The sequence below is a fragment of the Rhizobium sp. R339 genome, assembly GCF_002211395.1.
In the GTDB taxonomy this organism is placed as follows: domain Bacteria; phylum Pseudomonadota; class Alphaproteobacteria; order Rhizobiales; family Rhizobiaceae; genus Rhizobium.
The window spans coordinates 168,896-224,657 of the sequence record NZ_LOKV01000028.1 but is presented as its reverse complement, the minus strand read 5'-3'; the positions used below and the strand labels follow the sequence as shown (position 1 = coordinate 224,657).

55 protein-coding genes and 1 pseudogene (2 of these 56 cut by a window edge) are annotated in these 55,762 nt (G+C 62.9%); 37 read left to right on the top strand and 19 right to left on the bottom strand.

The window, feature by feature from the left end; all coding sequences use genetic code 11:
* A protein-coding gene (locus tag ATY76_RS31545) for a hypothetical protein (protein WP_088678552.1) crosses the window boundary here: on the top strand, window positions 1-85 show its 3' portion. Its footprint begins 545 nt before the window's first position; 85 of the gene's 630 nt are visible here — the last part of the coding sequence; the start codon falls outside the window, past its left edge; its stop codon occupies window positions 83-85.
* A gap of 63 nt (window positions 86-148) precedes the next feature.
* On the opposite strand, the gene ATY76_RS31540 is transcribed toward ATY76_RS31545, so the two are convergent.
* Entirely contained in the window at window positions 149-604 is a 456-nt protein-coding gene (locus ATY76_RS31540) for a nucleoside deaminase (RefSeq protein WP_280950958.1), read from the bottom strand.
* 72 nt (window positions 605-676) lie between these two features.
* Between ATY76_RS31540 and ATY76_RS31535 the strand changes: the two genes are divergently transcribed.
* From ATY76_RS31535 to ATY76_RS31525, 3 genes are read left to right on the top strand one after another with little or no spacing between them, the layout of a single operon-like run.
* Window positions 677-2,686: a pseudouridine synthase gene (locus ATY76_RS31535; protein ID WP_088678551.1), complete on the top strand. Its 2,010-nt coding sequence runs from the start codon at window positions 677-679 to the stop codon at window positions 2,684-2,686.
* On the top strand, window positions 2,667-3,227 hold the full coding sequence (rsmD, locus tag ATY76_RS31530) for a 16S rRNA (guanine(966)-N(2))-methyltransferase RsmD (protein WP_088678550.1): 561 nt from the start codon (window positions 2,667-2,669) through the stop codon (window positions 3,225-3,227). The genes ATY76_RS31535 and rsmD overlap by 20 nt, the downstream gene beginning before the upstream one ends.
* A 15-nt stretch (window positions 3,228-3,242) precedes the next feature.
* Window positions 3,243-4,124, top strand: a complete 882-nt coding sequence (locus ATY76_RS31525; protein WP_088678549.1) for a patatin-like phospholipase family protein — start codon at window positions 3,243-3,245, stop codon at window positions 4,122-4,124.
* A gap of 3 nt (window positions 4,125-4,127) precedes the next feature.
* Here ATY76_RS31525 and ATY76_RS31520 read toward each other — a convergent pair.
* The 4 genes and pseudogenes from ATY76_RS31520 to ATY76_RS31505 form a co-directional block, all read right to left on the bottom strand.
* A pseudogene (locus ATY76_RS31520) lies at window positions 4,128-4,572 on the bottom strand (copper uptake system-associated protein).
* A gap of 13 nt (window positions 4,573-4,585) precedes the next feature.
* A complete protein-coding gene (locus ATY76_RS31515) occupies window positions 4,586-5,962 on the bottom strand; it encodes a PepSY domain-containing protein (RefSeq protein WP_088678548.1) in 1,377 nt (458 codons plus the stop codon).
* 89 nt (window positions 5,963-6,051) lie between these two features.
* Window positions 6,052-6,456, bottom strand: a complete 405-nt coding sequence (locus ATY76_RS31510; protein ID WP_088678614.1) for a hypothetical protein — start codon at window positions 6,454-6,456, stop codon at window positions 6,052-6,054.
* A gap of 87 nt (window positions 6,457-6,543) precedes the next feature.
* Window positions 6,544-8,358 carry a monovalent cation:proton antiporter-2 (CPA2) family protein gene (locus ATY76_RS31505; RefSeq protein ID WP_088678547.1) on the bottom strand — a complete coding sequence of 605 codons (1,815 nt, stop codon included), beginning with the start codon at window positions 8,356-8,358 and terminating at the stop codon, window positions 6,544-6,546.
* Between the two features lie 118 nt (window positions 8,359-8,476).
* Here ATY76_RS31505 and ATY76_RS31500 point away from each other — a divergent pair, with 118 nt between their 5' ends.
* The 6 genes from ATY76_RS31500 (at window position 8,477) to lpxK (ending at window position 14,326) form a co-directional block, all read left to right on the top strand.
* On the top strand, window positions 8,477-9,823 hold the full coding sequence (locus ATY76_RS31500) for a TldD/PmbA family protein (protein WP_088678546.1): 1,347 nt from the start codon (window positions 8,477-8,479) through the stop codon (window positions 9,821-9,823).
* 6 nt (window positions 9,824-9,829) lie between these two features.
* Window positions 9,830-10,639: a 3'(2'),5'-bisphosphate nucleotidase CysQ gene (locus tag ATY76_RS31495; RefSeq protein ID WP_088678613.1), complete on the top strand. Its 810-nt coding sequence runs from the start codon at window positions 9,830-9,832 to the stop codon at window positions 10,637-10,639.
* A 62-nt stretch (window positions 10,640-10,701) separates the two neighbouring features.
* Entirely contained in the window at window positions 10,702-10,950 is a 249-nt protein-coding gene (locus tag ATY76_RS31490) for a DUF4170 domain-containing protein (RefSeq protein ID WP_088678545.1), read from the top strand.
* Window positions 10,951-11,120: 170 nt separating this feature from the next.
* Window positions 11,121-12,440, top strand: coding sequence for a lipid IV(A) 3-deoxy-D-manno-octulosonic acid transferase (waaA, locus tag ATY76_RS31485; protein WP_088678544.1), 1,320 nt, complete (start codon window positions 11,121-11,123; stop codon window positions 12,438-12,440).
* Between the two features lie 9 nt (window positions 12,441-12,449).
* On the top strand, window positions 12,450-13,172 hold the full coding sequence (locus tag ATY76_RS31480; RefSeq protein ID WP_088678543.1) for an HAD family hydrolase: 723 nt from the start codon (window positions 12,450-12,452) through the stop codon (window positions 13,170-13,172).
* Between the two features lie 92 nt (window positions 13,173-13,264).
* Window positions 13,265-14,326, top strand: coding sequence for a tetraacyldisaccharide 4'-kinase (gene lpxK, locus ATY76_RS31475; RefSeq protein ID WP_088678542.1), 1,062 nt, complete (start codon window positions 13,265-13,267; stop codon window positions 14,324-14,326).
* A gap of 36 nt (window positions 14,327-14,362) precedes the next feature.
* Here lpxK and ATY76_RS31470 read toward each other — a convergent pair whose 3' ends face one another.
* The gene (locus ATY76_RS31470; protein WP_088678541.1) at window positions 14,363-14,596 is read right to left on the bottom strand and encodes a DUF2093 domain-containing protein; all 234 of its coding nucleotides are present in this window, start codon (window positions 14,594-14,596) and stop codon (window positions 14,363-14,365) included.
* A 171-nt stretch (window positions 14,597-14,767) separates the two neighbouring features.
* Window positions 14,768-16,570, bottom strand: coding sequence for a DNA mismatch repair endonuclease MutL (gene mutL, locus ATY76_RS31465; protein ID WP_088678540.1), 1,803 nt, complete (start codon window positions 16,568-16,570; stop codon window positions 14,768-14,770).
* 183 nt (window positions 16,571-16,753) lie between these two features.
* Between mutL and ATY76_RS31460 the strand changes: the two genes are divergently transcribed.
* Entirely contained in the window at window positions 16,754-18,475 is a 1,722-nt protein-coding gene (locus ATY76_RS31460; protein WP_088678539.1) for a response regulator, read from the top strand.
* Window positions 18,476-18,599: 124 nt separating this feature from the next.
* Entirely contained in the window at window positions 18,600-19,967 is a 1,368-nt protein-coding gene (locus ATY76_RS31455; RefSeq protein ID WP_088678538.1) for an EAL domain-containing protein, read from the top strand.
* A gap of 71 nt (window positions 19,968-20,038) precedes the next feature.
* Here the strand turns inward: ATY76_RS31455 and ATY76_RS31450 are convergent, their stop codons facing one another.
* The 5 genes from ATY76_RS31450 to ATY76_RS31430 form a co-directional block, all read right to left on the bottom strand.
* Window positions 20,039-20,647 (bottom strand): PRC-barrel domain-containing protein, encoded by a 609-nt coding sequence (locus tag ATY76_RS31450; protein WP_088678537.1) that lies wholly within the window; start codon window positions 20,645-20,647, stop codon window positions 20,039-20,041.
* A gap of 226 nt (window positions 20,648-20,873) precedes the next feature.
* Window positions 20,874-21,761, bottom strand: coding sequence for an SMP-30/gluconolactonase/LRE family protein (locus ATY76_RS31445; RefSeq protein WP_088678536.1), 888 nt, complete (start codon window positions 21,759-21,761; stop codon window positions 20,874-20,876).
* A gap of 4 nt (window positions 21,762-21,765) precedes the next feature.
* The gene (locus ATY76_RS31440) at window positions 21,766-22,398 is read right to left on the bottom strand and encodes a 2-dehydro-3-deoxy-6-phosphogalactonate aldolase (protein ID WP_088678535.1); all 633 of its coding nucleotides are present in this window, start codon (window positions 22,396-22,398) and stop codon (window positions 21,766-21,768) included.
* Between the two features lie 13 nt (window positions 22,399-22,411).
* The gene (locus ATY76_RS31435) at window positions 22,412-23,326 is read right to left on the bottom strand and encodes a 2-dehydro-3-deoxygalactonokinase (protein ID WP_088678534.1); all 915 of its coding nucleotides are present in this window, start codon (window positions 23,324-23,326) and stop codon (window positions 22,412-22,414) included.
* The gene (locus tag ATY76_RS31430; RefSeq protein WP_088678533.1) at window positions 23,326-24,087 is read right to left on the bottom strand and encodes an SDR family oxidoreductase; all 762 of its coding nucleotides are present in this window, start codon (window positions 24,085-24,087) and stop codon (window positions 23,326-23,328) included. Before ATY76_RS31430 ends, ATY76_RS31435 begins: the two co-directional genes overlap by 1 nt.
* Before the next feature lie 106 nt (window positions 24,088-24,193).
* Here ATY76_RS31430 and ATY76_RS31425 point away from each other — a divergent pair, with 106 nt between their 5' ends.
* The 11 genes from ATY76_RS31425 to ATY76_RS31370 all read left to right on the top strand — a co-directional run bounded on the left by ATY76_RS31425 (window position 24,194) and on the right by ATY76_RS31370 (window position 35,427).
* Complete coding sequence (locus ATY76_RS31425) at window positions 24,194-24,991, top strand: IclR family transcriptional regulator (protein WP_088678532.1); 798 nt, start codon at window positions 24,194-24,196, stop codon at window positions 24,989-24,991.
* A gap of 249 nt (window positions 24,992-25,240) precedes the next feature.
* Window positions 25,241-25,975, top strand: a complete 735-nt coding sequence (locus ATY76_RS31420) for a LuxR family transcriptional regulator (protein ID WP_088678531.1) — start codon at window positions 25,241-25,243, stop codon at window positions 25,973-25,975.
* Between the two features lie 536 nt (window positions 25,976-26,511).
* Window positions 26,512-27,690, top strand: a complete 1,179-nt coding sequence (locus tag ATY76_RS31415; RefSeq protein WP_088678530.1) for an Mrp/NBP35 family ATP-binding protein — start codon at window positions 26,512-26,514, stop codon at window positions 27,688-27,690.
* Window positions 27,691-28,129: 439 nt separating this feature from the next.
* The gene (locus ATY76_RS31405; protein ID WP_088678612.1) at window positions 28,130-29,107 is read left to right on the top strand and encodes a magnesium transporter CorA family protein; all 978 of its coding nucleotides are present in this window, start codon (window positions 28,130-28,132) and stop codon (window positions 29,105-29,107) included.
* Between the two features lie 18 nt (window positions 29,108-29,125).
* A complete protein-coding gene (locus tag ATY76_RS31400; protein WP_088678529.1) occupies window positions 29,126-31,024 on the top strand; it encodes a potassium transporter Kup in 1,899 nt (632 codons plus the stop codon).
* A 274-nt stretch (window positions 31,025-31,298) separates the two neighbouring features.
* Window positions 31,299-32,510, top strand: a complete 1,212-nt coding sequence (locus ATY76_RS31395) for a cell wall hydrolase (RefSeq protein ID WP_088678528.1) — start codon at window positions 31,299-31,301, stop codon at window positions 32,508-32,510.
* Window positions 32,511-32,782: 272 nt separating this feature from the next.
* On the top strand, window positions 32,783-33,121 hold the full coding sequence (locus ATY76_RS31390) for an AtpZ/AtpI family protein (RefSeq protein WP_088678527.1): 339 nt from the start codon (window positions 32,783-32,785) through the stop codon (window positions 33,119-33,121).
* Between the two features lie 62 nt (window positions 33,122-33,183).
* The gene (locus ATY76_RS31385; RefSeq protein ID WP_003584570.1) at window positions 33,184-33,936 is read left to right on the top strand and encodes a F0F1 ATP synthase subunit A; all 753 of its coding nucleotides are present in this window, start codon (window positions 33,184-33,186) and stop codon (window positions 33,934-33,936) included.
* A 67-nt stretch (window positions 33,937-34,003) separates the two neighbouring features.
* Window positions 34,004-34,231: a F0F1 ATP synthase subunit C gene (locus tag ATY76_RS31380; RefSeq protein WP_003588243.1), complete on the top strand. Its 228-nt coding sequence runs from the start codon at window positions 34,004-34,006 to the stop codon at window positions 34,229-34,231.
* 77 nt (window positions 34,232-34,308) lie between these two features.
* Window positions 34,309-34,932, top strand: coding sequence for a F0F1 ATP synthase subunit B (locus ATY76_RS31375; RefSeq protein ID WP_088678526.1), 624 nt, complete (start codon window positions 34,309-34,311; stop codon window positions 34,930-34,932).
* A gap of 3 nt (window positions 34,933-34,935) precedes the next feature.
* Complete coding sequence (locus tag ATY76_RS31370; protein ID WP_088678525.1) at window positions 34,936-35,427, top strand: F0F1 ATP synthase subunit B; 492 nt, start codon at window positions 34,936-34,938, stop codon at window positions 35,425-35,427.
* 411 nt (window positions 35,428-35,838) lie between these two features.
* Here the strand turns inward: ATY76_RS31370 and ATY76_RS31365 are convergent, their stop codons facing one another.
* A complete protein-coding gene (locus tag ATY76_RS31365) occupies window positions 35,839-36,528 on the bottom strand; it encodes a ribonuclease HII (RefSeq protein WP_088678524.1) in 690 nt (229 codons plus the stop codon).
* A gap of 259 nt (window positions 36,529-36,787) precedes the next feature.
* Entirely contained in the window at window positions 36,788-37,945 is a 1,158-nt protein-coding gene (locus ATY76_RS31360; RefSeq protein WP_088678523.1) for a PA0069 family radical SAM protein, read from the bottom strand.
* A gap of 140 nt (window positions 37,946-38,085) precedes the next feature.
* Here ATY76_RS31360 and ATY76_RS31355 point away from each other — a divergent pair, with 140 nt between their 5' ends.
* Window positions 38,086-38,604 carry a glycosyltransferase family A protein gene (locus tag ATY76_RS31355; protein WP_088678522.1) on the top strand — a complete coding sequence of 173 codons (519 nt, stop codon included), beginning with the start codon at window positions 38,086-38,088 and terminating at the stop codon, window positions 38,602-38,604.
* Window positions 38,605-38,787: 183 nt separating this feature from the next.
* Window positions 38,788-39,102, top strand: coding sequence for a hypothetical protein (locus ATY76_RS31350; RefSeq protein WP_088678521.1), 315 nt, complete (start codon window positions 38,788-38,790; stop codon window positions 39,100-39,102).
* 37 nt (window positions 39,103-39,139) lie between these two features.
* Here ATY76_RS31350 and moaB read toward each other — a convergent pair whose 3' ends face one another.
* From moaB to ATY76_RS31330, 4 genes are all read right to left on the bottom strand, one after another.
* Window positions 39,140-39,691: a molybdenum cofactor biosynthesis protein B gene (gene moaB, locus ATY76_RS31345; protein ID WP_088678520.1), complete on the bottom strand. Its 552-nt coding sequence runs from the start codon at window positions 39,689-39,691 to the stop codon at window positions 39,140-39,142.
* On the bottom strand, window positions 39,691-40,575 hold the full coding sequence (locus ATY76_RS31340) for a 4-(cytidine 5'-diphospho)-2-C-methyl-D-erythritol kinase (RefSeq protein ID WP_088678519.1): 885 nt from the start codon (window positions 40,573-40,575) through the stop codon (window positions 39,691-39,693). The genes moaB and ATY76_RS31340 overlap by 1 nt, the downstream gene beginning before the upstream one ends.
* 12 nt (window positions 40,576-40,587) lie before the next feature.
* Window positions 40,588-42,420 carry a tetratricopeptide repeat protein gene (locus tag ATY76_RS31335; protein WP_088678518.1) on the bottom strand — a complete coding sequence of 611 codons (1,833 nt, stop codon included), beginning with the start codon at window positions 42,418-42,420 and terminating at the stop codon, window positions 40,588-40,590.
* Between the two features lie 133 nt (window positions 42,421-42,553).
* A complete protein-coding gene (locus tag ATY76_RS31330; RefSeq protein ID WP_088678517.1) occupies window positions 42,554-43,570 on the bottom strand; it encodes a polyprenyl synthetase family protein in 1,017 nt (338 codons plus the stop codon).
* Window positions 43,571-43,678: 108 nt separating this feature from the next.
* Between ATY76_RS31330 and ATY76_RS31325 the strand changes: the two genes are divergently transcribed.
* Both ATY76_RS31325 and ATY76_RS31320 read left to right on the top strand, forming a co-directional pair.
* On the top strand, window positions 43,679-43,906 hold the full coding sequence (locus tag ATY76_RS31325; protein ID WP_008536951.1) for a DUF2007 domain-containing protein: 228 nt from the start codon (window positions 43,679-43,681) through the stop codon (window positions 43,904-43,906).
* A gap of 7 nt (window positions 43,907-43,913) precedes the next feature.
* Complete coding sequence (locus ATY76_RS31320; protein ID WP_088678516.1) at window positions 43,914-44,690, top strand: methyltransferase; 777 nt, start codon at window positions 43,914-43,916, stop codon at window positions 44,688-44,690.
* Here ATY76_RS31320 and ATY76_RS31315 read toward each other — a convergent pair.
* Window positions 44,687-46,027, bottom strand: coding sequence for an Nramp family divalent metal transporter (locus tag ATY76_RS31315; RefSeq protein ID WP_088678515.1), 1,341 nt, complete (start codon window positions 46,025-46,027; stop codon window positions 44,687-44,689). The genes ATY76_RS31320 and ATY76_RS31315 overlap by 4 nt on opposite strands.
* 185 nt (window positions 46,028-46,212) lie before the next feature.
* Between ATY76_RS31315 and ATY76_RS31310 the strand changes: the two genes are divergently transcribed.
* The 10 genes from ATY76_RS31310 to ATY76_RS31265 form a co-directional block, all read left to right on the top strand.
* Entirely contained in the window at window positions 46,213-47,073 is an 861-nt protein-coding gene (locus ATY76_RS31310; RefSeq protein ID WP_088678514.1) for a S49 family peptidase, read from the top strand.
* A gap of 18 nt (window positions 47,074-47,091) precedes the next feature.
* Complete coding sequence (locus ATY76_RS31305) at window positions 47,092-47,283, top strand: hypothetical protein (protein ID WP_088678513.1); 192 nt, start codon at window positions 47,092-47,094, stop codon at window positions 47,281-47,283.
* A gap of 273 nt (window positions 47,284-47,556) precedes the next feature.
* Window positions 47,557-48,513: a glycine--tRNA ligase subunit alpha gene (locus tag ATY76_RS31300; RefSeq protein ID WP_088678512.1), complete on the top strand. Its 957-nt coding sequence runs from the start codon at window positions 47,557-47,559 to the stop codon at window positions 48,511-48,513.
* Window positions 48,510-49,061 (top strand): AAA family ATPase, encoded by a 552-nt coding sequence (locus ATY76_RS31295; RefSeq protein ID WP_088678511.1) that lies wholly within the window; start codon window positions 48,510-48,512, stop codon window positions 49,059-49,061. The genes ATY76_RS31300 and ATY76_RS31295 overlap by 4 nt, the downstream gene beginning before the upstream one ends.
* A 61-nt stretch (window positions 49,062-49,122) precedes the next feature.
* On the top strand, window positions 49,123-49,674 hold the full coding sequence (locus ATY76_RS31290) for a LemA family protein (protein WP_088678510.1): 552 nt from the start codon (window positions 49,123-49,125) through the stop codon (window positions 49,672-49,674).
* Window positions 49,675-49,867: 193 nt separating this feature from the next.
* Window positions 49,868-51,130, top strand: coding sequence for a 3-phosphoshikimate 1-carboxyvinyltransferase (gene aroA / locus ATY76_RS31285; RefSeq protein WP_088678509.1), 1,263 nt, complete (start codon window positions 49,868-49,870; stop codon window positions 51,128-51,130).
* A 37-nt stretch (window positions 51,131-51,167) separates the two neighbouring features.
* On the top strand, window positions 51,168-53,102 hold the full coding sequence (locus ATY76_RS31280) for a DUF2207 domain-containing protein (protein WP_088678508.1): 1,935 nt from the start codon (window positions 51,168-51,170) through the stop codon (window positions 53,100-53,102).
* Between the two features lie 65 nt (window positions 53,103-53,167).
* Window positions 53,168-54,451: a phosphoribosylamine--glycine ligase gene (gene purD, locus ATY76_RS31275; RefSeq protein WP_088678507.1), complete on the top strand. Its 1,284-nt coding sequence runs from the start codon at window positions 53,168-53,170 to the stop codon at window positions 54,449-54,451.
* A 93-nt stretch (window positions 54,452-54,544) separates the two neighbouring features.
* Complete coding sequence (locus tag ATY76_RS31270; RefSeq protein WP_088678506.1) at window positions 54,545-55,006, top strand: plant virulence effector HPE1-like domain-containing protein; 462 nt, start codon at window positions 54,545-54,547, stop codon at window positions 55,004-55,006.
* Window positions 55,007-55,371: 365 nt separating this feature from the next.
* Window positions 55,372-55,762, top strand: the beginning of a protein-coding gene (locus tag ATY76_RS31265; RefSeq protein ID WP_088678505.1) for a methyl-accepting chemotaxis protein. Its footprint extends 1,433 nt past the window's final position; the window shows 391 of its 1,824 coding nt (coding positions 1-391); it begins with the start codon at window positions 55,372-55,374; its stop codon lies beyond the right edge, outside the window.

The following is a 55,762-nucleotide window of genomic DNA, read 5'->3' as shown; positions in this document are numbered from 1 at the left end:
GCCCGAGCTCAAGAAGCAGAAGAAGCGCAAGAAGGACGCGGCGATCGCCAACTCCGGCAAGCAGTGGTGGAACTTCCTGCAGTAACTTGTGCGGCGCTTAGGCGCCGCCTCCATTCAGGCCTCGGGAGAAGACGATGGCGCCCCGGGGCTACGGCGTCTCTCTCCGTTGCGAAAAGAATGTCCGCAAGATTTCGGCCGACTGAATCTCGTTGAAGCCGGAATAGACCTCCGGAACATGATGGCAGGTCGGCTGTGCATAGAATCGCACGCCATTATCGACAGCCCCGCCTTTTGGATCTTCGGCGCCGTAATAGAGCCTGCGGATACGCGCAAACGAGATGGCTGCCGCGCACATGGTGCAAGGCTCCAGCGTCACATAGAGATCTGCGCCGACAAGGCGTTCCTGTCCGAGGGCTTCGCAGGCGAGCCGGATCGCGACGATCTCGGCGTGCGCGGTGACGTCTTTCAGCTCGCGCGTACGGTTTCCGGCGTGTGAAACGGCGATATCGTCGACCACCACGACGGCGCCGATCGGCACCTCACCGCGCTCGCCGGCCGCGCGCGCTTCCTCAAGCGCCATCTCCATGAAACGATTTGTCTTCATGATCGCGACAATTTCCACTTAACCGCAGATGCGTGACCTGATAGACAGGCCCAAAAGGCAGGCAAACAACAAATGACATCCAAAGACAAGCCAAAACGCCCGGGCGCAAAGCCCTTTTCACGGGATGACAGGCCGAAAGCCGCTCCCAAGACGGGTGGCGCGAAGCCGGCAAAGACTGCCGCCGCGCGCTCGATCGCGGCCGAAGCCGATGGCGAGGCCAAGGCCGAGCGCATCTCCAAGGTGATGGCGCGCGCCGGCGTCGCCTCCCGCCGCGACATCGAGCGCATGATCATGGAAGGCCGTGTGACGCTGAACGGCACGGTTCTCGACACGCCCGTCGTCAACGTCACGCTCGCTGACCGGATCGAAGTGGACGGCGTGCCGATCCGCGGCATCGAGCGCACCAGGCTCTGGCTCTATCACAAGCCGGCCGGGCTGGTGACCACCAATGCCGATCCGGAAGGCCGCCCGACCGTGTTCGACAACCTGCCGGAAGAGCTGCCGCGTGTCATGTCGATCGGCCGCCTCGACATCAATACCGAAGGCCTGCTGCTGTTGACCAATGATGGCGGCCTCGCCCGCGCGCTGGAGCTGCCGGCGACCGGCTGGCTGAGGCGCTACCGTGTCCGCGCCCATGGCGAGATCGATCAGGAAGCGCTCGACAAGCTGAAGGATGGCATCGCCGTCGACGGCGTGCTCTACGGATCGATCGAGGCGACGCTCGACCGCACCCAGGGCTCGAACGTCTGGATCACCATGGGCCTTCGCGAAGGCAAGAACCGCGAAATCAAGAACGTGCTCGGCGCGCTTGGCCTCGACGTCAACCGCCTGATCCGCATTTCCTATGGGCCGTTCCAACTCGGCGATTTGCCGGAAGGCCATGTCATCGAAGTGCGCGGCCGCACGCTACGCGACCAGCTCGGCCCGCGCCTGATCGAGGAAGCCAAGGCGAATTTCGACGCGCCGATCTATAACGCCCCGGCTGTCGCCGCGGAGGAAGAGGCCGAGGCCGTTGCACCCGAGAAGCGTGAGCGGCCGCGCCGCGACGAAGACAAGCGCGAAAGGGCGCTGAGCCGCCTTGACACCAAGCGGGACGACCGCCGCGGTGGCGGGCGCCGCGATGACGATCGCCGCGACGGTGGCCGCCGGGATGATGAGAAGCCGAAGCGCTCCGAGCCGCTCGGCCAGCGCCGCAGCGCCAATGTCTGGATGGCGCCGGGCGCCCGGCCGCTCGGCGAAAAGGCGGCCGCGAAAGCCGCCAAGAATGAGCAGACCGCGCGCCGGCGCGGCGAACAGGCGCCGGCAAAGAGTACCGGTTCCCACCACATCGAGGATCGCCCGCGCACCCAGATCAATCGCGTGCGCGAGGAGGACGGCGAATGGATCCGCTCGAGCGAGCAGCCCAATCGCAAGGATGAAGGCGAAGGCCGCGGCCGCAAGCGTCCGTTCGGGGATCGTCCGGGCCGCGAAGAGCGCGGTTTTGGCGACCGCCCGGCGCGCGGCGACCGCCGTCCGCGCGAAGCAGGTGACGAACGTCCGCGTGCCAGAAACTCTGCCGGCGAAGGCCGTCCGGAGCGTCCGCGCGGCGACCGGCCTTTCGGCGATCGTCCTTCGCGTGGCGACCGCCCCTTCGGCGACAAGCCGCGCGGTGATCGCAAGCCGCGTACGGATGGCGACGAGCGTCCGCGTGCTGCCAGAGCCTCCACCGGTGAGGCCCGTTCGGAGCGTCCGCGCGGCGACCGGCCTTTCGGTGACCGTCCTTCACGTGGGGATCGGCCCTTCGGCGACAAGCCGCGCGGTGATCGCCGGCCGCGCGAAGACGGTGATGAGCGTCCGCGGGCAGCCAGAAGCTTCGCCGGCGAGGGCCGCTCCGAGCGTCCGCGTGGCGAGGGATCGTTCCGCGACAAGCCTTCGGATGACAAGCCGCGCGGCAAGAGCTTTGCGGCCAAGCCGGGCGGGCCGAAGAAATTTTCCGGCAAGCCGAAGGGCGCCAAGCCGGGCGGCGACAGGCCATCAGGCGGCCCGTCCAGAGGTGGTGCTAGAGGAAAGGGAATGACGCGCGGTGCGGATCGTCGGCGGTGAGTTTCGCGGACGGCCTCTCGCCGTGCCAAAATCCAACGATATCCGGCCGACTGCCGACCGGACGCGCGAGAGCCTGTTCAATATATTGAGCCATGCCTATCCGGAGTGCGTCGACGGCACCCGGATCCTCGACCTTTTCGCCGGAACCGGCGCTGTCGGCCTCGAAGCGGTCTCGCGCGGCTGTCGTCATGCGCTCTTCGTCGAAAACAGCGTCGAGGGCAGGGCGCTGCTTTGGGAAAACATCGACGCGCTCGGCCTGCACGGCCGCACGCGCATCCTGCGCCGCGATGCGACCGATCTCGGTAGCGTCGGCAATCTCGAACCTTTCGACGTGCTCTTTGCCGATCCTCCCTATGGCAAGGGTCTCGGTGAGAAGGCGATGGCGGCGGCGGCCGAGGGCGGCTGGCTGCGGGTGGGCGCGATCGCCGTGCTCGAAGAGCGCGCCGACGTTGTCGTTTCCGTCCACCCTTCCTATGTTTTCCTCGAAAGCCGCATCTTTGGCGATACGAGGGTGCATTTTTTCCGGTATCAGCCGCAATAGGTGGGAGCGCGGGGCGTGCAGCAGGCAGAGATCATCAGTCCGAAACTGCCTGCGATCAGCGATCTTCCAACGGTCGCGGTTGCCTTCGGCGGCGGCGGCGCGCGTGGACTTTCCCATATCCATATCATCGAAACGCTTGATGAGCTCGGCATCCGCCCCGTGGCGATTGCAGGTTCGTCGATCGGGTCGATTATGGGGGCCGGCATGGCCGCCGGCATGTCCGGCGCGGAAATCCGCGAACATGCGCTGGCCACCGTCGGCAACAAGACGGCCGTCGTCAGCCGCATCTGGGGCCTGAGGCCGGCGACCGTGCGTGATGCGGTGGCGAAAGGGATCCGCATCGGCCAGTTCAACCTGGAACGGATCCTCAAGGCCTTCCTGCCCTCCGAGCTGCCGGCGCGTTTCGGGGATCTACTCGTCCCGATGAAGGTGATCACCACCGATTATTACGGCCAGCACGAAGTCATCGTCGAAGGCGGCGAATTGTTCCCGGCGCTCGCTGCCTCTTCCGCCATTCCCGCCGTCTTCATGCCGGTGCGCTTGCACGGCCGGGTGATGATCGACGGCGGCATCAGCAATCCGGTGCCCTATGAATGCCTGATGGATCTCGCCGACATCGTCGTCGGGATCGATGTCGTCGGCGCACCCGAAGGCGACGGCACCCATATTCCGAACCGCATGGAAAGCATCTTCGGCTCCGGCCAGCTGATGATGCAGACGGCGATCACGCTGAAGCTGAAGCTGCGCCAGCCGCACATCTTCCTGCGCCCGACGGTCGGGCGCACCGGCGTCATGGATTTTCTCAAAGCGCGCGAAGTGCTCGCCATGTCCGTCGGGGTCAAGGACGATTTAAAATTCGCCCTCGACCGCGAGATCGAAGCGCGCTTGAAACGCTAGTTCTTACGGGGCATGGCCCTCATGGCCGCCGCCTGCGCCCTTCGATGCCTCGTCCATCAGCATGACAGTGCCTTCGAAGCTCGAGAAGAGCGCAAGCGCGGAAGAATCAAGGCTTGCCTCGGCCTCCTTCAGTCCGGCCGCCAGCCCGGCGGCGTCATTCGCCGAAAGCCCGAGCTTCTCCAGCGTCCCGGCCTCCCTGAGGCTGTCGCCGCTGCAGAGATAGGCGCTCCAGCCATGATGCGTCCTTTTCATCAGGACGCGCCCGCCGCGCCCATCCTGTCGCCAGCCGGCGATCGCCCAATCGGCCTCAACGACGACCGGCGAGGGGCTTCTCCGGCCTTTCGAACATTGTCTTCAGCGTTGCAACGATCGCCTGCTGAGGATCGTCCTCTGCAGATGCGATGGATGCGAGCAGCACGATGGCAAGAATGGCGATGATCGTCTTCATCTGATGGCCTCCCTCAAGCGAAAACGCGTTTCAAGGGCGGCACGAACCGAACGACGATCTGGTCGAAGGCGATCATCGCGAGAATGGCGAGCCCGCTCATCGGAAAAGCGAGGGAAAAGATGACGACGATCACCCACAGGCCGGAATAGACCGAGCGCCTTGGCGGCATGGGCGGCACGCCGAGGCGGCCGGACGGGCGCCTCTTCCACCACATGGCGACGGCGGTCACGCAGCTCAGGATGATGGCGAGGCAGGTTGCAAGCATCAGCAGCTGGTTGAAAAGCCCCCATTCCTGTCCCTGGTGAACATTGATGCCCCACTCGATCGCTTGGCCAAGGAAGGGATATTGACCGAAGCCGATATCGATCAACGGTTTACCGGAGTACTGATCGATATGGACGGTGCGTTCGCCGGAGAGATCGTCGGGATAGACGGAAGCGGTATAGACGCCCGTTTCGTCGGAAGGAATCGCCACTTCGAAGCCCGGCGTCATGCCGAGCCGCCTGGCGATCTCCACCGCTCTGTCGAGGCCGATCGGCTTGGCTGACTGCGCCGCGGCGATATCGGAAAGCGGGACGGGCGCCTTCTCGATGATCCAGCCGCTCTTCGGGAGAATATCCTCGGTTACTTTGCGCGACTTCGGCACGTCGTCCCAGAGCTGAACGGGGTAGCCGAGGCCCTGCTCGGTCAGCCAGGCATTGGCATTGGCTCCCCAATAGCCCGACCAGGGCATGCCTGTAATCGCCAGGAAGAAGATCAGCACACCTGCAAAAGCGCCGGTCACCGCGTGCATGTCGCGCCAGAAAACGCGGCGGCTCGGCGTTCCCCGCACGGTGATGACGCCGCCCGTCTGGCGTCGCGGCCACCAGAGATAAATGCCGGTGACGACGAGCACCATGGCGAAGCCGCCGGCAATTTCGGTCAGCAGGTTCGTCCCGCGGCCGAAATAGGCGAGGCTGTGGATGCGCTTGACGACATAGTTGAACTCGTTGGTCGATCCGACCGCGTCGAGCACCTTTCCATCATAGGGGTTGACGAAGACCAGCGTCGCGCCGGCCTCGCGGGAGGCGACGGTGACGATGGCCGATCGTTCCGGCAGGGCCGGATCCTTGTAGGAGGTTACGATGGAGCCCGGCACCGCAGATGCGGCGATCGCTGCGATCCGCTCGGCCGGGAGCGCCTTGCCGGCCGGCTGGACGACGTAACGGTAGCCGAAGAAGGTGCTGTTGATCTCATCCTTGAAGAGATAGAGCGATCCTGTGATCGCCAGGTTGAGCATGAAGGGGATGACGAGAAGCCCGGCAAAGAAATGCCAGCGCCAGATGGCGCGATAGAGCGAAACGCCATCGATGGCGCCCTCCACCGCTTCGGTAGCAGGAATGGTCGACATGAGAATGGATCCGTATCCACGGCCGATGGCACGCATGCAGGTCGGCCGGCGTTGAAAGGCGCGTTACGGCGCCCGCCGCAACACGAGGTTCAGGCAGGGGTCGGATGGAAAGGAGGCGCGCGAGGGCCGGTATTGGGCGGGAAAAGCTGGCGCTGGAAGGGCTCGTCGGGGATCGGCAGTTCGGCCGCGACGGCAAAAGGTATCGGAAGACCGGCGACATCAGCCGGCGCCGGCAGCAGGGTCGAAGCGCTGATCCGGCAGGCCTCGCAACCACGCGAATGGGCTTTGTCGTGCTGGCCCTGGTCGGACGTGTCGCTGACGGTCACGCATAGCGTCGGCAGCGTTCCATCGGGAAGCACATATTGCGAGAATTCAGCCGGACCGGGATCGGCGGCTGCAGTGGGAGCCTGATGGGCGAAGCCGACGAAGATGAGCGCGACGGCGCAGAGGATGCGCAGTGCCCATTGTTCGATTTGTCCTGCCCGCCTGCTCAACATTCCCTCACGGATCATTCCGATCGCCGGTTGATAGACGCTGCTCAGCGCTTGTTCAATGCGTCAATTTTGCAAACCGCAGGGCGATCAGGCATCCGCCGTCACATCCACCGTTCCGGCCAGCGGATCGTCCTCGAAGGGATCGGCAGCCCGTTTCGGCTTGACCAGCGGTTCGGGATGGACGGGGTGGGAAAACAGCATGTCGCGCCCGGCCTGCAGGCCTTCGGATACCTGCAGCACCAGACGCGCCTCGTCGCGCTTGCGGATATCCTCGCCGATTTCATAGGCGTCGACCTCGGCAACGCCCAGCGCCTCCAGTGTTCGCCGCCCGAAGAGCAGGCCGGATTCCAGGGTTTCGCGCAGCTCGTAATCGACGCCCTTGTTGCGCAGCTCGATCGAGTGGATGCGATCGTAGGAGCGCACGTAAAGCCGCGTGTGCGGATAGTCCGCCTGCACCAGTTCGACCACTTTGTCGGTGATCTCCTTCTTCTGCGTGCAGACCAGCACGATCTTCGCCCGGTCGATGCCGGCCGAGCGCAGCACGTCCTTGCGCGTGCCGTCGCCGAAATAGATGCGGAAACCGAAGGAGGAGGCCTGGCGGATGCGGTCGGCCGAAAAATCGATGACCGTGACGCTGCGCCCGCCGGCAAGCAGGATCTGGGCGGCGATCTGGCCGAAACGGGAAAAGCCGACCATCAGCACGTCGGCACCTGCGCCTTCGAAATCCTCGTCCAGTTCTTCCTCTTCATCGGCGCTCAGCAGCCGCTTGGAAAGCGCGGTTCCGATCGGCGTCAGCGCCATGGACAGCGTGACGATCGCCACCAGCAGAGAAGCCGTGCTCGTCGACATCAGCCCGGTCACACCGGCCGTGGTGAACAGCACGAAACCGAATTCGCCGCCCTGCGGCAGAAGGAACGCGATGCGGATCGCATCGTTGTGGGAAGAGCCGGAAATGCGGCAGAGCCCGTAGATGATGATCGCCTTGACCGCCATGACGATCGGCACGGCGACGAGGATGAAGACGGCGTTGTCGACGAGAACCTCGAGTTCCAGCGACAGGCCGACGGCGATGAAGAAGATGGCGAGCAGCACGCCGCGGAACGGCTCGATATCGGCCTCCAGCTCGTGCCGGTAGGAGGATTCGGCCAGCATGACGCCGGAAAGGAAGGCGCCCATGGCCATCGAAAGCCCGGCAAGCTGCATCAGGCTCGCCGATCCCATGACGACGAAGAGCGCGGCTGCGATCATCGCCTCGCGCGCGCCGGTCCGGGCGATGACCTGGAAGAGCGGCGTCAGCAGATAGCGGCCCATGACGATCATCGCCGCGACCGCGCCGATCGCCACCGCGAAATCCAGGAGCGGCGCGTTGCTGCCCTTGTCGCCGCCGTCGAGAATGGTGATCAGCGCCAGGAGCGGCACGATCGCCAGGTCCTGAAACAGGAGCATCGAGAAGGAGCGTTGCCCGTATTTCGTGTTGACGTCGCCGTCACCCTCGAGGATCTGCATGGCGAAAGCCGTCGAAGACAGCGCCAGGCCGAATCCGGCAACGATGCTGCCGCGCCAGTCGACGACATCGGAAAGCCGGGCGAGCGCCGTCAGCGCCAGTCCCGTCAGCACCACCTGGGCGGTGCCGAGGCCGAAGATATCGCGCCGCATCTGCCAGAGGCGGCTGGGCTTCAGCTCCAGCCCGATGATGAAGAGCAGGAAGACGACTCCGAGCTCGGCCACGGCGAGGATCTGTTCGCCGTCCGTGATGCCGTGGAAGACCGGGCCGATGACGATGCCTGCCGCGAGGTAGCCGAGCACCGTCCCAAGCCCGAGCTTCTTGAAGATCGGGGCTGCGACCACTGCGCCTCCGAGCAGCAGGATCGTTTCGGAAAAAAACTCGTTGGGCGCGGACATGCTGCAATTTCTTTCCATGGCGGGGAGCATGCGGGCAGCCCCGACAAAGAATCGGCGGCGGCGGCCTTGATGCCTGGGAGAGTGCACAATAAATGGAAGCCGAAGGAAAGGCCAAATCATGTCCTCTGAAATCGATTCCTCGACACTTCTTTCCCGCGCAACTCAGTTGATCGATCTGGCAAGGAAGGCTGGGGCCGATGCTGCCGACGCCGTCGTCGTCCGATCGCGCTCGCAATCGGTCAGCGTTCGCCTCGGCAAGGTCGAGGGCACGGAATCCTCCGAAAGCGACGATTTTTCGCTGCGCGTCTTCATCGGCAAGCGCGTCGCCAGCGTTTCGGCCAATCCGGGCTTCGATCTCCAGGCGCTTGCCGAACGCGCCGTCGCCATGGCGAAGGTTTCCCCGGAGGATCCCTTCGCTTGCCTGGCGGATGAGGCGAACCTCTCGAAATCCTATCCCGACCTGCAATTGCTCGACACGACGGAGGTCTCCTCCGAGATGCTGCGCGAGGCCGCTCTTAGCGCCGAGGCGGCGGCGCTTGCGGTCGATGGTGTCACCAATTCCTCCGGCGCCGGCGCATCGGCCGGCATGGGCGGCCTCGTTCTTGCGACCTCGCACGGTTTTGCGGGCAGCTACATGGCCTCCCGTTTCGGCCATTCCGTCAGCGTCATCGCCGGCGAAGGCACCGGCATGGAGCGCGACTATGATTTCGACAGCCGCCTCTATTACGCCGATCTCGACGATCCCTCCGAAATCGGCCGCCGTGCCGGCGAGCGGGTGGTCAAACGCATCAATCCGCGCCAGGTGCCGACCGGCAAGGGTGTCACCGTCGTCTTCGATCCACGTGTCGCGCGCGGCTTCGTCGGCCATATCGCCGGCGCGATCAACGGCGCCGCGGTTGCCCGCAAGACCAGCTTCCTGCGTGACAAGATGGGCCAGCAGGTGCTGAAGGCGGGCCTGTCGATCACCGACGATCCGCTGATCGTGCGCGGCCCGTCCTCGCGGCCCTTCGACGGCGAGGGCGTCTCCGGCGAGCGGCTGGTGATGATTGAGGACGGCGTGCTGAAGCACTGGTTCCTTTCGACCTCGACCGGCCGCGAACTCGGTCTTGAAACCAACGGCCGCGGCGTGCGCGGCGGCAGCGCCGTCACCCCTTCCTCGACCAACCTTGCCCTGGAACCCGGCGACGTCTCGCCGGATGAGCTGATCCGCAGCGTCGGCAACGGTTTTTACGTTACCGAACTGATCGGCCACGGCGTCAACATGATCACCGGCGAATACAGCCGCGGCGCCACCGGCTTCTGGATCGAGAACGGCGAGCTCACCTTCCCGGTGTCCGAGGTGACGATCGCCTCGAACCTCAAGGACATGTTCATGCGCCTGACGCTGGCAAACGACATCGACCGCAAGTTCGGCGTCGCCGCTCCCACCTTTGCCATCGAAGGCATGACGCTGGCTGGGCGCTAGAGCATGATGAGCGAGAGCGATAAGAGCCGCTGGCAGAGCGATCTCGCACTGATCGCCGATGCCGCGAGAGAGGCGGGCGCGGTCGCTTTCAGCTTCTTCAACCAGTCTCCCGAGGTCTGGTGGAAGAACGAGGACCGCTCCCCCGTCAGCGCCGCCGATTTCGCCGCCAACAAGACGCTCGAAACGATCCTGCGTAAGGCCCGTCCGGAGTATGGCTGGCTGTCTGAGGAAACCGAGGACGATGCCGCCCGCCTCTCGCGTGAGACGCTGTTCATCGTCGATCCGATCGACGGCACGCGCGCTTTCCTCGGCGGGCAGAAGGTCTGGTGCGTCAGCGTCGCGGTCGTCCATCACGGCCGGCCGGTTGCCGGCGTGCTCTATGCGCCGGCGCTGGAGGAGCTTTATGAAGCCGCCGAAGGCGGGGTGGCGCTGAAAAACGGGTCGCCCTTCAGCGTCTCGGACGCCGGACCGGAGGAGACGAGCCGCATTGCGATCGGCGAGGATTTGCTGAAAACCTTTGCGCCGGAGTTTCGCGACCGGGTCACGCGCCACAAGCACGTTCCCTCGCTCGCCTATCGCATCGCCATGGTGGCTGACGGCCGTCTCGAAGGCACCTTCGTCAAGGGCAATTCGCACGATTGGGACCTTGCCGCCGCCGATCTGATCCTCGCCCGCGCCGGCGGCGCTCTCGTCGATCTCGCCGGCAGGCCGATCCGCTACAACCGCGCCGACGTGACCCACAGGGTCCTCTGCGCCGCACCCGCGCCTCGCATCGATGAGTTCCTCACGGCCTTTCCGGGACGACGAGACAGTTGACGTTTCCGTCAAAATCCCGCAGATGGATTGGCGGAGGAGACTAGCAGAAAGAGAACAAGAAAATGACTGACTCCGGTGACAAGAAGCAGCTTTTGCACCTCGTTTTTGGCGGCGAGCTGGAAAACCTCGATGATGTGCAGTTTCGTGATCTGAGCGGTCTCGATATCGTCGGCATTTTCCCCGATTATGCCACGGCGCTGACGGCCTGGAAGTCGAAGGCGCAGCAGACGGTCGACAATGCGCATATGCGCTACTTCATCGTCCACATGCATCGTTTGCTCGATCCGCAGGAAAAGGCCAAAGGCAACTGACCTTTGGTCCATGCCGACGGCCAAACGCTCCTTGAGCGGGATTCGTGCATCGGCCGCCCGGCAGGCGGCTCGTTTGACGCATTCTGAACAAAATGATCGGCCATTCCGGCCGCAACGATAATTAGGGAATGGGGTTTGATGGCGATCGCTTTTGATCGGAGGCAGGCGCAATGAGCTCCCGGATGGCGCGGTTCGGTCTGAGCGCATATCGTCTGGCGGGAACCGTGGCCTCTCCTGTCGTCGGCCTCTATCTCACCTACCGCACGGCCAAGGGCAAGGAAGACCGCGCCCGCCGCCTCGAGCGCTTCGGCTATCCGAGCGCCAACCGGCCGCAAGGCCCGCTCGTCTGGTTTCACGCCGCAAGCGTCGGCGAAACCAACGCCGTCATCCCGCTGATCCGTGAAATCCGCCGCCGCGACATCCATGTCATCCTGACGACCGGCACCATCACCTCCGCCAGGCTCGCCGCCGAGCGCATTGGCAATGAGGCGATCCACCAATATGTGCCGCTCGACCTGAAACCCTCCGTCAGCCGCTTCCTCGATTACTGGCAGCCCGATTGCGCCATTATCGCCGAATCCGAGATCTGGCCGGCGACGGTGCTGGAACTCGGCCGCCGCCGCATTCCGCAGATCCTGGTCAATGCCCGCATGTCGGACCGCTCCTTTGCCCGCTGGCGCCGCCGTCCGGCAATCGCCGAGGCCCTGTTTGAGAACCTCGCCCTCGTCATCGCCCAATCGGACGTCGATGCCGAACGTTTCCGCGATCTCGGCGCCGTCCCCGTCATCACCTCGGGCAACCTCAAGGTCGATACCGACGCCCCGCCTTATGACAGCGCTGTCTTCGCCCGCTACAAGAAGCAGATCGGCGAGCGCAAGACCTGGGCGGCGATCTCGACCTTCGACGGCGAGGAGAATGCCGCCGGCATCGTTCATCGCGCCCTGAAGGAGCGTGATCGCCAGTTGACGATCATCGTGCCGCGCCATCCCGAGCGCAGCGACGAGATCGAGGCGGCTCTCGTCAAGCAAGGACTGAAAGTTGCCCGCCGCACCCGCGACGATGTCCTGTCGGCCGATGTCGATGTCTTCCTCGGCGATACGATCGGCGAAATGGGCCTTTATTTGAGACTGACGGAGGTCGCCTTCGTCGGCCGCTCGCTTTTTGCGGAAGGCGGCCAGAACCCGCTGGAGCCGGCCATGCTCGGCTGCGCCATCCTCTCCGGCGGCAATGTGCAGAATTTCCGCGAGTCCTATCAGAAGCTCGCGCGCAGCGGCAGCGCCCGCATGGTGCGCGATACCGAGATGCTGGCCAAGGGCGTGCATTACCTGCTGACCAATGATGAGGCCCGCCGCAGCATGATCGAGGCCGGCATCACCGCCGTGCACGACATGCGTGGGGCACTGTCGGCGACGGTGAGGGGGCTAGAACCCTATATCAATCCGCTCACCGTCAAGGCGCGACTGCTGCCGAAGGCCATGGCGCAGGTCTGAGGAGGCACGATGTCGGCTGCGGCGCATATCAAAGGCATTCTCTTCGACAAGGACGGCACGCTGCTCGATTATGACGAGAGCTGGCTGCCGGTGAACCGGGAGCTTGCGCGCATCGCTGCCGAAGACGACGCCGCCCTGGCGGACCATCTTCTCGCCGCATGCGGCATGGATCCGGTCACCGGCCATATCGTTCCCGACAGCCTGCTCGCCGCCGGCAATACCCGCCAGATTGCCGAAGGCCTCGTCGCCGCCGGCTCCAAGGTCGACGTCATCGAGCTGACGATCAAGCTCGACAATCTCTTTGCCAACGCCGCCGAATTCTCCGTGCCGGTCACCGATCTCGCGGCTTTCTTTTCCCGCCTGAAACAGCGCGGCTTCAAGCTCGGTATTGCCTCCAGCGACAATGAGCGTTCGATCCGCCAGACGGCCCAGCGTTTCGGCATTTCCGAATATGTCGATTACATCGCCGGTTACGACAGCGGCTTCGGCGTCAAGCCGGAGCCCGGCATGGTCCTCGGCTTCTGCGCCGCGACCGGTCTTTCGCCGGCCGAAGTCGCCATGGTCGGCGACAACAATCATGATCTGCATATGGGCCTCAATGCCGGGACGGGGCTTAAGATAGCGGTGCTGACGGGCACGGGTTCACGCTCCTCGCTTGCCGCCGCCGCCGATCATGTGCTCGACGATATCACCGGCATCGAGACGCTGCTGCCGGACCTGCAGCCGGCCTGATCGGTAAGGGCTTGCATTTTCATCGGTTTTGACCTCTCAATCCGGCCGGGAAAACGGAAATTCTCCGGCCGGGCAGGGAGCGGAACGGCAAAATGATTTCAGAAGCGCCGCCGTTCTGGTGGAGGAAAGCCGACTGGCGGGCCTGGCTGCTCTCGCCGCTTTCTTTTCTCTATGGCCGTATCGCCGGCCACCGCATGGCCCATGCGCGCCGTGCCTCCGTTCCCATTCCCGTTATCTGCGTCGGCAATTTCACCGTCGGCGGCGCCGGCAAGACGCCGACTGCGCTGGCAATCGCTCGCGCCGCCAAGGCCAAGGGGCTGAAGCCGGGTTTTCTCAGCAGGGGTTATGGCGGCTCGATCGATGTGACGACGGTGGTCGATGCCGACCACCACCGGGCGCTCGCCGTCGGCGACGAGCCGTTGCTGCTTGCCCGGGAGGCCCTGACGGTGATTTCCCGCAGGCGCGTCGACGGGGCTCGGCGGCTGGTGGCGGAGGGCGCCGATCTCATCATCATGGATGACGGCTTCCAGAGCGCCCGGCTGGCGATCGACTATGCCCTGCTTGTCATCGATGCGACGCGCGGCCTCGGCAATGGCCATATCGTGCCGGGCGGGCCGGTGCGCGCGCCGATCCGCCAGCAATTGCGCCATGCGACGGCCCTGCTGAAGGTCGGCAGCGGCAATGCCGCCGACCGGATCGTGCGCATGGCGGCGCGGGCGGCCAAGCCCTATTTCACCGCCTCGCTGAAGGTGCGCGGCGACAATACGCTGGCCGGTACCAAGGTTCTCGCCTTTGCCGGCATCGCCGATCCCGCCAAATTCTTCCGCACGGTCGAGTCGCGCGGCGCCGAAATCGCGGTCGCCAAAAGCTTCGGTGATCACGAGCACCTGACCGAGGACGAGATCGACGACCTCCTGGCGACCGCCGAGCAGCAGGGTCTGCTGATCGTCACCACTTCTAAGGATTTCGTCCGCCTCGCCGGTCATCAGGGCAAGGCCGAACAGCTGGCGCAAAAATGCCGGGTGATCGAGGTTGATATGGTGTTCGAGGATCATCTCGCAGCGGGACTGATTATCGACCGCGCGATCGTCGCCTGCCGCGAACGGCGCCTGCGGGAAATGAAGGCGGGGAACAATTCCCGCCCGAGCGCTTAATTTAGCGGGCGGCAGCCGCCCTGGGTAAAGTAAAATTCACGAACGCCGCTGGTTCGGCAGCACGCCGGCGCGTTTGTCGGCTTCGAGCGACGTCCCGACGTCTGCATAGGGCTCCTGCCGGGCGACGCTCCAGTAGCGCAGCTCGTCGAGCGGAATATGCTTCCCGCTCATCGCGCAGACGACGTAGGAGCCGGGTGAGAGAATCTGGAAATCGCCATCGAGATAGCGGATCTTCGCCTCGCGGTTCCCGTGCCCTTCGAACAAATTCATGTGCTCCGTTCCCTGCAGCCTGTCATTAAAGCATGTCGCGCAAAAGTGTGCCGCGGTTTTGCGATCACGACATGCGGAAAACCAAAGACCTAAAGCGTGGCAAGCGAATCTGAAAGATCGCGGCATGCTTTAGTCTGCCATACTCCCGGCAGGGCCGCTTTTCCAGCTTTTTCAGCTTCGGCCGAAAAGCCGCTCGATATCGCTGAGCTTCAATTCGATATAGGTCGGCCGGCCGTGATTGCACTGGCCGGAGCCGGGCGTCACTTCCATTTCTCTCAGCAGCGCGTTCATTTCCTCCGGCCGCAGCCGCCGCCCGGAGCGCACCGATCCATGGCAGGCCATGGTCGCCGCGACATATTCGAGCTTCGCCGAAAGGCCGGAGGCCGTGTCCCATTCGGCGATCTCGTCGGCAAGCTGACGGATGAGGCCATGTGCATCGACCTCGCCGAGCATGGCCGGCGTTTCGCGCACGGCGATCGCCCCGGGGCCGAAGCGCTCGATCGCAAGGCCGAGCTCGGCAAGTTCGCCGGCATGCTGCATCAGCCGGTCGCAATCCTCTTCCGGAATGTCGATGATCTCCGGAATGAGCAGCACCTGCGAGGCGAGCCGCTTCGAATGCAGCGCCTTGCGCATCGCCTCGAAGACCAGCCGCTCATGGGCGGCATGCTGGTCGACGATGACGAGGCCGTCCTCGGTCTGGGCGACGATGTAATTTGCATGGATCTGCGCCCGTGCGGCGCCGAGCGGGTATCGCGTGATTGTTTCGGCGGCTACCGGCGCGGCGGCAGGCTGCGGCTCGGCTCGCGCCGTCGGCATCGAAAGCCCGTCAAAAGAGGCCTGCGGCCGTTCGGCAAAACCGGTTGCCGGCTGATAGGGCCGGAAAGGCGAAGTCTCGGCCGACCATCCGCCCCGCGGCCGTTCTGCGCTCGGCTGGAAGCCGGGGCGGAAGGCGCGCAGCATGTCGCTCGCTCCTGTTGTCGCCGCCCGGCTGCCGTCGCGGGCCAGAGCTTCGCGGATGGCGCCGACGATCAGGCCGCGCACGAGACCCGGATCGCGGAAGCGCACGTCGGACTTTGCCGGATGCACGTTGACGTCGACGAGTGCCGGATCGAGCGTGATCGACAGCACCGCCACCGGAAAGCGTCCTGAAGGGATCGTTTCGGCATAAGCGCCACGGATCGCCGACAGGATCAGCTTGTCCTGCACCGGCCGGCCGTTGACGAAGGCATATTGGTGAGCGGAGTTGCCGCGATTGAAGGTCGGCACGCCGGCAAAGCCGGTCAGCGAAACCTCCTCGCGCACGGCGTCGAGCGCGATGGCGTTGTCGCGGAATTCCTTGCCGAGCACCTGCGCCATGCGCGCCAGATGATCGTCGCCGGTCGCCGGAAATTCCAGCGTCGCGCGGTCCGAACCCGACAGCACGAAGCGCACGGCCGGAAAGGCGATGGCCATGCGCTTGACGATTTCGGTGATGGCGCCGGCCTCGGCTTTTTCCGTCTTCAGGAATTTGAGCCGCGCCGGTGTGGCGAAGAACAGGTCGCGCACTTCGACGATCGTGCCGGGATTGGCCGCGGCCGGCCTGATATGCATGATCTTGCCGCCGGTCACGGCGATCTCGTTGCCGCCTGCGCTGTCGCGCCTGCGGCTGGCGATGCTGAGCCTTGCGACTGATCCGATCGAGGGCAGCGCTTCGCCGCGAAAGCCGAGCGTGCGGATATCCTCGAGCGTCTCGGAAATTTTCGAGGTGCAGTGGCGCCTGACCGCCAGCTCCAGATCGGCCGCGTCCATGCCGGAGCCGTTGTCGCTGACGCGCAGAAGCGCCTTGCCGCCGCCAGCGGTGGCGATCTCGATGCGCGTCGCGCCGGCATCGAGCGCGTTTTCGATCAGTTCCTTGGCCGCGCTCGCCGGCCGCTCGATGACTTCGCCGGCGGCGATCTGGTTGATAAGCGTTTCGGAGAGCTGTCTGATGGCCATGCGCTATTTTCGGGGATTCGCGGGCTGGAGGGAAGGGGCTTCGGATCGCTTCGCGCAACTGTGATGCGCGGCTCCCCCAAATTGGGGGATCGGTAGTGTTAAGCCGGTTTTAACAGAAAAATGGCATTTCTAATCACACACCTCCGGAAGCCGCGAAATCGAACAGATGTGGGACGAAATGGAATGAGTGCCGGCTTCGAAAAGGCGGACACATCATCGCAAACCGACGGGACGCTCGCCGGGGCCGATCTCCAGACGGCGCTTTTCGACGCGGTGTGCGACAGCCTTTCGGCCGCTTTCATCATTTACGACAAGAACGATCATCTGATCTTCGTCAGCCGCCAGACTCTCGACTTCTTCCCGCTGCCGCCCGAGATGCTGAAGCCCGGCACGCGGCTGCGCGATTTCTTGGGCGCGGTCTACGACACCGGCATCCGCCAGCAATATGATGTCAGGCAGGGCGGCTCGCTGAGCCGCGAGGACTGGCTGTCGCAGAAAATCGCCTCGCATTGGCGCGAGCGCTTCGACGCGGTCGAGCGCCATGGCACCGACAGCTGGGTCCGTTTCGTCAAACGCAGGCTGCCGAACGGCTACGGCGTCACCGTGATCTCCGACATTTCGGAGGACAAGAAGCGCGAGCAGCAATGGCGCTCCGATCTGGAGCGAGTGCAACTGACCGAGGACATTCTCGACAATCTGCCGTTCCCGCTTTTCGTCAAGGACCGCAACCTCACCTACGTCGCCGTAAACCTCGCCTTCTGCGAGAAATACCAGACGAGCGCCGACGAGGTGCTCGGCCGCAAGAGCGGCGATCTTTTTTCTCCGGAGATTGCCACGCGGTTCGAGGAAAGCGATCGTCACGTGCTGGAAACCGGCGAAATGTCCGTTTCCCGCCAGCGCCAGATCTCTCGGGACGGCATCGAGCGCGACATCGTCAGCCGCAAGCATCGCATCGGCAAACCCGGCCGCTATTTCCTGGTGTCCACCACCCAGGACCTGCCGCGTGACGGCGCCGATCTCGACGAGTTCGATCGGGCGTCGGCGATCACCACATCGAGCAGCCAGAGCTACCGCCGGGCCTATGTGCCGTTGCCGAGCGGTGTCGAACGGCGGGAGCCGGCGGCGATGGAGGCGATCGTTCCGGAGAATTTCTCCGGCCGCAAAATTCTCGTCGTCACCGCCGATCTTGCCGCCGAAACCGCCGCTTTGCGCACGCTGTCGAAATACGGCTTCGAATCCTGCTCGGTGCGCGGCGAGGACGAGGAGGAGCGGTTCCTGGAAATCGCCACCTCCTCCGGTATTTCACTCGACCTTCTGATCATCGACAACCAGATGGGCATGCGCTGCCTCGAACTCGCCGAACAATATGGCATTCCGACCCTCGTCATGGACGGATTCCAGATCGCCAACGAACTGACCTTCCAGATCGCCCGGCATTTCAACCGCAACAGCCGCGGCGCCATCGGGGCGGATGCGGATTGGGAAATCAGCATTTCCGACGAAGTCACGGGGCTGCAGGTTCTCGTCGCCGAGGACAACGACATCAACCAGATCGTCTTCTCGCAGATCCTCGAGGGCCTCGGTTATCGCCACATCATCGCGGCGACCGGCGATGAGGCCGTGCGCCTCTGGGCAGAACACAGGCCGCAGATCGTGCTGATGGATATTTCCCTTCCAGGCTTCAACGGCTTTGAGGCCGCGCGCCTCATCCGCCAGATGGAAGAAACCGGTGACGCCTTCCGCACGCCGATTATCGGCGTGTTGACCCAGGCCTTCGAGCGCGACCGCGCCGAATGCGTCAAATCAGGCATGGATGATGTCATCATGAAACCTGTCAGTCCCGACATGATCGAAATGGTATTTCAAAAATACCTGATAGGGGAGGCTGCCCGGGCGCGAAACTAGCGAATGCCGGTCAACCCCCTAGATTTTGGGCGGTCCGTGCCGCAACGGCCGCCGATTTACTATCGAATTGTTAAGATATGCCGGTCATTCTCTGCACGGCTCCGGAGGAAAAGCTCGGGTTTGGATGATGAAGTCGGCGGAAACAGCTTCTTTCTTGACCGTGAGTCAGAATGAGCTTCAGGCGATGGCCTATACCGATCCGCTGACCGGATTGGGAAACCGCAACCGCATGCGGGAGAAAGTCCTGCAGATTTCCGCCGAGCGCGCCAGCGACCCAGCCCCATTTACCATCGGCATCGCCAATCTCGACAGCTTCAAACCGATCAACGATCTTTTCGGCTCTGCGGCCGGTGACGAGATTCTTTGCCAGGTCGCCCATCGCCTCAAGGCCTGCATTCCCGATGGTGCATTGGTGACACGCCATGATGGCGACGAGTTCGCTTTCGTCCTGCCGTTGATTTTCGAGCGGGCGAGTGCCGAAAAATTCGGCCAGATGATCCGCGAAGTGCTGTCGGCTCCCTATGACCTCGGCGACCGCAACGTCCGCCTCTCCGCCTCCTTCGGCTTCGCCATCTATCCCTTCGCCGGCGAGGATTGCGAGGAGCTGCTGAAGAGCGCTGAAACCGCGCTCTACCGCTCCAAGCGGCGCGGCCGCGGCCAGATCACCGTCTATTCGCGCGAGATCGCACAGGAGATGAAGCGCGCGACGCAGCTGGAGCAGGCGCTCAGAAACGCCATCATATCAGACGCGATCGACGTGCATTTCCAGCCGATCGTCTCGCTGTCCAACAACCAGGTTCTCGGCTTCGAGGCGCTGGCCCGCTGGAACGATCCCGATCTCGGCTTCGTTTCGCCCGGCGTCTTCGTGCCGCTCGCCGAAGAGCGCGGCTTCATCGATGCGCTCTCGGAAGCGCTGCTGCGTAAGGCCGCAGAAGCAGCGCTTTCCTGGCCGCGCGAACTCTTCTTGTCGTTCAACCTTTCCTCGGCGCAGCTGATGGATCCGGGCACCAGCAGCAGCATCCTGTCGATCCTCGGCCGCGTCGGCTTTGATCCGCATCGCCTGGAGCTGGAGATCACCGAAACCGCGGTAATGAGCTCGGCCGACACCGCTCACCGTATCATCGCCGATTTGCGGGCCGCGGGCGTCCGCATCTCGCTCGACGATTTCGGCACCGGCCAGTCGAGCCTCGGGCGCTTGCGCGACTTCATCTTCGACAAGATCAAGATCGACCGTGCCTTCGTCTCGCGCATCAATTCCGACCGCGCCTCCGAACACATCATCAAGGCGATCCTCACCATGTGCGAGGGCCTCGACCTGGAAGTCGTGGCGGAAGGCATCGAGGATTATACGGAAGCGGTGAAACTGCGCACGCTCGGCTGCGGCATGGGACAGGGCTATCATTTCGGCCGTCCGGCGGACGGTATCGCCACATTGCGTTTCCTGCACGAGAACTATTACGACGCGGCGATCGTGGAGCGTGTCAGCGCATAAGCACTTTTTCAAATGAATAAAGCGATGGCGCCCCTAGGAGCGCCATCGCCTACGCTATACTACCGCGCGGGTTACTTCGGCGTGGTCGAGCCGGTCGCCGTGGTGTCGGTACCGGTCGCAGCCGGAGCCTTTTCGGCCGACTGCATTGCCAGCGTCTTGAATTCAGGTGCGGCCTTCAGCGATTCAGCCGTTTCGCTGGTCGTGAGCTTGACGCTGCCGTCCTGTGTGTTCTGGGCGATGGTGATCTTGTCCATCGGGACGGCGACGTTCTTTTCGCCGATACCGAGGAAACCGCCGACGCCGACGATCGCGGCAACCAAGCCGCCATCCTTCTTCATGATCAGGTCGTTGACGCTGCCGATGCTTTCATTGTTGGCATTGTAGACCGACTGGCCGATATAGGTGTTGGCGCTGACCTGGTCGGGAGCCTGTTCCGTCAGATAGGAAGCCTGAGCAGTATCGGCGGTCGGTGCCGGTGCAGGAGCCTGGGCGGCATCGCCTGCGGGCTTCGTGACGTCAGGCGTGACCGGCGGCTTCGGGGCTGCCGGATCGGCGGGAGCTGCCTGCGTCGGAGCGGCGGGATCCGCCGGCTGGGGTGCCGTCTGCGAGAATGCCGCCGGTGCGAAAGCCGTGGCAAACAATGCGCCAGCGGCAACGGTCGTCAGAAGTTTGCGTGTCATTTCGAACCTACCTTCGTTTCTCTAGAGTCATCGCTGACCCGGCAATGCATGTTTGAACCATCCTTGCCGCGCCGGTTCGAAGAGGAAATGACTGGTGCGCCTATTGGTTCCGGTTGAAAACACGGAAAATTTCTCGATTTTCACGGAACATTTATCGAAAAAGGCCCTCCAAAAAGCAAAAAAGCGCCCCCTCGGGAGCGCCTCTCGCATTGCGGCCGGGCATGTCTCAGATCACGTAGACGGGATCGAATATGCCTTTGACGTCGATGCCGAGTTCCAGGAGGGCGCCGGCGCTCGGCTGCGCCGAACGGGCATCCTCGTCGAGCCCTTCCCAGGCCGTCGTCACCGCCAGCCGCTCGGCATTGACGCCGATGAATGCAGGGCAGGAGGGCTGCACCGCAGGAACCTTGTAACGCGAGATCCGCAGGCCGTCCGGATTGTACCGGTCGACGACGCCGGCTCCCCAGCGCGCGTTCCAGATATAGCCGTCGGCGTCCACCACCGAACCGTCGATGTCGCCGGGCTCGTTCATGCTGTCGACCAGCACGATCGGCTCGCCCGAGGGCAGGCCGGTCTGCGGATCGACCATGACGCGCATCAGCCGGTTGATGCGGGAATCCGTATAGTAGCCGATCGTGCCGTCGGGCGAGAAGCAGATCGAATTCGGAATGCTGATGCCGCTGAAGATCTTCGTCACCTTGCCGCTGGCGACATGATAGATGGCGCCGGCCTGGTTTTCCGCCCGCTTGCTCATCGTGCCGATCCAGAGCGCGCCGGAGGGATGGGTACGGCCGTCGTTCGAGCGGTTCTCCGGCCGGTCGTTTTCGAGCGCGGCATAGAAGGTAAGGTTGCCGCTCGCCACATCGCGCACGAAAAGCCCCTCTTCCGTCGCGATCAGCTGCCGTCCGGCGTCGATGCGGGCCAGCACGCTTGCCATCACAGGCAGCGGATGAACCTTCTTCTCACCCGTTGAAAGTCTGAGCTCGTGCAGCTCCTTGCCGAGGATGTTGAACCACCAGACCGTATTGCTGTCCGGGTCATAGGTCGGGCCTTCGCCGAGAACGGAATTGGTATTGCAGAGTGTCTTGCCTTCGAACTCATAGATGTCGGTCATACGTTCACGCTCCCATGGCTGCGTCATAGGCGTAAATGGTCGCCTTGGCGCGCTCGGCAACCTCTGCTGCGGTCATTCCCGGCTTGTAGAGGCTGGTGCCGAGGCCGAAAGCGAAGATGCCGGCCTTGGTGTAATCGGCGAAATTCCTGTCCGATACGCCGCCGACGGCCGCGATCACCAGTTCCGGCGGCAGGATTGCCCGGATCGCGGTGATGCCGGAGGGGCCGAGCACGCTGGCGGGAAAGAATTTGAGGCCGGTGGCGCCGGCGCGCGCCGCGGCCAGGGCCTCGGTCGGCGTAAAGACGCCGGGCATCGTCACCATGCCGTATTCGCGTGCCCGGATGATCACCTCGGGCTCGACATTCGGGGTGACGAGCAGCTTGCCGCCGGCCGCATTCAGGCTGTCGACCGCCTCGACCGTCAGCACCGTTCCGGCGCCGATCAGCACCTCGGCCGGCGCCATTTTCGCGGCGATCTCGATGGATTTGAAAGGGTCCGGCGAATTCAGCGGAATCTCGATCGCCGTCAGGCCGTTGTCGATCAGGGCACCGACGACGCTTTCGGTCTCGTCGGGCCTGATCCCGCGCAGGATGGCGATCAGCGGGCGCTTCATGTCGGGGAAGGGGATACGGTTCATCGTGTCAGCTTTCTCAATTCGGCCAGATGGCTTCGGCGGCGGCCGAGAGCCCGCGGCGCACGGCCGCGTCGGCATCGATGGCGGTGAAGTCAAGCGAGAGGGTTCTGAAGGCTTGCTCGTAGAGCGCCTGCAGGCGCCCGGAGGCGACGAGGGTGATGCTTGAGTTGGCGGCATCCTGCAACGCGCCGGCGATTTCGAGGCCGATCAGCGTGCCGGAAAGCCGGGCTTGCGCGGCCGCAGCGGAAATCCCGTGCAGAAGTTGGCCCGAGCGGGCGGCAAAGAGCATGTTGGAGGCAAGTGCGGGCTGCGCGAAGGCGGTCGATACGGCCGCCTCGAAGGCAGCCGCATCCGCCGGCTGTTCCTCGGCACCTGAGACGGCATGCGAAAGAATCGTGTGTTTGCTGATCGCGTCGAAAAGCTCGCCGGTCATGAAGGTCGAAAAGCCGGTCACCTTGCCGTCGTTCACATGCACCCATTTCGAATGCGTGCCGGGCATGCAGACCGCCTGGGCGCCAACGCTTGCGCGGCCGAGCGCGCCGAGCAGCTGGGTTTCCTCGCCGCGCATGACGTCGGGCCTCGCCGCGTCCCGCTGGGCAAGTCCCGGCAGGATGCGGATGTCGCGGCTTTCCCCGGGCACGGAGACGGCGCCGGTCAGGATCGAGGCCAGGGATGCCGGCACGTCGATATAGCCGGCTTCGAACCAGCCCTGCTTTGCGCCGGCCATGCCGCAGACGATGACAGGCAGGCTTGCCGGCGCCTCGACGGCGGCGAGATGGCCTGATAGCACGGTGGAAAAGCCGGTCTTTGCCGCGCTCGTCATGCCTTCGCCGCTGCGGCGTTCGGCAAGGATGCTGCCATCCCTGCCGATCAGCCAGAGCCGGAAGCTGCTGGTGCCCCAGTCCACCGAGACATAAGCGGGATTCGTCATTACAGAATGCCTCCATCGACAATCAGGGACTGGGCGGTCATCGCAGCCGCGCAGTCGGATGCAAGAAACAGGCATGGCCCGACGATCGCGTCAGGCTTGAGCGCGGTCTTGAGGCATTGCTGCTCTACTGAGCGCGCGATGCTCTCTTCGGTCAGCCAGAGCTGCATCTGCCGCTCGGTGACGACCATGCCGGGCAGGATGCAGTTGACCCGGATATTCTCCGGCCCGAGCCTGCCGGCCATGCTCTTCGTCAGCCCGACGACCGCCGCCTTCGCCGCGGCGTAGGAGGGAAACCCGCCCATGTTCAGCTTGAAGGCGATCGACGACATATTGACGATCGCCCCGCCGCCGGCCGTTCGCATCGACGGCACGACCGCCTGCGAGGTGAAGAACACATGCCGCAGGTTGACCGCCTGGTTGTTGTCCCAATAGGCTTCGGTGACCTCGTCGAATTCGTGGCGGTCGTCCCAGGCGGCATTGTTGACGAGCACGCGGATCGGCCCCGAAGCGGCAACGACGCTGTCGACCGTGCGCCGGATCGCGTCGATGTCGCGCAGATCGGCATGGTAGAAGGCGACAAGATGCGCCGTTTCGCGCGACAGCTTTTCCGCAAGCGCGCTGCCCGCGGCTTCTGCGATATCGATGAAGGAGACCTTGGCGCCCTGCCGAGCGAAGCCTTCGACGATCGCAGCGCCGATGCCCGATCCGCCGCCGGTCACGAGCACGGCTCGGTCTTTGAACTCGGGAAATTGTGCTGGCATTGCGGTCCCATTTCCTCCCGATATTTTGTTCCATTATATGGAACTTAATTTGACTATATGGAATTATCGAATTAGGCTGCCCTGTCTGTCAAGGGCGGAAGAGGCGATGAATTCAAACGGCGATGGCATGACGCAGGCACGCGAGACCGGCACGCTCGGCAAACTGATGGTTCTGCTCGATCTCGTGACCCATGCCGATGCGCCGCTGCGCTTCACGGATATCCTGGCGCTCGCCGGCCAGCCGCGCGGCACGCTGCACCGCCAGCTGAGCCACCTGGTGGAGGAGGGGCTGCTCGAACTCGACGGCGACGGCCGATACGCCCCCGGGCTGCGCCTGCTCGATTTTGCCGCGCGCAGCTGGGCGCGCAACGAATTCCGTATGATTGCCGAACCGCACCTCGCCGATCTGCAGCAGGCGACCGGCGAAACGGTCCATCTCGGCGTCCTCAGGGGATCGTCGATCATCTATCTCGACAAGGTCGAAGGCCGCCAGCCGGTGCGCATGTATTCGCAGATCGGCAATGCCTCTCCCTGTTACTGCACCGGCGTCGGCAAGGCCGCCCTTTCCCTGCTGCCGCCCGATCGCCTGGCTGATCTCCTGGCCGGCCTGAGCTTCACCCGATTCACCGCCTCGACGCATGCTTCTGCCGAAACGCTGCTTGCCGAGATCCGCGAGATTGCCGATCGGGGCTACGCCTTCGATCGCGAGGAGCATGAGGCCGGTATCCGCTGCGTGGCCGCGCCTGTCTGGTCTGAAGACCGGACTTTTGTCGGCGGGATATCGATTACCGGCCCCGCCTATCGATTGTCGATGGAACTTCTGCGCGAATGGGCCGTTCCAGTACAGCTGGCAGCTGGAAGGATCATGGAAGGCATGCGTATCCGCCTGGGGCCGCGTCGCTGACGGAAAATCCGGTTGCTGGACCCGATCGCAGAGCATGCTTATGATGAGGGCGATATTGAGATTTACCGGCGAATCATCACAACTAGAACGGTCCGCGAAATCCACAACCATTCACCGGCCGAATGCTGTACGCCGAGGCCGATTCCATTTGATCCAACCAGCGATCGTCATGCCGATGCAATCGAACCGGCCGTGGGCCAGGTTCTGCACACGGTTTGCCGGTCGCTGTGTCGAAGATGAAGAAATGTGATGGCACCCTTGTCGCAAACATCCCCGGAAGAAGATGACTATGTCCAGGAGATAGCAGGCCTGAAGACGCAGTTCGATATTTTCCGTTTCATGAAGCGCGTGACGGAAGCCTATCGCAGCCGTGCCTTCATGGTTCTCAACCTTCCGCCGATCACCTCTTTCGATCTTCAGGGCAGCACGGTCATTACCAGCTGGCCGGCCGAGCTTCTCGCGATCTACGACCAGGAGGGCCTGATGGTGAATAGCCCGGTTCTCCGCCGGCTGAGGACGTCGGCCCGGCCTTTCTTCTATGACATGACGCGGCCGGACTGGTCGCGGGACGACGGCAAGTCCGGCCTTGTCTCCACGCTTTTCGAACGTTTCAAGATGATGCGCTGCGCCTATTTCCCGACGCATGAGGCATCCGGCCTGCGCGGCGCCGTTTCCTTCGCCGGCGATCGCGAGCCCTTTAGTCCGGCCGAGATGCGCGAGCTTTGCTATATCGCCATCCACGTCTTCGACAGGCTCGCCGAGATCCGCCACCTCGACACGCGGATGACCGATACCTTGACCGACCGCGAGATCGATTGCCTCAACTGGACGGCGGCCGGCAAGACCAGCGCGGAAATCGCCGAAATCCTTTCCTTGTCAGAACACACGGTCAACCACTACCTCAACCGCGCCACCAAGAAGCTTGATACGGTCAACCGCACCCAGGCAGTCGCCAAGGCGCTGCGGATCGGGCTGATCAAATAAGTTGCAAAAAACAAGGTGCCGTTGCGCCGCCCGCTCAGCGCATAGGCACGCCTTTCTTGAAAAGGTACGATTGCCGGCGTATTTGCGCGGCTTTTCCTCATTTTTCATCTGGCACGCTTTCTGCTTCTCCTTTGACAGAGGTCCAGAGGGGACTTTGTGACAGCGCCAGGAAATGGCGCGGCCGACACAACCGCCGCCCGCCGCCGATGCCGATTCTCTCCGGTACTTCGGCGTCGGCGGCGGTTGTTGCGTTTTGGCACCGCCTTTTGCGCAGCTGTTCACGATTCCCGCTTCCGCCATCACTTTTTGCTGGCCTTTTTTGCAGCTTACTCTAGTTCGCCCGCATTGCGCCGGTTCCAGGGGAGACCGTTGCGGCCATCAGGGCGAAAGCCCGGCGGACTTGATGGCCGCAACGGATTCCGATTTTTTGCCCGCTTTTGCGCAAGCCGGCAGATCGATTTTCCCGCCCGATGATTTTGTTTGGCGAAGACGTGCGCCTCCACTATCTGTGATCGAGATGAAACAGTGAGGGTGGAATGACCGACGTCACCAAGGAACAGGTTCTCGAGACGCTGAAGACCGTGCGTGGGCCCGATCTCGAGCGCGATATCGTCGAGCTTGGCATGGTCTCCGACATCTTCATCTCCGATGGCAAGGTTTATTTCTCCATCACCGTTCCGGCCGAACGCGCCAAGGAGCTGGAGCCGATGCGGCTCGCCGCCGAGCGCGTCATCAAGGAAATGCCCGGTGTCAAAGGCGCCCTCGTCACGCTGACGGCGGATAAGAGGGCGGCCGCAGCCGCTCCCGCGGCGCGCCCGGCGTCGAACCCGCCCCATGGCCATGCCGGCCACGATCATGCACACGACCATGCCGGCCACGCGCACGCGCCGCAACAGGCGCCGCGCGCCGGCAAGATCGGCGTTCCCGGCATCGGCGCCATCATCGCCGTTGCCTCCGGCAAGGGTGGGGTCGGCAAGTCGACCACCGCCGTCAACCTGGCGCTCGGCCTGCTCGCCAACGGCCTTCGCGTCGGCATCCTCGATGCCGATATCTACGGCCCCTCGATGCCGCGGCTGTTGAAAATATCCGGCCGGCCGACGCAGATCGACGGCCGCATCATCAATCCGATGGAAAATTACGGCCTCAAGGTCATGTCGATGGGCTTCCTCGTCGATGAGGAGACGGCGATGATCTGGCGCGGGCCGATGGTCCAGTCGGCGCTGTTGCAGATGCTGCGCGAAGTCGCCTGGGGCGAACTCGACGTCCTCGTCGTCGACATGCCGCCCGGCACCGGCGATGCGCAGCTGACCATGGCCCAGCAGGTGCCGCTCGCCGGCGCCGTCATCGTCTCCACGCCGCAGGATCTCGCTCTGATCGATGCCCGCAAGGGCCTCAACATGTTCCGCAAGGTCGAAGTGCCGGTCCTCGGCATCGTCGAGAACATGAGCTATTTCATCGCCCCCGATACCGGCACGCGTTACGACATCTTCGGCCATGGCGGCGCCCGCAAGGAGGCCGAACGCATAGGCGTGCCCTTCCTCGGCGAAGTCCCGCTGACGATGAACATTCGCGAGACCTCAGACGCCGGCACACCGCTCGTCGCCTCCGAGCCGAACGGCATCGTCGCCGGAATCTATCGCGGCATCGCCGCCAAGGTCTGGGAACAGGTTGGCGGCCAGCCGCAGCGCCCGGCGCCGACGATCGTTTTCGAATAAGGTGTCGCCGGGACGCGCTTTGGAGGTCCGAATCACCGCGGCCAATACCCCAAATTGTGGGTGAAACGTGGTGAAAAGCCGCGCTTCACGGAAGATGTCTTGATTATTTCGCGGCTTTGCTTCATATGCCCCGGCGCCATGATGGCGTTTGCTGCAGATGCTCACTGACGGCCGTCTTCGTTCCGAAGCATCCGCCCCGCGTGCAAGTTCGGAGTTGTCTTGTCGATCGAAGGATTGGTAACTGCGATGCGGTGGAGCACAACGCGCATACCGGCCCCCGAGGCTGGATGCAGCCGGAGTTGTATGAGCTTTCTTGATCCGCCTCCGGTTCTATCGATGACGAGCGATCTTCGCGCTGCCGCGCTTGCGGGCGCATGGAAGGGCTTGTTATGACAAGGGTTATGGCCGCCAAGCGGCGCAAGCATTGGAGGCAGTGCCGGTGATCACCGCTTACTGTTCCAATTGCCGGTCGGTCGAGATTCGCGACATCTCGCACATGGCGCCCTTTCCCGAGGATGTCGTCTGGATCGACATGGTCGACCCGAGCCGCGAGGAGGAGCTTTATGTCGAGAAGGTCCTCCGCATCGAGGTTCCGACCCGCGACGACCTGAAGGATATCGAGCCCTCCGCCCGTCTCTATGTCGAAAACGACGCCGTCTTCATGACCGCCTCGCTCCTCTGGAAGGCCGATACCGACGCGCCGACGCTGACCGATGTCGCCTTCATTCTGGCCGGAAACCGTCTGGTCACCATCCGTTACGCCCATCCAAAGTCCTTTGCGCTCTTCATCGCGGCCCTTCACCGGCTGCCGGAAAATTGGCGCAGCGGCGCGGCCCTTCTCGCCAAGCTCTTGGAAACGATCGTCGACCGCACCGCCGAGATTCTCGAGACCTCCGTCTCGCGCATCGATATCTTGTCCATGCATGTCTTCGGCGACCGGGCCAAGAAGGTGCGCAGGCCTTCCAACTATCTCGAGGAGAAGCTGAAGGATATCGCCGGCCATCACCGGATGATCAGCAAGCTGCGCGATAGCCTCGGTTCGCTTTCGCGCCTCTTGACCTTCTTTCACACGATCCCGGCGATTCAGCAGGACCGTGAGGCGAAGGAGCTCTGCCGCACCGTCTCGCGCGATATCCAGTCGCTCTCCGAGCATGCCTCCTTCGTGGCCGCCAACATTACCTTCCTGCTCGACGCTTCGCTCGGCCTGATCAACATCGAGCAGAACTCGATCATCAAGATCTTCTCGATCGCATCGGTCGTGTTCCTGCCGCCGACATTGGTCGCCTCCGTCTATGGCATGAATTTTCAGTTCATGCCGGAGCTGGCCTGGGCCGCGGGTTATCCCTTTTCGCTGGCCTTGATGGTGATATCGGCCGTCATTCCCTTTTTCTTTTTTCGCTGGAAAGGCTGGCTCTGAGGAGCCTGTTGAAACTTCATGTCCGAAGATAGCCATCCGAACGAACGCGATATGACGCCGAAAAAGCTGTTCTATCTCGCACTGGGTTCCGTCGGCGTCGTCTACGGCGATATCGGCACGAGCCCGCTCTACGCTTTCCGCGAGGCGCTGAAGCCCGTGGCCCATGACGGCGTCACCCGTTTCGAGGTCATCAGTTTGATTTCGCTGATGATCTGGGCGCTGACGATCATTGTCACCATCAAATATGTGCTCTTCCTGCTGCGCGCCGACAACGACGGGGAAGGCGGCACGCTGTCGCTGCTTGCCCTTCTGATGAAGACCGCCAACGGCCATACCGCTTTGCTGATGCTGCTCGGCCTGATGGGTGCGGCGCTCTTCCTCGGCGATGCGATGATCACGCCCGCACTATCGGTGCTTTCGGCTGTCGAGGGCCTGAAGCTCGTCACGCCGAGTCTCTCCGAATATATCGTGCCGATCTCGGTCGTGATCCTGGCGCTGCTTTTCGTCGTGCAATCGCGCGGCACCGGCGCCGTCGCGAAGTTCTTCGGTCCGATCACCGCCGTCTGGTTTATCGTCATGGCAGCGGCCGGCATTTCCCATATCTCGGACGATTTCGGCATCCTTGCCGCCTTCAACCCTTATTACGCCGTCAGCTTCCTGCTGCATGAGGGCTTTTATGGCATCGTCGTGCTCGGCGCCGTCTTCCTGACCGTCACCGGTGCGGAGGCGCTCTATGCCGACCTCGGCCATTTCGGCCGCCGGCCGATCCAGTGGGCGTGGTTCCTGCTGGTCTTCCCGGCGCTGACGCTGAATTATCTCGGACAGGGAGCGCTCGTTCTCGGCAATCCGATGACGATGTCCGATCCATTTTATCTGATGTTCCCGAAATGGGCGCTGCTGCCGGCCGTCATTCTGGCGACCGCCGCGACGATCATCGCCAGCCAGGCGGTGATAACAGGCGCCTTCTCGCTGGTGCGCCAGGGCATCAACCTCGGCTTCCTGCCGCGCATGGAAATTCTCTTTACCTCTGAAACCAATACCGGGCAGATCTTCCTGCCGTCCGTCAACGCCGTGCTGTTCATCGGCGTCATCTTCCTGGTCCTGAGTTTCCAGACCTCGGATGCGCTGGCGACCGCCTATGGCATTTCGGTCACCGGCGCCATGGTCGTCACCTCGATCATGGCCTTCGAATTCGTCCGCGCCCGCTGGAACTGGTCGATGCCGGTCGCCGTGATCGCGCTCGCGCCGCTGGTTGTGCTCGAAATGATCTTCCTCGGCGCCAACCTTCTGAAGATTCACGACGGCGGCTATATCCCGATCCTGATCGCCACGGCCTTTACCGTCATCATGTGGACCTGGCGGCGCGGCACCGCGATCCTCATGGAAAAAACCCGCCATACCGATATTCCGCTTCCCTCCTTCGTCAGCTCCATCGAGCGCAAGAGCGAACATTCGCCGGCCCAGGTTCCCGGCACCGCGATCTTCCTGACCAGCGATCCGGAATCCGCGCCCGCCGCCTTGCTGCACAATCTCAAGCACAATCACGTGCTCCACGACCGCAACGTCATCCTGACGATTCGCACGGTCAACAAGCCCCGCGTTCCCAGCCAGGACCGCTACAAGGTCGAGCAGATTTCCGAGCGTTTCTCCCGCGTCGAACTGCTCTTCGGCTTCATGGAATCGCAGAACGTCTCGCAGGCGCTCGCGACCCTGCGCAAAACGGGACTGAAGTTCGACATCATGTCGACCTCCTTCTATCTCGGCCGCCGCAAGCTGGTGCCGGACGCCAAGTCCGGCATGCCTTACTGGCAGGACCGGCTTTACATCGCCCTTGCCAATGCGGCCGCCAACCCTTCGGATTACTTCCGCCTGCCGGCAAACCGTGTGGTGGAACTGGGCTCGCACGTGATTATTTGACGGGCGCGGGCGACATTCCGGATGCGGGTGTCAGCGCTGTCTTGCACTTCCGTCACCTCGTCCTCCGTCATGCTCGGCCCTGAGCAGCCCTGAGCCGAGCATCCACACGGCACCCGCCAGCAGCCACGGCATGGATCCTCGGCGCAAGGCCGAGGATGAGGAAGAAGGGGGATGTGTCCCGTAAAACCGGCCGTATTCGAATATCCGAAACCGCCGATAGTCACATTCCGGTACGGCCCGTTAACCAGACATCAAGGTTAATAAGGGATTTTCGATGGAATGTTTCAGCGTTCCATGCCCGGAGTTCGTGTTGCGTCGAAAGAGTCTCTCCCGTAGCAAGCTGCGTCTTTTTCCCGAGAACTGGGTGTCGCCCGTTGTCTTCGGGCTCGCCGGCTGGCTGATTTTCCCGACTGTGGCATCGCATGCCGATCTTGCCGCCATGCTCGGCGGCCTCGACCGCGAGGGCGAGAACTGGCGCATGGTGCTGACCAACTCTCCCGCCGGCTCCATCCACCAGGCCGAACTCGCTTTTGCCGAACCGATGGTAACGGGTTCGATTTCATCGGGCGCCGGCATGGTGCTGCCGGACGGCCGCAAGGTCGCCTTCACTGCCAAGGGCAAGGGTCACGAGGACACCGCGGACGAGGAGCGCGTCAACCGCGGCACGAAGAAGGGCCGCATCGTCGCCGTCGAGAAGATGCAGCCACCGAAGGATTTTTCCGCCGGCTCCATTCTCGAGCGTACCAAGATGCTCTTCACGCCGAGCCTCGACCTCAAGGACAGGTCGGCCTTCGTCAAGCCGAAGATCCTGGGCAAGGAAATCGAGATTGCGACTTCTTTTTATAGGAAGCAGCCGGTGATGCCGGATCGCGGCGTGCCTGCGATGCTGGCGAGCCTCGTCACCAGCAGCAAGGCGGACGTGCTTGCCACGGCCTATGCGCCGGCAGCGCCCGACTATTCCCGCCAGTCGCCGTTCGATTCCATTCTGACCGATCAGCAGAGCGGCCGCTTCGTGCCCGAGATCGGTCCGCGCGATCATGCCTGGGCCGCAAGCGTGCTGTCGCCCGACGTCTTTTCCGCCCGCGAACAGCAGTGCCTTGCTTCCGGCATCTATTTCGAAGCGCGCGGCGAATCGGTGAAAGGCCAGGCGGCCGTCGCGCAGGTCATTCTCAATCGCGTTCGCAACCCTGCCTATCCCAAGACGATCTGCGGCGTCGTCTATCAGAACGAGGATTGGCGCAATCGCTGCCAGTTTTCCTTCGCCTGCGACAGCATCAAGGACCGGGTGAACTCGGAATATCACTGGCGGGTCGCCCGCGATGTGGCGCTGGCGGTGACGGCAGGCAAGATCTGGCTGCCGCAGGTGGGCTCGGCGACGCATTACCACGCCGTTTACGTTCGTCCGAAATGGGCAAAGACCATGGAAAAAGTCGGCCGCATCGGTCTCCACGTCTTCTATCGCACCTATGGCGGCGGCTGGAGCTGAGATAAACCGTCCGGGCAAAGTCGATTTCCGGCCCGGAAAAGCGGAATCTTTCAATCGAATTTGCCCGATCGATCGGAAATCGATCTAACGCTTTGATTCGATGAAATTATTTTCTGGCTGGACAGAAGCTGTCTACGCCTTGACTATACTAATCCCTAAAACTATGTTGCGCGCGACTTCAGAACGGGCCGGAAGGTTCTCAACCTTCGCGTCCTAAGTCCGAATGACCGGGGTAGCGGGAGTGCGGGCGACGGGCAGGCGAGGAGAGATCCATGGCGGACGACCGCGAGGAAAGTCTTGAAAAGCGCCGTGCGCAATTGGGAGCGGAACTCGCGACCAAACGCGCTGAGGCGGGAGTGGAACGTGCAAGCGAGGCCCAAGCCGAGGTAAGCCGCAAAGGTTATGCCCAGGCGATGAAGCTCTCCAGCGAGTTCATTGCCGCGATCATTGTCGGTGCCGTTCTTGGCTATGTCCTCGACCGTTTTGTTGGCACGGCGCCTTGGGGTTTGATTGTTCTTCTGCTTCTCGGATTTTGTGCCGGCGTTCTGAACGTGCTGCGTTCTGCGGGGGTGGTGGCCCATCCCCTGGAAGGCAAGGACGACAAGAAATAAGGACCGGTCCCGGTCCAGTGCAATGATCCCGCGTCCTGCGGGCCAAAGAGAGAGAACAAGCGGTGTCCAACGATCCGACTCATCAGTTCCAGATCTTCAAGATTGTGCCGATCGAAATCGGTGGGATTGATTTCTCGTTCACCAACGCATCGCTCTTTATGGCCGCTTCGGCTGCCGTTGCCGTAGGCTTCCTTTATTTCGCGACCTCAAACCGCGCCATCGTGCCGGGTCGCTCGCAGTCGGTCGCGGAAATGTCTTATGAATTCATCGCCAATATGCTCAAGGAAGGCGCGGGCAAGCAGGGAATGAAGTTCTTCCCGCTTGTCTTCTCGCTCTTCATGTTCGTGCTGACGGCGAACCTGCTCGGCATGTTCCCGTATTTCTTCACGATCACCAGCCAGATCATCGTCACCTTCGCGCTGGCAATCCTCGTCATCGGTACGGTTCTCGTCTACGGTTTCTATAAGCACGGCTTCCACTTCCTGAATGTCTTCGTCCCCTCAGGCGTGCCGGGCATTTTGTTGCCGCTGGTCGTCTCGATCGAAATCATTTCGTTCCTGTCCCGTCCGATTTCGCTCTCTGTTCGTCTTTTCGCAAACATGCTCGCCGGTCACATTACGCTCAAGGTGTTCGCAGGCTTCGTCGCCTCGCTCGGAGCCCTCGGTGCAGTCGGTGTCGGCGGAGCCGTTCTTCCCCTCATCATGACCGTCGCCCTGACCGGTCTCGAGTTCCTCGTCGCCTTCCTCCAGGCTTACGTCTTTGCGGTGCTGACTTGCATGTACCTCAACGACGCGATCCACCCGGGCGGGCACTAAGGATAACGACATCGACGTCAAAGGGCGTCAGTCATTCGCCGCAACAACCATTTCAAAGGAGTTCAACATGGAAGCGGAAGCAGCAAAGTTCATCGGTGCAGGTCTGGCTTGCTTTGGTATGGCCGGTACGGCTCTCGGCCTCGGCAACATCTTCGGCAGCTACCTCTCCGGCGCTCTGCGTAATCCGTCTGCCGCTGACAGCCAGTTCGGCCGTCTGGTATTCGGCTTCGCCGTTACGGAAGCTCTGGGCATCTTCTCGCTGCTCGTCGCTCTCCTCCTGCTCTTCGCCGTCTGATATCGGCGGATAGATGGATCACGGCCTGCGACCGCAAGCCGTGATCCTTTGCATTTGCAGTCCACCTGGAGGTGAGCATGTTTTTTGTGACCCCGGCTTACGCTGAAGAAGCACCGGCGGCAGCGACCGGCACGGATGCGCATGCCGCTCCGGCCGCAGGCGAGGTCCATACGGAGACCGGCGTTGCCGAAGGCGAACACGCCCGCGGCCCGTTCCCGCCTTTCGATTCGACGACCTACGCATCCCAGCTGCTCTGGCTGGTGATCACGTTCGGCGTCTTTTACCTCCTTATGCAAAAGGTCATCGCGCCGCGCATCGGGGCCATTCTCGATCAGCGCCACACGCGCATCTCCCAGGATCTGGAAGAAGCAGGCCGCCTGAAGGCGGAAGCCGACGCTGCAGTCGTGACCTATGAAGGCGAACTGGCCGCTGCCCGCGCCAAGTCGAATGCGATCGGCTCCGCCGCACGCGACGCCGCCAAGGTCAAGGCCGAAGCGGATCGCCGCGCCGTCGAAGCGAGCCTGTCGGAAAAGATCAAGGCTGCCGAAGCTCGGATCGCCGATATCAAGACGAAGGCTTTTGCCGATGTCGGCACGATTGCCGAGGAAACGGCCGCTGCCGTCGTCGAACAGCTGATCGGCGGCACGGCCGCCAAGGCAGATGTCGCGGCCGCCGTCGCGGCCGCCAAGAAAGAGGCTTGATCGATGGAATTTCACTTTGACGCGACCTTCTTCGCTTTCGTCGGCCTCGTCCTGTTCCTGGCGCTGGTCGTCTACCTGAAGGTTCCCGGCATGATGGCACGGTCGCTTGATGACCGCGCCGATCAGATCCGCAACGAGCTGGCCGAAGCCAAGCGTCTGCGCGAAGAGGCCCAGCACCTGCTCGCCGAATACCAGCGCAAGCGCAAGGAAGCGGAAGCCGAGGCGGCTCACATCGTTGCCGCCGCCGAGCGCGAAGCCGAAATGCTGACCGCTGAAGCGAAAAAGAAGACGGAAGAATTCGTCGCCAACCGCACGGCGCTCTCCGAGCAGAAGATCAAGCAAGCCGAGGCCGATGCGATGAAGGCGGTCCGTTCCGCCGCCGTCGATCTGGCGATTGCGGCCGCCGAAACGGTGCTTGCCAAGCAGGCGGACGGCAAGGTCCAGTCCGAGCTCTTCGGCAACGCCGTCGGCCAGGTCAAGACGCGGCTCAACTGAGTGCTGTCGAATGGAATGAGCGAAAGGCCGGGCATGTCCCGGCCTTTTTTGTTGAATGCTCGGTCTCGCCGGTCCTTCGGACGCCCGCTTGCGGGCGAAGAGACAGTCCGCTCCCTCTCGATCCCCTCTTCTCCCCAGCGGGGAGAAGGTGCCCGTAGGGCGGATGAGGGGGCCGGCGAAGCCGGTCTTTTCCAACAACGTTCTTACGTGCCGTCGTCGTCTCGACCATGTTCAGGGCGCTGGGCGCTGTTGTTTAGCGTCGCGGAGGTTTTCAGTGAGTGTATGTGCCGTGCGGCCCCCTCATCCGCCTGCCGGCACCTTCTCCCCGAGGGGAGAAGAGATCATGCCATGCCGTCACCGTTCCTTGCGCTCCCTCCGGCAGTCCTGGCTTCTTATACTCTGTGTGGCGACCTATCCCGGAATCAGCTCATCCGCCTCCGGACCATCCTCGCCCTTGCGCAACGGCCTGAAGGTCATCCGGTGCAGCGAGCAGGGGCCGTGTTTCTCGATGCCGGCGCGATGCTGGGCAGTGCCGTAGCCTGCATGCGCGGCAAAGCCGTAGTCTGGAAAGACGTTATGCGCCCGTGCCATCATCCGGTCGCGCGTCACCTTGGCGACGATCGAGGCGGCGGCGATCGAGACCGACCGGGCATCGCCCTTGACCACGGCCTGTCCGGGGCAATCGAGCCCGGGCGGTACATCCAGCCCATCCGTCAGCACATAGCTTGCCGGAACGGCAAGGCTGCAGATGGCGCGGCGCATGGCGTCGAGGCTCGCCTTGCGAATATCCGTCTCATCGATGCGCGTGGAGCTGGAGGAGGCGATGGAGACGGTCGCGGTTGCCAGAATCTGCGTGAACAGTTCTTCGCGCCGCTGCGCGGAAAGCTGCTTGGAATCGTTCAGACCTTCAGGGATGCGCTTCGGATCGAGGATGACGGCGGCGGCAACGACAGGCCCGGCCAGCGGCCCGCGGCCTGCCTCGTCGGCGCCGGCAACCGGCCAATGGCCAGCCTTGCGGGCTTTCAGTTCCAGACGGAAATCCGGCACGAGCGGAACCGTGTCGAAAAGCAGGGGAGAATCGGGTGGCGTGCGACGTTTCATGCGGCTGAACCTCGCACGCCAACCCGATTTCCCGCAAGTCCCCGGATCAGGGCGGCGGCCGGGGACGGTCCGGCGGATGGTGGCGGTCAGGGCCATCCGCGGGAATTGCGCTCGGGCTCGAAAACAGGGCGGTTTCTCGATGGGCCGATGCGCAAGCTTGAAGCAAATCCAAGAGAATCAAGAGAGCTCTCCAGAAGTTGCCTAAAACAAGGAGTTTGAGCGGTTCTGCGCTTCCACGAAAGCCGAACCGCTCCGGCAATCAAAGCAGCGACAGCTGCACGCCGCTGCCGTCGGGCGGCACGAACAGATCGTCGCGCAACGGCACGCTGCGCCGCGTCAGTTCAAAGCGTTTGGCCGCCATTTCGAAACGGCGCGCGATCTGCCAGGCATAGGGCCCCGCACCTTTCATGCGCTTGCCGAATTCGGAATCGTAATCCTTGCCGCCGCGCATCGAGCGCACCAGCGACATCACATGCCGGTAGCGATCGGGATAATGCTGCAGCAGCCAGTCGCGGAAGAGCGGGCTGACTTCGAGAGGAAGCCTCAGGATGACGTAGCTCGCCTCCGCGGCGCCGGCGGCCTTGGCCGATTCGAGGATACGTTCCAATTCATGGTCGTTCAGCGCCGGAATGAGCGGGGCGGCCATGACAGCCGTCTGGATGCCCGCTTCGGCGAGCGCGTGGATCGTCTCCAGGCGCCGCGGCGGTGTGGCGGCGCGCGGTTCCATCGCCCGGGCAAGCTTGCGGTCGAGCGTGGTCACCGAAATGCCGACCCGCACCAGGTTTTTCTTCGCCATCTCCTGCAGGATGTCGAGGTCACGCAGGATCATCGCCGACTTGGTGACGATCGACACCGGATGGTTCGCCTTGTTCAGCACTTCGAGAATGCCGCGCATGATGCGCCATTCCTTCTCGATCGGCTGGTAGGGATCGGTATTGGTGCCGATCGCGATGACCCGCACCTTGTAGCCCGGCTTGGCGAGCTCCCGCTCGAGCAGCTTTGCCGCATCGGGCTTGGCGAAGAGCTTCGTCTCGAAGTCGAGCCCGGCGGAAAGCCCCATATAGGCATGTGTCGGCCGTGCGAAGCAGTAGATGCAGCCGTGCTCGCAGCCACGATAGGGGTTGATCGAGCGATCGAAGGAAATATCAGGCGATTCGTTGCGGGTGATGGCCGTGCGCGGCTTTTCGACCTGCACCTCGGTCTTGAAGGGCGGCAATTCTTCCAGCGTCTGCCAGCCGTCGTCGAAGGTCTCCCGCTGCAGCGCCTCGAACCGCCCTGTCGGGTTCAGCCCGGCGCCACGGCCGCGCCGGCGATCGACCTCGATCCTGAGACCGGAGGAAACGATCATCGCATCGGCAATATCTGCCGTATTGGCAGGCGCGAACGCGGCCTGCCCTGCCAGGGACTGCTCTCTCATCGGATTCTCCCGTGACGGAAAAGCCAGTGCTTCCGTCCGTTTTGATGATTAAATTCCTATCTGCAAAACAAGAACAATGCAAGAACAAAATACGGGAAATGCTGCTGGCAGAAATTTGTGCGTCGCATTATAGATAGCCGATGTTGACCGTTGTTCTCGAATGTCAGGATCAGGAATCCGAGCTGGCCCAGACCCTGTCGGTGCTGGTGGCGGGCGCGGTGGAAGGGCTCGTGAGCGATGTGGTCGTCCTCGATCACGGCTCGTCCGACGGCACCTCGCGGGTGGCGGACGCGGCTGGCTGCCGCTTCTATTCAAAGTGGGATATCAAGGACATCGTCCGCTCAGCGCGCGGCGAATGGCTACTCTTCGTCGAGCCGGGCGCAAGGCCCCAGGCCGGCTGGATCGATGAGATTTCCGAATATGTGGCGTTGAACAAGCTGCCGGCGCACTTCACCGCCTCGCGCGGCTACCGGCGCCCGTTCTTCGAGCGCGTCCGCCGCGCCGCCCCACCGCTGGAACTCGGTTTGCTGATGCCGAAGCACCAGGCGCTCGCTGCGGCCAGAAGCGGCATGCGCCTTGCCGAATTCGTCAAAGGGCAGAAGCCGCGCAAACTCTCCAGCGAACTGATTCCCTCCTGGGTCGCCCGCGCCGCGCGGTGATGCCGCACCTCCTCCTGTCGCCTTGCAAAAGATGGCGTCCGATACGATTTCGCGCTATAATTCGCTCATGGCGCCGCCGAAGCGCCTCGCTTCGCAACGGATGGCCATGGAATGCCGGTGGACGGCAGAACAGGTCAGCGGACATCTCCTCTTCTGCCGGGCTCCGGCGAAAGGAGGTGCGTCATGGTACGCGGTATGATTTACGGCCTGCTGGCCGTCATATTGCCGATATCGCTGATCGCGCATCCGCATCCGGCAGCATCGCAGATGGTGCGCAGTTGCGCAGGCCGATCCGAGATCGTCAATTTCCTGGACAGGAACTTCGGCGAAAAGCTCACTGCAGTCGGATTGATCAATCAGAACGCCGTTCTCGAGGTCTATGCCGCCGAAAGCGGCACCTGGACGCTCATCGTAACGGATGTTCACGGCATAAGCTGCTTCCTGCTTTCGGGTGACAGCTGGGATACCATGCCCGCTCTGCCAGGCATTGCCACATAGGCAATGGTGCCGTTTGCGGTGCCCGGTCTTGGCCGGCCTATTTCGCCGCGCCGCGCTTCAGATGCTCGTCCAGCCGCGGCATGATTTCGACGAAGTTGCACGGCACGCTACGATAGTCGAGCTGCGATTTCAGGATGCCGTCCCAGGCATCCCGGCAGGCGCCGGGCGAACCCGGCAGGGCGAAGATGAAGGTGGAATTGGCAACGCCTGCCGTGGCGCGCGACTGGATCGTCGCCGTGCCGATCTTCTCATAGGAGATGCGGTGAAAGATGGCGGAAAAACCGTCCATGCGCTTTTCGAACAGAGGCTCCAGCGCCTCGGGCGTGACGTCCCGGCCGGTAAAACCGGTGCCTCCCGTGGTGATGACGACGTCGATTTCGTCCCGCTCGGTCCAGGCCTTGACCGTTGCGGCGATTTTCTCCCGGTCGTCCGGCACGATCGCCCGATCGACGAGCCTGTGGCCCACCTCGATGATTCGCGCCGCCAGCGTATCGCCCGATTTGTCGGTCTCCGGCGTGCGTGTGTCCGAGACGGTGAGAACTGCCATGCCAACGGCGATGAAGGGCCGCTTCTCGTCCAGACCTGCCATCATCTACCTCCCGGGATCGTTTCCGTTGCCTGGAAATACCAGTCGGGCCGCTCGCCGTGAAGGGCTGCCGCCACATCTTTCGCCTCGGTCATGGTCTTAAAGATCCCGAAGCAGGTGGCGCCGGAGCCTGACATGCGGGTCATGACTGCGCCGCGGCCTTGCAGCATTGCTGATATTGTTGCGATTTCAGGCACAAGTTCGCGCGCCGGCGGCTCAAGGTCGTTGCGGGCAGCGGCAATCGCCGTAAGCCAGCCTGCACTCTGAGATAGTTCCAGAGCCGGATTGTTCTTCGTCGCGAGCCGGCGGAAAACATCCGGCGTCGACACGCCCTTCAGGGGATTGGCGAGCACCATGGCAAAGGCCGGCAGATCAGACACCGGTTGGATCTTTTCACCGATGCCGCGGGCAATCAGCGGCCGGCTTTCAAGGCACATCGGCACGTCGGCGCCGAGCTTCAGCGCGAGCGCGGCAAGCATCCCCTCGGGCGGGGTCGTGCCCCAGAGCCGCATCAGCCCGCGCAGCGTCGCGGCCGCATCCGCCGAACCGCCGCCGATGCCGGAGGCGATCGGCAGATTCTTTTCGAGGTGGATGTGGACGGGGAAGGCGAGGGAGCCGGATTGCTCGCGCAGAAGATCGCGCGCCTTCAGCACCAGGTTGGTGCCGCCGTCGTCGGCGAGCCTCCCGCCGAAACGGCCGGACAGGGTGAAGGCATCGGCCTGCGATGGCGTGAATCCCAGGCGGTCGCCATAACAGGCGAAGGTCACCAGCATATCGAGCAGATGATAGCCGTCCGGCCGCTGGCCCGTCACATGCAGGGCCAGGTTGATCTTCGCGCGAGCCTCTTCGGTGACGCTGAACGCGCTGGCCAAGCCCTCGTCAGGCATGCTTCTCGCCCGTCAGGATTTCTTGTCGACGGGCGGCGGGGTGACGGGCGCCGGGTCCGGCTGCTTCTTGTCGGCCGCTTTGGCATCGTCGCTGACAGGAGGCAGGCCGTTGGCGATCTTGTCCTTGATCTTCGGGATTTCGGCTGCCTCGGGCTCGGAGCTGAGCGCCCGGTTCCACTGATAGACGGCCTCGAGCTTGCGTCCGACACGCCAATAGGCGTCGCCGAGATGGTCGTTGATCGTCGCGTCGCCGGCTTTGATCTGCGCTGCCCGCTCCAGTTCATCGACGGCATCGTCGAATCGGTTGAGGCGGAAATAGGCCCAGCCGAGCGAATCGATGATGTAGCCATCGTCGGGGCGAAGGTCGACGGCCTTCTTGATCATGCTCAGGCCCTCGTCGAGGTTCCTGTTCATGTCGATCCAGGAATAGCCGAGATAGTTCAGCACCTGCGGCTGGTCGGGATTGAGCTCCAGCGCCTTGCGGAAGTTCGGCTCCGCCTGTTCCCATTTCTTCAACCGCTCATAGGCAATGCCGCGCTGGAAGAAGACGCTCCAATTGGCGCGGCCGGGGAGGGGACCGATCGCTTCGACGGCCTTGTCGTAATTGACGGCCATCGCCTCGTAATCCTTGGCGTCGGAGAGAACGCTGCCATAGGCGAGGTAGCTGCGGATGTCCTTCGGATCGGAGGCGATCAGCGCCTGAAGGTGCTTGCGCGCTTCCTCCACCTTGCCGCCCTGAGCAAGGGCGAGGCCGAGCTGCAGCTCGGAGATGCGCCGCATCGGCGAATTCTCCGGCACTTTCTTGTAGAGCGAGATGGCGCGGTCCATCTGGTTCTGCTTTTCGGCGATGCCGCCGAGCAGCACCAGCGTATCGGCGCTGTTCGGATCGAGCGCTTTGGCCGTCTGCAGGTAAAGCGAGACGATGTCCTCGGCGCCGTCGCGGTTCAGCGCACCGCCGACGGAAAAGAGCACGCCGGCAGCCCCTTCTTCGGCTGTCTTGACCTGCTGTTCCTGCTTCTCGCCCTTCTCGATGCTGTCGCGCAGCGCGTTCAGCGGTGCGTAGTTCGGCAGCAGGTTGTCGCCGACGGAAACCGCGTCGAGCGCCTTCTGCTTGTTGCCCTGCGTGGCTTCGAGGCGGGCAAGCGCCATGACCGCACGCATGAAGGTGTCTGGCGCGGTCGCACCCCCTTCCTTGTCGAGCACGGCGTCGTTGAGGTGCTGGCGGGCGGATTTCACGTCGCCGGTGACGATCGCGATCGCGCCGGCATTGTAGTTCTGGAAGATGCGGAACCAGTCCGGGCCTTTCATCTTCTCGACCGCGGTAAGCGCTTCCTTGCCGCGGCCGGCGCCGACGCGGGCCCAGGCGAGCAGAAGGTCGTTCATCATCCGGTCGAGATCGTTCGGACCCTTGTATTTCAAGATGGATTCGGCGGTCTTGTAGTCACCGCGGCGCACGGCATCCATGCCGCGCACGATCGTGGTGATGCGCTCGACGGACGGATCGCCCTTCAGGTCGTTGGCGTAGTTGACGCCGTCCTTGATGTCGCCGTTGAGCAGCAGCGAGATCATCAGCCGCTGGCGAATCTCCGGATTGCCGGGTTCGATCTGCAGCGCCTTTTTGTAAAGCTCGATCGCCGTTTCGTAGTCGTGATCGACATCGGCCGTGCGCGCGGCGAGGAAAGCGCCGGAAAAGGTGGTGACACTGTCGGCATCGAAGCTCTCGGCCTTGCCGGCATCATCCGCCTTGGCCGCATCCTCGGCACTTACGCCGCCGACACTGCCGAGCGAAAGAACCGCCGCCAGCGCTGCGCCCGCAAGAAGACGGATGGCAAATCTCTGCCGCATTAGCAAACCTTTCTTCGAGAGCGTCCCGGCCATGGCGCCGGTCGCAAAACCAGTTGCGATCACTGATTCATAACAGGATGGCTTTTTTGAAGCGGCGCCGCAACAAAATCAGACTGCGATCGAGGACGTTCGATCAGTTCACGCGTTCGATGCAGAAATCGATCACTTCCATCAGGGCGGATTTCCATACCGTGTCGGGAAGCGGTGCAAGCGCGTCCCGCGCGATCGTGCCGTAATGCACGGCGCGGCTGATCGTATCGCTGAGCGTCCCGTATTTGGTGATCAGCCCCAGCGCTTTTTCGAGATTGGCGTCGCTGCTGTTGCCGGCTTCGATCGCATCGCGCCAGAAGGCGCGTTCGTCCTCGGTGCCGCGACGATAGGCAAGGATGACGGGGAGCGTGATCTTGCCCTCGCGGAAATCGTCGCCGACATTCTTGCCGAGATCGGCGGCCTTGCCGCCATAATCAAGCGCGTCGTCGACGAGCTGGAAGGCCAGCCCAAGATTCATGCCGTAGGATTTCAGCGCATTGCGGCCGGATTTGCCGGCATCGGCGACGATCGGGCCGACTTCGGCGGCGGCGGCAAAGAGGGCCGCGGTCTTGGCCCGGATGACGGAGAGGTAATCGTCCTCGGTCGTCTCCATGTTCTTGGCGACGGAAAGCTGCAGCACCTCGCCTTCGGCGATCACGCACGCGGCAGACGAGAGAACGTCGAGCGCATCGAGCGAGCCGACATCGACCATCATGCGGAAGGCCTGGCCAAGCAGGAAGTCGCCGACCAGCACGCTGGCCTGGTTGCCCCAGATCATCCGCGCCGTCGATCGGCCGCGGCGCAGGTCGCTTTCATCGACGACGTCATCATGCAACAGCGTCGCCGTGTGCATGAATTCGACCGATGTGGCGAGCTTGACGTGGTTCTCGCCGCGATAGTCGAACAGCGAGGCGGCAGCGAGCGTCAGCATCGGCCGCAGGCGCTTGCCGCCCGAGGAAATCAGATGGTTCGCCACTTCGGGGATCATCTGCACGTCGGAGCCGGCCTTGGAGAGAATGAGCTGGTTCACCCGCTCCATGTCGGCCTTGGTGAGATCGACCAATGGCTTTATGGATGCCAGTTTGTTTTTGCTTTCTTCAAGCGGTATGACCACGCCCAACGACCCGGACTCCTGTTCATTCATTACAGCTGACAATAGAAAGGGGCGATGGGCGCGGCAAGGGGTGAATTGTCGCGCTAGGCGAAATCGGAAGGAAAACGACGGCAAATGCATGAACTTATCCGCGCCAACGACCCTGTTCTTCTCTCCTTTGCCGAGAGTTTGATGAAGGATGCGGGAATTCACTGCTTCATCGCCGATCAGGGCATGAGCGTGCTGGAAGGCTCGCTCGGCATGCTGCCGCGCCGCCTGTTGGTCGATGAGGAGATGGCCGATCAGGCGCGCCGCATCCTGATCGACGCCGGCCTCGGTGGCGAGCTGCGCGAGCGGAAGTGAGCAGGCGATGACCGGCAAGCCCGCTGACACCGTCGATGCCTTCCATCGCGGCGCCTTCCATGTGGTGCAGCCGAAGGGCAGGGGCCATCGCTCCGGCATGGATGCGATGCTGCTTGCGGCCCTCGTCGCCGATGAGCGTCCGGTCCGGGTTGCCGATCTCGGCGCCGGTGCCGGTGCTGCCGGCCTTGCCGTCGCTTCTCGCCTTCCCAACGCGCAGGTGGTGCTCTTCGAGCGCTCGGCCGAGATGGCCGATTACGCCCGCCGCAGCATTCTCCTGCCGGAAAATGCGCATGTCGCGGGCCGCGTCAGCGTCGTCGAGGCCGATGTAACGCTGACCGCCAAGGCGCGCAACGATGCCGGACTTGCCGACGAAAGCTTCCATCACGTCATCATGAACCCGCCCTTCAACGATGCCGGCGACCGGCGCACCCCGGATGCGCTGAAGGCCGAAGCCCATGCGATGACCCACGGACTGTTCGAGAGCTGGATCCGCACGGCCGGCGCCATCATGATCCCGAGCGGGCAATTGTCGCTGATTGCGAGACCGCAATCGATCGCAGAAATCATCGATGCCTGCGGCCGGCGCTTCGGCGGCATCGAAATCACCGCCATCCATCCGCGCGAGCGCGAAAGCGCCGTTCGCATCCTGGTGACTGCTATCAAGGGATCGCGCGCGCGGCTGTCGCTGCGCGCGCCGCTCATCATGCATGAAGAGGGGAGCCACAAATTCTCCCCTCTCGTCGACGATTTCAACAATGGCCGGGCGGCATACGCCAGGCTTTAGCCGGTCACGAAGTCGAGGAGCAGCTTGATGTTCAGCCCCGCGATGACGATGGCGATCAGATAGGCGATGCCGCTCAGCCAGAGCGGCGACACGAGTTCGCCCATCTTGGCCTTGCTGGCGGTGAACATGACCAGCGGGAAGACGGCGAAGGAAAGCTGCAGGCTGAGCACGACCTGCGTCAGGATCAGGAGTTCCGCCGTGCCCTGGTCGCCGTACCAGATGGTGACGATCGCTGCCGGCACGATGGCGATGGCCCGCGTGATCAGACGGCGCACCCAGGGCTTCAGCCTGATCTTCAGGAAGCCTTCCATGACGATCTGGCCGGCAAGCGTTGCCGTTACCGTCGAGTTGAGGCCGCAGCACAGAAGCGCGATGCCGAAGAGCGTCGGCGCGATGGCAAGTCCGAGCAGCGGCGACAGCAGCGAATAGGCGTCGCCCAGCTCCACCACGTCGGTCTTGCCATGCGCATTGAAGGCGGCGGCCGCCAGAATCAGGATCGAGGCATTGATCAGCAGTGCGAAACAGAGGGCAACGGTCGAGTCGATCGTCGCATAGGTCAGCGCCTCTTTCTTCTCCGGAACCGTATGGCCATAGGCCCGCGTCTGCACGATGCCGGAATGGAGGTAGAGGTTGTGCGGCATGACGGTGGCGCCGAGAATACCGAGCGCGAGATAGAGCATTTCGGGATTGGTGACGATCTCTGTCGTCGGGAAGAAGCCGGTGATGACGGCACCCCATTCGGGATCGGCCAGGAGGATCTGCACGCCGAAACAGAGCGCGATGACGCCGAGCAGCGCGATGACGAAGGCCTCGACCCAGCGGAAGCCGAGCTTCTGCAGGAAGAGGATCAGGAAGACGTCGAGCGCGGTGATCAGGACGCCGAGTTCCAGCGGGATGCCGAACAGCAGGTTGAGGCCGATCGCCGTGCCGATCACCTCGGCGATGTCGGTGGCGATGATGGCGATTTCCGCAAAGGCCCAGAGCGGCACCGAAACCCATTTCGGGAAGGCGTCGCGGCAGGCCTGGGCGAGATCGCGGCCGGAGGCGATCGCCAGGCGGGCGCAAAGCGATTGCAGCACGATCGCCATCAGGTTGGAAAGCAGTGCGACGGTGAGCAGCGCATAGCCGAATTTCGAGCCGCCGGCGAGCGAGGTCGCCCAGTTGCCGGGATCCATGTAGCCGACGGCGACCATATAGCCCGGCCCCGCGAATGCCGCCGCCCGGCGCCACATCGAACTGTGACGCCCGGTTCCCACCGTGCGGTAGACATCGGACAGCGATCCCTCTCCGCGTTCGTGCCGCCAGCCGCTCTTTGTATTGGGATTCAGGACGTCCATGCGATTTCCACCTGTTTGGCCATGAAGGCCACTATGATCATTAAGAATGATAATGCAAGTCATTCGCAACAAGAAAATCATCTCGCGGTTTTCAGGAACGCGGCCATTGCGTTTGTCGTTCCAGCGCATACATGGATGCCGATTGCGGTTTGAGCGATCGTGCGACCCGAAGCGAAGGATGGGAAATGGCCGGATTCTTGAGAAAGCTGATGCCGAAACGGTTCCGCAAGGATGGCGTCGTCATTCCGGTCGTCAGATTGCAGGGCGCGATCATGAGCGGCGGCGGCCAGTTCCGGCCAACCCTCAATCTCGCCAATGTCGCGCCGGTTCTGGAAAAAGCCTTCGCGATGAAGGATGCGCCGGCGGTCGCCCTTTCGATCAATTCGCCGGGCGGTTCGCCCGTCCAGTCCCGCCTGATCTTCACCCGCATCCGCGAACTCGCCCGCGAAAAGCAGAAGAAGGTGCTGGTCTTCGTCGAGGATGTCGCCGCGTCCGGCGGTTATATGATCGCGCTTGCCGGCGATGAGATCATCGCCGACGCGACCTCGATCGTCGGCTCGATCGGCGTCGTCTCCGGCGGTTTCGGCTTTCCTGAACTCCTGAAGAAGATCGGCGTCGAGCGCCGCGTCTATACGGCAGGCGAAAACAAGGTGATCCTCGATCCGTTCCAGCCGGAAAAGGAAAAGGACATCGAATATCTGAAGAGCCTGCAGCTCGAAATCCATCAGGTCTTCATAGCGATGGTGCGCGAACGCCGCGCCGGCAAGCTGACGGACGATGCGACGGTGTTTTCCGGCCTGTTCTGGAGCGGCACGCGCGGCCTCGAGCTCGGCCTCATCGACGGCCTCGGCGACATGCGCCAAGAACTGAAGAGGCGCTATGGCCAAAAGGCGAGGCTGGAACTCGTCACCGCCGGCCGCGGCCTGCTCGGCCGCCGCATTCCCGGTGTTTCGTCCGTCACACTCGACGGCGCCGCGTCCAGTCTCGCAACGGGGCTTGTCGAAGCGGCGGAAGAAAGAGCATTGTGGAGCCGGTTCGGGCTTTGAGAGGAGCAAGAGAGGGACATGGCGCAGCTTATCACGATCCTGGTCCTGGTCTTTTCCGCCTGGTGGCTCTACCGCCGCTTCGTCTCCGATGCCCGCAAGCTCGCCGAGAAGTCGCGCCGCACGGAAAAGGAGCGCCAGACCGGCGCGATCGGCACGTTGGTCAAGGATCCGGTGACGGGGGAATACCGGCTGAAGCGGGATGGGGAATAAGAGGGTCACTACTGCACCTGCCTCTCATCCGGCATCCTAGAGCCCTCCCCAACCCCTCCCCACAAGGGGGAGGGGCTTAACTTGCCGCACCCGCTTCCCAGACATTCGACGTTTTGGGAGGAGGGAAGCAGGTGCTCCGGGTTAGTCCCTCCCCCTTGTGGGGAGGGGTTGGGGAGGGGTCTTAGATCCGGCGACCGCCGCAAAAGCCTTGACCCCTGCGGCCCTCCATGGCACCAGTCGCGCCGATAATCCCTACGCAACCGGTGTCATCCCATGTCAGCTCTCCCCGACCACATGAACCCGAAGCGCTCGTTCCAGGCGCTGATCCTGACCCTGCATAGCTACTGGGCGGATAAGGGTTGCGCGGTTCTGCAGCCTTACGACATGGAGGTCGGCGCCGGCACCTTTCACCCGGCCACCACGCTACGCGCCCTCGGCCCCAAGCCCTGGAAGGCGGCCTATGTCCAACCGTCGCGCCGTCCGTCGGACGGCCGCTATGGCGAAAACCCGAACCGCCTGCAGCATTATTACCAGTATCAGGTCATCCTGAAGCCGAACCCGCCCAACTTGCAGGAGCTCTATCTCGGCTCGCTGGCGGCAATCGGTCTCGATCCGCTGCTGCACGACATCCGTTTCGTCGAGGATGACTGGGAAAGCCCGACGCTCGGCGCCTGGGGCCTTGGCTGGGAATGCTGGTGCGACGGCATGGAAGTCTCGCAGTTCACCTATTTCCAGCAGGTCTGCGGCATCGAGTGCTCGCCGGTCGCGGGCGAACTGACCTATGGTCTCGAGCGTCTTGCCATGTATGTCCAGGGCGTCGACAATGTCTACGACCTGAACTTCAATGGCCGCGAAGGCGACGAGAAGATCAGCTACGGCGATGTCTTCCTGCAGGCCGAGCAGGAATATTCGCGTCATAACTTCGAATTCGCCAATACCGAGATGCTGCATCGCCACTTCGTCGATGCCGAGAAGGAATGCCGGGCGCTGCTCGATGCCGGCGCTCCCGGCGACAGCGCCAATCTGCGCCTGCACAAATGCGTCTTCCCGGCCTATGACCAGTGTATCAAGGCCAGCCACGTCTTCAACCTGCTCGATGCCCGCGGCGTCATCTCGGTCACCGAGCGCCAGAGCTATATCCTGCGGGTGCGCACCCTCGCCAAGGCCTGCGGCGAAGCCTTCCTGCTGACCGATGCGGGCGGCGTAAATTTGTCGAAAGAGGCGGCGTGACGCAGAAACCTGCCAGCCGTATCGTTCATATCAACGGCTGGCCAGGCACCGGGAAGCTGACGGTCGGCCGCTTGCTGGCGCAAAAGCTCGGCGCGCGGCTCCTCGACAATCACATGCTGCTTAATCCGGCCGAAGCGCTTTTCGCCCGCAGCAACCCTCTGCATGCGTCGCTGCGTGAGCAAATTCGGCGGGCGGTTTTCGATCACGCCGTGCGCGCCGATCCGGCCGAAAGCTTCGTTTTTACCGATGCTCTTTCCGATGACGAGCAAGATAGTGCGATGTTCTCCTGGTATCCCGATCTGGCTGCCGCCAGAGGCGCGGAGCTGGTCGCGGTTCTCCTCGATTGCGCGCCGGAGGAGAATGCCAGGCGCCTCGTCTTTCCCGGCCGATCCGAGGCGCTCAAGCTAACGGACACGGCGAAGCTGCAGCAGCTCCGGGCAAACTATAAATTGCTGCGCGGACTGGCCGAACACACAGTCGAAATTGACACGACGGACCTTTCGCCAGAGCGGACGGCGGCCCGAATTCTCGCGCATATCGGTGTTTGACGACAGCCGGGAATCCTGCGTAGTCTTTGCCCAAACATTACTTCGTTGCAGGGGATTCGCGATGTATATTGCGCTTGGCGTCATCGTTTTGGTCGCACTCTATGTCGTCTTCATCTACAACGGCCTTGTTCGCTCGCGGCAGATGGCGGAAGAAGCCTGGTCCGGCATCGATGTGCAGCTCAAGCGCCGTGCCGATCTGATCCCGAACCTGATCGAGACCGTCAAGGGCTACGCCGCTCACGAAAAGTCGACGCTGGAAGAGGTGGTCGCGCTCCGCAACAAGGCGCAGGCCGTGCCGGCAGGCGATGTGGCGGGCAGGGCGCAGGCGGAAGGGTTGCTTGGGCAGGCGCTCGGGCGGGTCATCGCACTCGCTGAGGCGTATCCCGATCTCAAGGCCAATCAGAATTTTGCCGAGCTCCAGGCTTCACTCGAAACCATGGAAGGCGAGTTGCAGATGGCGCGGCGTTATTACAATGGTGCTGCTCGCGACCTGAACGTCAAGGTCGAGAGCTTCCCGTCCAATCTCGTCGCCGGCCAGTTCGGTTTTGCCAAGCGGGACTATTTCGAAATCACCAACGAGGCCGACCGCGCCGTCCCCAGCGTCAAATTCTGACGATCCGGCATTTTGCCTTTGCGAAAAAGCGATTAAGAGCAGAGACAGACTGCGGCCGGCAAGAGCATGTCGCGCAAAAGTGTGAAGCGGTTTTGCGATGACGACATGCGCAAAACCAAAGACCTAAAGCGCGGCAAGCGAATCTGAAAGATCGCGATGCGCTTTAGGCTCGCCCATGGACGGAAGACATAGCATGACACGCACAGCCAAACTCACGATCATTCCGCCGGGCGGGCCGCTTTCGGGCCGCGCCATGCCGCCGGGTTCCAAGTCGATCACCAATCGCGCTTTGCTGCTCGCCGGCCTTGCCAAGGGCACGAGCCGGCTGACCGGCGCGCTGAAGAGCGACGATACGCGCTATATGGCCGATGCGCTGCGTGCCATGGGCGTTGCGATCGACGAGCCCGACGATACCACTTTCGTTGTCACCGGCAGCGGGAGGCTCGCGCCACCGAAAGCGCCGCTCTTCCTCGGCAATGCCGGTACGGCGACGCGCTTCCTCACGGCGGCCGCCGCTCTCGTCGACGGCACCGTCGTCGTCGACGGCGACGAACATATGCGCAAGCGCCCGATCGGCCCGCTGGTCGAGGCCATGCGCACGCTCGGCATCGATGTGAGCGCCGACACCGGCTGCCCGCCGGTGACCGTTCGGGGCACGGGCCGCTTCGAGGCCGACCGAATCCTGATCGATGGCGGGCTGTCCAGCCAATATGTCTCGGCGCTGCTGATGATGGCGGCCGGCGGCGACCGCCCGGTCGACATCGAACTCGTCGGCGAGGACATCGGCGCGCTTGGCTATATCGATCTGACCACGGCGGCGATGAAGGCCTTCGGTGCCAGGGTCGAGAAAACAAGCCCCGTCACCTGGCGCGTCGAGCCGACCGGTTACCGCGCCGCCGATTTCGTCATCGAGCCGGATGCATCCGCCGCGACCTATCTCTGGGCCGCCGAAGTGCTGCGCGATGGCAAGATCGATCTCGGCGTGCCGAACGATGCCTTCACCCAGCCGGATGCCAAGGCCTACGACACGATCGCCAAGTTCCCGCATCTGCCGGCTGAAATCGATGGCTCGCAGATGCAGGATGCCGTTCCTACGATCGCCGTGCTTGCCGCCTTCAACGAGACGCCGGTCCGCTTCGTCGGCATCGCCAACCTGCGCGTCAAGGAATGCGACCGCATCCGCGCCCTGTCCACAGGGCTCAACAATATCCGCGAAGGCCTCGCCGTCGAGGAGGGTGACGATCTGATCGTCCATTCCGATCCTGCTCTTGCCGGCCAGCATCTGCCGGCCGAGATCGATACCTTCGCCGATCACCGCATCGCCATGAGCTTCGCGCTCGCCGGGCTGAAGATCGACGGCATCACCATTCTCGACCCCGATTGCGTCGGCAAGACCTTCCCGGCCTACTGGCGGACGCTCGCCGCCCTCGGCGTGACATATCAGGACAAGGATTGAGTAGCGCGCAGCCGAGGCTGCCGGCGGGGAGATGGGGATGAGGCGTCGGTTTTTCGGATTTTGTTTGGCGCTCATCTGGATGCTCGCCGCTCCGGCGGCCTTTGCCGCCGAAGTGATCGAGAGTTTCGACTCCTTGATCGTCCTCGAAAAGAGCGGCGCGATGACGGTGGCGGAAACGATCACCGTCAATGCCGAGGGCAATCGTATCAATCACGGCATTTTCCGTGATTTCCCGCTCTATTTCACCGATGCCGAAGGCCGTCGCCGCAGCGTCGATTTCGATGTTGTGTCGGTCAAGCGCGATGGCAAGGACGAACCTCGGCACACCGAATCGATCACCGGCGGCATTCGCATCTATGCCGGTTCGGCCGATGTGACGGTAACGCCGGGCCGTCATCAATATGTCTTCACCTACAGGACCAACCGTCAGATCCGCTATTTTGACGATCATGACGAACTCTACTGGAACGTCACCGGCAATGGCTGGATTTTCCCGATCCGCTCTGCCACCGCGACGGTGAAGCTGCCGCCCGGTGTCGCCGCCACTGAGACGACGTTCTTCACCGGCCCCGAAGGCGCGACGGAGAAGAATGCCCGCGTCGGCGAAACCGGCGGCGGCCTTCTGTTTTCCACGACTGCGCCGCTTGATGCCGGTGAAGGCCTGACCTTCGCGATCCGTATGCCGAAAGGCTCGATCGATCCGCCGAGTGCGGATATGGAAAGCACGTGGTGGCTCAAGGACAACCGCAATTATTTCATCGGCTTCGGCGGCTTGATCCTGGTTTTCGCCTATTATCTCAGATCATGGCTGAAGGTCGGCCGCGATCCCGCCCGCGGCGTCGTTGTGCCCCGCTGGGATGCGCCGGACGGCATCTCGCCGGCGTTGGTCAACTATATCGACAATAAGGGCTTCTCCGGCGGGGGCTGGACAGCGCTTGCCGCCACCGCGCTCAACCTTGCAGTTCGCGGCTACGTCAAGCTCGAAGACCTGAAGAATTCGATCGTCATCCGCGGCACCGGCAAGCCGCTCGGCAAGGAGAAATTCCAGGCCGGCGAAAGCGAACTGCTGAAGGCCGCCGGCGGCGCCGGCGCGACGCTGCGGATCGACAAGGCCAATGGCGAACGGGTGAAATCCGTCGGCCAATCGTTCCGTTCGGCGATTGAGAAGGAGCATCGCGGCAAATATTACAACTCTAATCTCGGTTATACCGGCGGCGGCATCGCGCTCAGCGCCGCCGCTCTGGTGGTGCTGTTCGTCTACGGTTCGCTGGAGCCCGACACGATCGCGCTGATGCTGATCCCGATTGCCGTCTCGGTCTTTGTTGCCGTCTTTGCCGCCGGCCTGGTCAAATCGCTGCATCGCGGCGGCTCGCTGTTCGGCAAGATCATGGCCGTCATCGCCGCGGCGGTCGGCGTTTTCGTCGGTATCGGCATTCTGGCGACCATGGTCCTGATGCTCACCTCTTCGCTGGTGGAGCTGCACGAAACCCCGATGCTGTTTGCCGTCGGCGGCATCGTGCTCCTGAACATCCTTTATTTCTTCATCATGGGCGCGCCGACCCCGCTCGGCGCCAGGATGATGGACGGCGTAGACGGCCTGCGGCAATATCTGACGCTGGCCGAAAGGGACCGCATGAACATGGCGAGCGCCCCCGAAATGTCGCCGCAGCATTTCGAGACGCTGTTGCCCTATGCGGTGGCGTTGGGTGTCGAAAAGCCTTGGTCGCGCACCTTCGAGACCTGGCTTGCGGCAGCGGCGGCCGGTGCGGCCGCAGCCTATGCGCCCTCCTGGTACTCCGGCAATTTCGACGGCGACAGTTTTTCCGATCGTGTCGGCGGCTTTTCCTCTTCGATGGCTTCGACCATCGCCTCGACGATACCTTCGCCGCCGCCATCGAGCTCATCCTCCGGTTTTTCCGGCGGTGGCTCCTCCGGCGGAGGGGGTGGAGGCGGTGGTGGCGGCGGCTGGTGAGCTTTCCCGCTTGACCTTTCCGCCCTTCGCCCTTAACCGCCAGAGGCAAAAGGAAAGGGTGGCGCATGAAGGTTCTGTTGATCGGATCGGGCGGACGCGAGCACGCACTCGCCTGGAAGCTGGCGAAATCGCCGTTGATGAGCGAATTCTACGCCGCCCCCGGCAATCCTGGCATTGCCGAACATGCCGTCCTGGTGCCGATGAACATCGAGGATCACGAGGCGATCGCCGCCTTTTGCCGGGAGAAGGGGATCGATTTCGTCGTCGTCGGTCCTGAAGCGCCGCTCGTTGCCGGCCTCGCCGACCGGCTGCGCGCCGATGGCCTGACGGTTTTCGGCCCTTCCGCCGCTGCCGCCCAGCTCGAGGGCTCCAAAGGCTTCACCAAGGATATCTGCGCCCGCTACGGCATTCCCACAGGCGCCTACCAGCGCTTCAACAATGCGCCGAAGGCCAAAGCCTATATCCGTGCCCAAGGCGCGCCGATCGTCGTCAAGGCCGACGGTCTTGCCGCCGGCAAGGGCGTGACCGTTGCGATGACGCTGGACGAGGCGCTTGATGCGGTCGACGACTGCTTCGAGGGTGCTTTTGGCGCCGCCGGCGCGGAAGTCGTCGTCGAAGCCTATCTCGACGGCGAAGAGGCAAGCTTCTTCTGTCTCTGCGATGGAAAACATGCGCTGCCGCTGGCAACCGCCCAGGATCACAAGCGGGTGGGCGAGGGCGATACCGGCGTCAATACCGGCGGCATGGGCGCCTATTCGCCGGCGCCTGTCATGACCGCCGAGATGGTCGAGCGCACGATGAAGGAGATCATCGAGCCGACAATCCGCGGCATGGCCGAAAGCGGCCATCCCTTCTCCGGCGTGTTTTTCGCCGGGCTGATGATCACCAAGAAGGGGCCGGAGCTCATCGAATACAATGTCCGCTTCGGCGATCCCGAATGCCAGGTCATGATGATGCGGCTGAAAAGCGATCTGCTGCCGCTGCTTCTGGCCACCGCCAACGGCACGCTCGATCAGGTGAGCGCCGAATGGAGCGACGATCCGGCCCTGACGGTGGTCATGGCCTCGAAGGGTTATCCCGCCGCTTATGAAAAGAACACGCCGATCCTCTCGCTGCCTGAGGCAGGCGAGGGGGAGAAGGTGTTTCATGCCGGCACGGCTCTCAAGCACGGCCAATTGGTCGCGACCGGCGGCCGCGTACTGAACGTGACGGCGTCAGGCGGCACGGTCGCCGAGGCTAAAAACCGCGCCTATGCGCTGCTCGACAGGGTGGAGTGGGAAAACGGCTTCTGCCGGCGCGACATCGGCTGGCGCGCGGTCGAGCGCGAAATAGCCTTGGGTAAGGCATAATTTGCCGCCTTCCTTAAATTTTTACCTTTTGCCCTGACGGGATGGAAACAAAGCTGCGCTATATCGCTCCTGAAGTGAGACGGAGTAGCTTTGATGCGGCAGATTTTCTTCGGTGCGGCAATCCTGCTGATGGCGGGTTCGGCGATGGCATCCTCGATAGAGGTGATCGGCACGGCTACGCCACACCGTGACGGCAGCATCGTCACTGAATCCTGCCCCAATTGTCCGCCGCTCCAGGCCGATGTGACCAAGAAGGATTATACCGTCCCGGAGCTGACGCCCGGCGCCTTCCAGGCTACCGAAGTCCGCGATGTCGACGGCGAAAAGAAGATCTACCGCACCGAAAACTGGATGGGCGGCTCGCCGGTTCTCTTCGTCAGCAAGGCGACCCCGGAAACGCAGCTTGCCGCCGAGCCTTCGGTCGTGCCGGCCGACGGGATTGACATGAACGCCAAGACCGCGGCCGTCATCGGCAGCGATGCCAAACCCGTTGCAGCAGGCATGGTGCAACAAACGGCGCCTCTCGACGTTTCTGAATTCAAGCTGCGTTTTTAAAAGTTCCCTGCCCCTGCCCGATCAAGGTTTCGATCGTTTGGGGTTCCACCTCGGTGGACCGAATGCACCCTCGAAGAGAAGCGGGGGTGCATTCTTGCTTCGAGACGCTCTTTGAAAACCGATCGGTCTACGACCAGCGGATGAAAGTCCGAGGTTTTCCGGGTCATCCCCACCCCAGATTTTTAGGGAAACTTTGCATCGTTTTTCGTTAAATTAAAGATTTCTTATGGGGTGAGCAGTGATGGTTCCTCGCCGGTCGCAGCATGTTATTTAGCAGCAGTAGACGCGTCCTCCCTTCGGCGCGCTCGCACAGGCGGTAGAAGACCGCACCGGAATGTATTTTGCCGTTCCCGTTGCGAGGAATCATGAAGAACCTAAAGATATCGAAGCAGCTTATATTGCTGGTCGTCGGCCTGATGGCGGCGTTTGCGATCGCCACCTCCCTGCAGATCCGCTCGTCGGTCGATGCAATTTACAAGGAGCGCTACGACATGCTCCGCGCCGAGGTTCAGTCGGCCGTCTCCGTTCTCAAGCTTTATCAGGCCAAGGTCACTGCGGGCGAAATGACGCTCGAGGACGCCCAGAAGCAGGCCTATACCACCGTCAACGGAATGAAATACGATCCGGACGGCTATTTTTTCGGTTATAGCTACGATGTCCAGATGCTGTTCCACTACGACGCCGCGAAAGTTGGACAGAACCTGAAGGGGCAGCCGGACAGCAAGGGCAAGCTCTATCGCGAAGAGCTGGTCAAGC

Coding starts and splice junctions, on each gene's coding strand:
- ATY76_RS31400 (WP_088678529.1), top strand. CDS start 29,126: ATGTCCGAAGATAGCCATCCGAACGAACGCGATATGACGCCGAAAAAG.
- aroA (WP_088678509.1), top strand. CDS start 49,868: ATGACACGCACAGCCAAACTCACGATCATTCCGCCGGGCGGGCCGCTT.
- ATY76_RS31370 (WP_088678525.1), top strand. CDS start 34,936: ATGGAATTTCACTTTGACGCGACCTTCTTCGCTTTCGTCGGCCTCGTC.
- ATY76_RS31540 (WP_280950958.1), bottom strand. CDS start 604: ATGAAGACAAATCGTTTCATGGAGATGGCGCTTGAGGAAGCGCGCGCG.
- ATY76_RS31340 (WP_088678519.1), bottom strand. CDS start 40,575: ATGCCTGACGAGGGCTTGGCCAGCGCGTTCAGCGTCACCGAAGAGGCT.
- ATY76_RS31270 (WP_088678506.1), top strand. CDS start 54,545: ATGCGGCAGATTTTCTTCGGTGCGGCAATCCTGCTGATGGCGGGTTCG.
- ATY76_RS31430 (WP_088678533.1), bottom strand. CDS start 24,087: ATGCCAGCACAATTTCCCGAGTTCAAAGACCGAGCCGTGCTCGTGACC.
- ATY76_RS31455 (WP_088678538.1), top strand. CDS start 18,600: ATGATGAAGTCGGCGGAAACAGCTTCTTTCTTGACCGTGAGTCAGAAT.
- ATY76_RS31445 (WP_088678536.1), bottom strand. CDS start 21,761: ATGACCGACATCTATGAGTTCGAAGGCAAGACACTCTGCAATACCAAT.
- purD (WP_088678507.1), top strand. CDS start 53,168: ATGAAGGTTCTGTTGATCGGATCGGGCGGACGCGAGCACGCACTCGCC.
- ATY76_RS31310 (WP_088678514.1), top strand. CDS start 46,213: ATGGCCGGATTCTTGAGAAAGCTGATGCCGAAACGGTTCCGCAAGGAT.
- mutL (WP_088678540.1), bottom strand. CDS start 16,570: ATGGCCATCAGACAGCTCTCCGAAACGCTTATCAACCAGATCGCCGCC.
- ATY76_RS31435 (WP_088678534.1), bottom strand. CDS start 23,326: ATGACGAATCCCGCTTATGTCTCGGTGGACTGGGGCACCAGCAGCTTC.
- ATY76_RS31450 (WP_088678537.1), bottom strand. CDS start 20,647: ATGACACGCAAACTTCTGACGACCGTTGCCGCTGGCGCATTGTTTGCC.
- lpxK (WP_088678542.1), top strand. CDS start 13,265: ATGATTTCAGAAGCGCCGCCGTTCTGGTGGAGGAAAGCCGACTGGCGG.
- ATY76_RS31440 (WP_088678535.1), bottom strand. CDS start 22,398: ATGAACCGTATCCCCTTCCCCGACATGAAGCGCCCGCTGATCGCCATC.
- waaA (WP_088678544.1), top strand. CDS start 11,121: ATGAGCTCCCGGATGGCGCGGTTCGGTCTGAGCGCATATCGTCTGGCG.
- ATY76_RS31425 (WP_088678532.1), top strand. CDS start 24,194: ATGAATTCAAACGGCGATGGCATGACGCAGGCACGCGAGACCGGCACG.
- ATY76_RS31420 (WP_088678531.1), top strand. CDS start 25,241: ATGGCACCCTTGTCGCAAACATCCCCGGAAGAAGATGACTATGTCCAG.
- ATY76_RS31495 (WP_088678613.1), top strand. CDS start 9,830: ATGAGCGAGAGCGATAAGAGCCGCTGGCAGAGCGATCTCGCACTGATC.
- ATY76_RS31320 (WP_088678516.1), top strand. CDS start 43,914: ATGACCGGCAAGCCCGCTGACACCGTCGATGCCTTCCATCGCGGCGCC.
- ATY76_RS31290 (WP_088678510.1), top strand. CDS start 49,123: ATGTATATTGCGCTTGGCGTCATCGTTTTGGTCGCACTCTATGTCGTC.
- ATY76_RS31380 (WP_003588243.1), top strand. CDS start 34,004: ATGGAAGCGGAAGCAGCAAAGTTCATCGGTGCAGGTCTGGCTTGCTTT.
- ATY76_RS31505 (WP_088678547.1), bottom strand. CDS start 8,358: ATGTCCGCGCCCAACGAGTTTTTTTCCGAAACGATCCTGCTGCTCGGA.
- ATY76_RS31500 (WP_088678546.1), top strand. CDS start 8,477: ATGTCCTCTGAAATCGATTCCTCGACACTTCTTTCCCGCGCAACTCAG.
- ATY76_RS31300 (WP_088678512.1), top strand. CDS start 47,557: ATGTCAGCTCTCCCCGACCACATGAACCCGAAGCGCTCGTTCCAGGCG.
- ATY76_RS31375 (WP_088678526.1), top strand. CDS start 34,309: ATGTTTTTTGTGACCCCGGCTTACGCTGAAGAAGCACCGGCGGCAGCG.
- ATY76_RS31305 (WP_088678513.1), top strand. CDS start 47,092: ATGGCGCAGCTTATCACGATCCTGGTCCTGGTCTTTTCCGCCTGGTGG.
- ATY76_RS31315 (WP_088678515.1), bottom strand. CDS start 46,027: ATGGACGTCCTGAATCCCAATACAAAGAGCGGCTGGCGGCACGAACGC.
- ATY76_RS31470 (WP_088678541.1), bottom strand. CDS start 14,596: ATGAATTTGTTCGAAGGGCACGGGAACCGCGAGGCGAAGATCCGCTAT.
- ATY76_RS31280 (WP_088678508.1), top strand. CDS start 51,168: ATGAGGCGTCGGTTTTTCGGATTTTGTTTGGCGCTCATCTGGATGCTC.
- ATY76_RS31415 (WP_088678530.1), top strand. CDS start 26,512: ATGACCGACGTCACCAAGGAACAGGTTCTCGAGACGCTGAAGACCGTG.
- ATY76_RS31325 (WP_008536951.1), top strand. CDS start 43,679: ATGCATGAACTTATCCGCGCCAACGACCCTGTTCTTCTCTCCTTTGCC.
- ATY76_RS31535 (WP_088678551.1), top strand. CDS start 677: ATGACATCCAAAGACAAGCCAAAACGCCCGGGCGCAAAGCCCTTTTCA.
- ATY76_RS31335 (WP_088678518.1), bottom strand. CDS start 42,420: ATGCGGCAGAGATTTGCCATCCGTCTTCTTGCGGGCGCAGCGCTGGCG.
- ATY76_RS31365 (WP_088678524.1), bottom strand. CDS start 36,528: ATGAAACGTCGCACGCCACCCGATTCTCCCCTGCTTTTCGACACGGTT.
- ATY76_RS31390 (WP_088678527.1), top strand. CDS start 32,783: ATGGCGGACGACCGCGAGGAAAGTCTTGAAAAGCGCCGTGCGCAATTG.
- ATY76_RS31360 (WP_088678523.1), bottom strand. CDS start 37,945: ATGAGAGAGCAGTCCCTGGCAGGGCAGGCCGCGTTCGCGCCTGCCAAT.
- ATY76_RS31515 (WP_088678548.1), bottom strand. CDS start 5,962: ATGTCGACCATTCCTGCTACCGAAGCGGTGGAGGGCGCCATCGATGGC.
- ATY76_RS31490 (WP_088678545.1), top strand. CDS start 10,702: ATGACTGACTCCGGTGACAAGAAGCAGCTTTTGCACCTCGTTTTTGGC.
- ATY76_RS31350 (WP_088678521.1), top strand. CDS start 38,788: ATGGTACGCGGTATGATTTACGGCCTGCTGGCCGTCATATTGCCGATA.
- ATY76_RS31355 (WP_088678522.1), top strand. CDS start 38,086: ATGTTGACCGTTGTTCTCGAATGTCAGGATCAGGAATCCGAGCTGGCC.
- ATY76_RS31395 (WP_088678528.1), top strand. CDS start 31,299: ATGGAATGTTTCAGCGTTCCATGCCCGGAGTTCGTGTTGCGTCGAAAG.
- ATY76_RS31460 (WP_088678539.1), top strand. CDS start 16,754: ATGAGTGCCGGCTTCGAAAAGGCGGACACATCATCGCAAACCGACGGG.
- moaB (WP_088678520.1), bottom strand. CDS start 39,691: ATGGCAGGTCTGGACGAGAAGCGGCCCTTCATCGCCGTTGGCATGGCA.
- ATY76_RS31480 (WP_088678543.1), top strand. CDS start 12,450: ATGTCGGCTGCGGCGCATATCAAAGGCATTCTCTTCGACAAGGACGGC.